The sequence below is a fragment of the Pseudomonas carassii genome, assembly GCF_036324045.1.
GTDB classification, from domain to species: Bacteria; Pseudomonadota; Gammaproteobacteria; order Pseudomonadales; family Pseudomonadaceae; genus Aquipseudomonas; species Aquipseudomonas peradeniyensis.
Genome location: NZ_JAZDCT010000035.1, coordinates 1 through 56746, shown reverse-complemented (window position 1 = coordinate 56746; position 56746 = coordinate 1). Strand labels below are relative to the sequence as shown.

48 protein-coding genes and 1 pseudogene (1 of these 49 cut by a window edge) are annotated in these 56746 nt (G+C 67.1%); 23 read left to right on the top strand and 26 right to left on the bottom strand.

Annotated features, from left to right (window positions below; translation table 11 throughout):
- From V0R62_RS21875 to V0R62_RS21865, 3 genes are all read right to left on the bottom strand, one after another.
- Positions 1-1754: the 5' portion of a protein-disulfide reductase DsbD gene (locus V0R62_RS21875; protein WP_330105203.1), read on the bottom strand. The gene continues 4 nt to the left of window position 1, outside the view; the window shows 1754 of its 1758 coding nt (coding positions 1-1754); its start codon is at positions 1752-1754; its stop codon lies off the left edge, out of view.
- A 166-nt stretch (positions 1755-1920) separates the two neighbouring features.
- On the bottom strand, positions 1921-3666 hold the full coding sequence (locus tag V0R62_RS21870) for a methyl-accepting chemotaxis protein (RefSeq protein WP_408005715.1): 1746 nt from the start codon (positions 3664-3666) through the stop codon (positions 1921-1923).
- A gap of 569 nt (positions 3667-4235) precedes the next feature.
- Positions 4236-5852 carry a diguanylate cyclase gene (locus V0R62_RS21865; protein ID WP_330105201.1) on the bottom strand — a complete coding sequence of 539 codons (1617 nt, stop codon included), beginning with the start codon at positions 5850-5852 and terminating at the stop codon, positions 4236-4238.
- 249 nt (positions 5853-6101) lie between these two features.
- On the opposite strand from V0R62_RS21865, the gene V0R62_RS21860 reads away from it, so the two are divergent.
- The 5 genes from V0R62_RS21860 (at position 6102) to V0R62_RS21840 (ending at position 11112) form a co-directional block, all read left to right on the top strand.
- On the top strand, positions 6102-7169 hold the full coding sequence (locus V0R62_RS21860; RefSeq protein ID WP_330105200.1) for a DUF2333 family protein: 1068 nt from the start codon (positions 6102-6104) through the stop codon (positions 7167-7169).
- Between the two features lies 1 nt (position 7170).
- Complete coding sequence (locus V0R62_RS21855) at positions 7171-7707, top strand: NUDIX hydrolase (RefSeq protein ID WP_330105199.1); 537 nt, start codon at positions 7171-7173, stop codon at positions 7705-7707.
- A 300-nt stretch (positions 7708-8007) separates the two neighbouring features.
- The gene (locus V0R62_RS21850) at positions 8008-8379 is read left to right on the top strand and encodes a translation initiation factor Sui1 (RefSeq protein WP_050703605.1); all 372 of its coding nucleotides are present in this window, start codon (positions 8008-8010) and stop codon (positions 8377-8379) included.
- Between the two features lie 152 nt (positions 8380-8531).
- On the top strand, positions 8532-10445 hold the full coding sequence (gene speA / locus V0R62_RS21845) for an arginine decarboxylase (protein ID WP_050703606.1): 1914 nt from the start codon (positions 8532-8534) through the stop codon (positions 10443-10445).
- 211 nt (positions 10446-10656) lie between these two features.
- Entirely contained in the window at positions 10657-11112 is a 456-nt protein-coding gene (locus V0R62_RS21840; protein ID WP_330105198.1) for an REP-associated tyrosine transposase, read from the top strand.
- 122 nt (positions 11113-11234) lie between these two features.
- Here the strand turns inward: V0R62_RS21840 and V0R62_RS21835 are convergent, their stop codons facing one another.
- Complete coding sequence (locus tag V0R62_RS21835; protein ID WP_330105197.1) at positions 11235-12572, bottom strand: MATE family efflux transporter; 1338 nt, start codon at positions 12570-12572, stop codon at positions 11235-11237.
- A gap of 269 nt (positions 12573-12841) precedes the next feature.
- Here V0R62_RS21835 and V0R62_RS21830 point away from each other — a divergent pair, with 269 nt between their 5' ends.
- The gene (locus tag V0R62_RS21830) at positions 12842-17746 is read left to right on the top strand and encodes an alpha-2-macroglobulin (protein WP_330105196.1); all 4905 of its coding nucleotides are present in this window, start codon (positions 12842-12844) and stop codon (positions 17744-17746) included.
- 138 nt (positions 17747-17884) lie between these two features.
- On the opposite strand, the gene V0R62_RS21825 is transcribed toward V0R62_RS21830, so the two are convergent.
- Positions 17885-18178 (bottom strand): hypothetical protein, encoded by a 294-nt coding sequence (locus tag V0R62_RS21825; protein ID WP_050703608.1) that lies wholly within the window; start codon positions 18176-18178, stop codon positions 17885-17887.
- A 68-nt stretch (positions 18179-18246) separates the two neighbouring features.
- Here V0R62_RS21825 and pbpC point away from each other — a divergent pair, with 68 nt between their 5' ends.
- Positions 18247-20595 (top strand): peptidoglycan glycosyltransferase PbpC, encoded by a 2349-nt coding sequence (gene pbpC / locus V0R62_RS21820; protein ID WP_330105195.1) that lies wholly within the window; start codon positions 18247-18249, stop codon positions 20593-20595.
- 89 nt (positions 20596-20684) lie between these two features.
- On the opposite strand, the pseudogene V0R62_RS21815 reads toward pbpC, so the two are convergent.
- Positions 20685-20923: pseudogene (locus V0R62_RS21815) on the bottom strand (hypothetical protein).
- Between the two features lie 180 nt (positions 20924-21103).
- Between V0R62_RS21815 and V0R62_RS21810 the strand changes: the two are divergent.
- Positions 21104-22774, top strand: coding sequence for a ShlB/FhaC/HecB family hemolysin secretion/activation protein (locus V0R62_RS21810; protein ID WP_330105194.1), 1671 nt, complete (start codon positions 21104-21106; stop codon positions 22772-22774).
- Between the two features lie 126 nt (positions 22775-22900).
- On the opposite strand, the gene V0R62_RS21805 is transcribed toward V0R62_RS21810, so the two are convergent.
- Positions 22901-23308 (bottom strand): response regulator, encoded by a 408-nt coding sequence (locus tag V0R62_RS21805; RefSeq protein ID WP_330105193.1) that lies wholly within the window; start codon positions 23306-23308, stop codon positions 22901-22903.
- A 47-nt stretch (positions 23309-23355) separates the two neighbouring features.
- Complete coding sequence (locus V0R62_RS21800) at positions 23356-23538, bottom strand: Flp family type IVb pilin (protein ID WP_186714969.1); 183 nt, start codon at positions 23536-23538, stop codon at positions 23356-23358.
- A 289-nt stretch (positions 23539-23827) separates the two neighbouring features.
- On the opposite strand from V0R62_RS21800, the gene cpaB reads away from it, so the two are divergent.
- Genes cpaB through V0R62_RS21770 form a run of 6 tightly spaced genes read left to right on the top strand, consistent with a single transcriptional unit; the run spans position 23828 to position 29191 of the window.
- Positions 23828-24775, top strand: coding sequence for a Flp pilus assembly protein CpaB (gene cpaB / locus V0R62_RS21795; RefSeq protein ID WP_330105192.1), 948 nt, complete (start codon positions 23828-23830; stop codon positions 24773-24775).
- 19 nt (positions 24776-24794) lie between these two features.
- The gene (locus tag V0R62_RS21790; protein ID WP_330105191.1) at positions 24795-24983 is read left to right on the top strand and encodes a hypothetical protein; all 189 of its coding nucleotides are present in this window, start codon (positions 24795-24797) and stop codon (positions 24981-24983) included.
- Entirely contained in the window at positions 24980-26170 is a 1191-nt protein-coding gene (locus V0R62_RS21785) for a pilus assembly protein (protein WP_330105190.1), read from the top strand. The genes V0R62_RS21790 and V0R62_RS21785 overlap by 4 nt, the downstream gene beginning before the upstream one ends.
- Positions 26167-27423, top strand: coding sequence for a CpaF family protein (locus tag V0R62_RS21780; protein ID WP_028691362.1), 1257 nt, complete (start codon positions 26167-26169; stop codon positions 27421-27423). The genes V0R62_RS21785 and V0R62_RS21780 overlap by 4 nt, the downstream gene beginning before the upstream one ends.
- On the top strand, positions 27420-28301 hold the full coding sequence (locus V0R62_RS21775; RefSeq protein WP_330105189.1) for a type II secretion system F family protein: 882 nt from the start codon (positions 27420-27422) through the stop codon (positions 28299-28301). The genes V0R62_RS21780 and V0R62_RS21775 overlap by 4 nt, the downstream gene beginning before the upstream one ends.
- A 2-nt stretch (positions 28302-28303) precedes the next feature.
- Positions 28304-29191 (top strand): type II secretion system F family protein, encoded by an 888-nt coding sequence (locus V0R62_RS21770; protein WP_330105188.1) that lies wholly within the window; start codon positions 28304-28306, stop codon positions 29189-29191.
- A gap of 138 nt (positions 29192-29329) precedes the next feature.
- Here the strand turns inward: V0R62_RS21770 and V0R62_RS21765 are convergent, their stop codons facing one another.
- Together V0R62_RS21765 and V0R62_RS21760 are read right to left on the bottom strand one after the other, a co-directional pair.
- Positions 29330-30112, bottom strand: a complete 783-nt coding sequence (locus tag V0R62_RS21765) for a response regulator (RefSeq protein WP_408005712.1) — start codon at positions 30110-30112, stop codon at positions 29330-29332.
- Positions 30113-30225: 113 nt separating this feature from the next.
- Entirely contained in the window at positions 30226-30696 is a 471-nt protein-coding gene (locus V0R62_RS21760) for an A24 family peptidase (RefSeq protein WP_028691368.1), read from the bottom strand.
- Between the two features lie 75 nt (positions 30697-30771).
- On the opposite strand from V0R62_RS21760, the gene V0R62_RS21755 reads away from it, so the two are divergent.
- Complete coding sequence (locus V0R62_RS21755) at positions 30772-31215, top strand: TadE/TadG family type IV pilus assembly protein (protein WP_330105186.1); 444 nt, start codon at positions 30772-30774, stop codon at positions 31213-31215.
- Positions 31212-33848, top strand: coding sequence for a PAS domain-containing sensor histidine kinase (locus V0R62_RS21750; RefSeq protein ID WP_330105185.1), 2637 nt, complete (start codon positions 31212-31214; stop codon positions 33846-33848). The genes V0R62_RS21755 and V0R62_RS21750 overlap by 4 nt, the downstream gene beginning before the upstream one ends.
- Here the strand turns inward: V0R62_RS21750 and V0R62_RS21745 are convergent.
- The 7 genes from V0R62_RS21745 to V0R62_RS21715 all read right to left on the bottom strand — a co-directional run bounded on the left by V0R62_RS21745 (position 33833) and on the right by V0R62_RS21715 (position 40559).
- Complete coding sequence (locus V0R62_RS21745) at positions 33833-35782, bottom strand: pilus assembly protein TadG-related protein (RefSeq protein WP_330105184.1); 1950 nt, start codon at positions 35780-35782, stop codon at positions 33833-33835. The two genes, V0R62_RS21750 and V0R62_RS21745, sit on opposite strands and share 16 nt — an antisense overlap.
- 229 nt (positions 35783-36011) lie before the next feature.
- Positions 36012-36572 carry a DUF4136 domain-containing protein gene (locus V0R62_RS21740; RefSeq protein ID WP_050703622.1) on the bottom strand — a complete coding sequence of 187 codons (561 nt, stop codon included), beginning with the start codon at positions 36570-36572 and terminating at the stop codon, positions 36012-36014.
- Positions 36573-36591: 19 nt separating this feature from the next.
- Positions 36592-37224, bottom strand: coding sequence for a DUF4136 domain-containing protein (locus V0R62_RS21735; RefSeq protein WP_330105183.1), 633 nt, complete (start codon positions 37222-37224; stop codon positions 36592-36594).
- A 20-nt stretch (positions 37225-37244) separates the two neighbouring features.
- Positions 37245-37994 (bottom strand): methyltransferase domain-containing protein, encoded by a 750-nt coding sequence (locus tag V0R62_RS21730; protein ID WP_330105182.1) that lies wholly within the window; start codon positions 37992-37994, stop codon positions 37245-37247.
- Positions 37991-38296, bottom strand: a complete 306-nt coding sequence (locus V0R62_RS21725) for a MazG-like family protein (RefSeq protein WP_330105181.1) — start codon at positions 38294-38296, stop codon at positions 37991-37993. The genes V0R62_RS21730 and V0R62_RS21725 overlap by 4 nt, the downstream gene beginning before the upstream one ends.
- A gap of 56 nt (positions 38297-38352) precedes the next feature.
- Entirely contained in the window at positions 38353-39204 is an 852-nt protein-coding gene (locus tag V0R62_RS21720; RefSeq protein ID WP_330105180.1) for a MaoC family dehydratase, read from the bottom strand.
- Between the two features lie 2 nt (positions 39205-39206).
- Positions 39207-40559 (bottom strand): 3-oxoacyl-ACP reductase, encoded by a 1353-nt coding sequence (locus V0R62_RS21715; protein ID WP_330105179.1) that lies wholly within the window; start codon positions 40557-40559, stop codon positions 39207-39209.
- A 117-nt stretch (positions 40560-40676) separates the two neighbouring features.
- On the opposite strand from V0R62_RS21715, the gene V0R62_RS21710 reads away from it, so the two are divergent.
- Both V0R62_RS21710 and V0R62_RS21705 read left to right on the top strand, forming a co-directional pair.
- Complete coding sequence (locus tag V0R62_RS21710) at positions 40677-41954, top strand: acetyl-CoA C-acetyltransferase (RefSeq protein WP_330105178.1); 1278 nt, start codon at positions 40677-40679, stop codon at positions 41952-41954.
- 48 nt (positions 41955-42002) lie between these two features.
- Positions 42003-42779, top strand: a complete 777-nt coding sequence (locus V0R62_RS21705) for an AraC family transcriptional regulator (protein WP_330105177.1) — start codon at positions 42003-42005, stop codon at positions 42777-42779.
- An 18-nt stretch (positions 42780-42797) separates the two neighbouring features.
- Here the strand turns inward: V0R62_RS21705 and cueR are convergent, their stop codons facing one another.
- The 3 genes from cueR to V0R62_RS21690 are packed head-to-tail and all read right to left on the bottom strand — an operon-like array spanning position 42798 to position 46039.
- On the bottom strand, positions 42798-43202 hold the full coding sequence (gene cueR, locus V0R62_RS21700; protein WP_050703630.1) for a Cu(I)-responsive transcriptional regulator: 405 nt from the start codon (positions 43200-43202) through the stop codon (positions 42798-42800).
- Positions 43199-45598, bottom strand: coding sequence for a heavy metal translocating P-type ATPase (locus tag V0R62_RS21695; protein WP_330105176.1), 2400 nt, complete (start codon positions 45596-45598; stop codon positions 43199-43201). The genes cueR and V0R62_RS21695 overlap by 4 nt, the downstream gene beginning before the upstream one ends.
- 54 nt (positions 45599-45652) lie before the next feature.
- The gene (locus tag V0R62_RS21690) at positions 45653-46039 is read right to left on the bottom strand and encodes a hypothetical protein (protein WP_186714953.1); all 387 of its coding nucleotides are present in this window, start codon (positions 46037-46039) and stop codon (positions 45653-45655) included.
- Positions 46040-46185: 146 nt separating this feature from the next.
- Between V0R62_RS21690 and V0R62_RS21685 the strand changes: the two genes are divergently transcribed.
- A complete protein-coding gene (locus V0R62_RS21685; protein ID WP_028691383.1) occupies positions 46186-46383 on the top strand; it encodes a heavy-metal-associated domain-containing protein in 198 nt (65 codons plus the stop codon).
- Positions 46384-46600: 217 nt separating this feature from the next.
- Entirely contained in the window at positions 46601-47782 is a 1182-nt protein-coding gene (locus tag V0R62_RS21680; protein ID WP_330105175.1) for a multidrug effflux MFS transporter, read from the top strand.
- Here the strand turns inward: V0R62_RS21680 and V0R62_RS21675 are convergent.
- Complete coding sequence (locus tag V0R62_RS21675) at positions 47733-47930, bottom strand: hypothetical protein (protein ID WP_082337625.1); 198 nt, start codon at positions 47928-47930, stop codon at positions 47733-47735. The genes V0R62_RS21680 and V0R62_RS21675 overlap by 50 nt on opposite strands.
- A gap of 490 nt (positions 47931-48420) precedes the next feature.
- Between V0R62_RS21675 and V0R62_RS21670 the strand changes: the two genes are divergently transcribed.
- Entirely contained in the window at positions 48421-49131 is a 711-nt protein-coding gene (locus V0R62_RS21670; RefSeq protein WP_186714950.1) for an ArsR/SmtB family transcription factor, read from the top strand.
- Here V0R62_RS21670 and V0R62_RS21665 read toward each other — a convergent pair.
- The 5 genes from V0R62_RS21665 to V0R62_RS21645 form a co-directional block, all read right to left on the bottom strand.
- Complete coding sequence (locus tag V0R62_RS21665) at positions 49128-50078, bottom strand: adenosine deaminase (RefSeq protein ID WP_198744450.1); 951 nt, start codon at positions 50076-50078, stop codon at positions 49128-49130. The genes V0R62_RS21670 and V0R62_RS21665 overlap by 4 nt on opposite strands.
- 87 nt (positions 50079-50165) lie before the next feature.
- Positions 50166-50852, bottom strand: a complete 687-nt coding sequence (locus V0R62_RS21660) for an SDR family oxidoreductase (protein WP_330105174.1) — start codon at positions 50850-50852, stop codon at positions 50166-50168.
- Between the two features lie 446 nt (positions 50853-51298).
- Entirely contained in the window at positions 51299-51883 is a 585-nt protein-coding gene (locus tag V0R62_RS21655; RefSeq protein ID WP_330105173.1) for an IMPACT family protein, read from the bottom strand.
- A gap of 9 nt (positions 51884-51892) precedes the next feature.
- A complete protein-coding gene (locus V0R62_RS21650) occupies positions 51893-52555 on the bottom strand; it encodes a TetR/AcrR family transcriptional regulator (protein WP_023629633.1) in 663 nt (220 codons plus the stop codon).
- An 85-nt stretch (positions 52556-52640) separates the two neighbouring features.
- Positions 52641-53558 carry a LysR family transcriptional regulator gene (locus tag V0R62_RS21645; RefSeq protein ID WP_330105172.1) on the bottom strand — a complete coding sequence of 306 codons (918 nt, stop codon included), beginning with the start codon at positions 53556-53558 and terminating at the stop codon, positions 52641-52643.
- A gap of 119 nt (positions 53559-53677) precedes the next feature.
- Here V0R62_RS21645 and V0R62_RS21640 point away from each other — a divergent pair, with 119 nt between their 5' ends.
- A complete protein-coding gene (locus V0R62_RS21640; RefSeq protein ID WP_262974480.1) occupies positions 53678-55024 on the top strand; it encodes an aspartate aminotransferase family protein in 1347 nt (448 codons plus the stop codon).
- Between the two features lie 71 nt (positions 55025-55095).
- Positions 55096-56589: a CoA-acylating methylmalonate-semialdehyde dehydrogenase gene (locus V0R62_RS21635; protein WP_028691392.1), complete on the top strand. Its 1494-nt coding sequence runs from the start codon at positions 55096-55098 to the stop codon at positions 56587-56589.
- Positions 56590-56746: the final 157 nt, after the last annotated feature.

Genomic DNA, 56746 nt, shown 5'->3' with positions numbered 1-56746 from the left:
AGCCCGAGTTGGCCGCGCACGCGCGCCAATACCTGGGCGAAATCGCCGGCGTTTATCTCGCCGATGACCCGATCGGTGGTCATTTCGCTGCCGTTCGCGGCAAAGAACATCAGCGCGGGCGGGCCGAACAGCCGGTAGCGGTCGAGCAGGGCGCGTTGTTCGGCGTTGCTCTCGGTGATGTCGAAGCGCAGCAGGCGGAAGGCGGCCAGTTGCGGCTGGACCTGTGGCGCATTGAGCACTTCGTGCTCGATCACCTTGCAGCTGATGCACCAGTCGGCGTACCAGTCGAGCAGCACCGGCTGGCCGGCGGCCTTGGCCTCGGCCAGGGCGGCGTCGAGGGCGGCGGGGGTGGTGAGGGTCTGCCAGGCGTCGGCCTTGGTCGGCGCGACGCCGCTGGTCGCGACTGGTGGCGGCAGCGGGCGCAGCGGGTCGCCCTGGCCGCTCAAGGCGCCGTACCAGCAGGCCAGGGCGTACACCAGCAGCGCCAGGCCCAGCAGTTGCGCCAGGCGCTGGCGCGGGGTCTTGACCACGAACTCCAGGGCGCCGAGGAACAGCGCCACGCCGGCGGCCAGCAGGCCGACCAGCAGCAGGGTGGCCGGCCCCGGCAGCACGCGGCTGAGCAGGCCGATGGCCAGGCCCAGCAGCAGCACGCCGATGGCGTTCTTCACCGTGTTCATCCATGGACCGCTCTTTGGCAGCCAGGCCGCGCCGCCGGTGGCCACCAGCAACAGCGGCGCGCCCATGCCCAGGCCCAGGGCGAACAGTTTCAGCGCGCCGCCCAGGGCATCGCCGCTGGCGCTGATGTACAGCAAGGCGCCGGCCAGCGGCGCCGACACGCAGGGCGAGACCAGCAGGCTGGACAGCACGCCGAGCACCGCCGCGCCGAGCAGCGAGCCGCCCTTGGTGCGGTGGGCCAGGTTGTCCAGGCGGCTGCTCAGGGCCTGCGGCAGCTTGAGGTCGAACAGGCCGAACATGGCCAGGGCGAACAGCACGAAGAACGCGGCGAACGGCACCAGCACCCAGGCCGACTGCAGGCGCGCCTGCAGGTTCAGGCCGGCGCCGAACAGGCCCATCAACGCGCCGAGCACGGCGAAGCTCGCCGCCATCGGCAGCACGTAGGCCAGCGACAGCGACAGCCCGCGCAGGCCGCCAACCTGGCCGCGCAGGACCACACCGGAAAGAATCGGCAGCATCGGCAGCACGCACGGGGTGAAGGTCAGGCCGACCCCGGCGAGGAAGAACAGCAGCAGCGATTTCCAGGTCCAGCCCTGCTCGGCGGTTGCCGGCAGCGGGGCGCCTTGGCCGTCGATGCTCAGCCGCGCGGTTTCCGGCGGATAGCACAGGCCCTTGTCGGCACAACCCTGGTAGCCCACCAGCAGGGTGAAGGCGCGTGGGTCGTTGCGCGGCAACTCGATGTCGAGCACGCCGTGGTACACCTCGACATCGCCGAAGAACTCGTCGTGCTTGGCCTCGCCCTTGGGGATGTTCGGCGCGCCCAGGCGGATGTCCGCAGGCTCGGTGCGGAACTGGAAGCGGTGGCGGTAGAGGTAGTAGCCGTCGGTGGCGACGAAGCGCAGTTTGACGGTCTGGGCGTCGGCCTGGACCAGGCTGAGCTTGAAGGCTTCGTGCACCGGCAGGAAGTCGGCGCTGTTGGAGGCGGCGCCGAGGGTGGCGCTGGGGCGGTTGTCGAGCAGGCCCGTGGCGAAGACGGGGCTGGCCAGCAGCAGGAACAGCAGGAAAAACAGGCGGCGCATGGCGGACTCGCGAGGTGGAACGTGGCGGCATGATAGCGGAGTTGGTCGAGATTGGGGCCGCTTTGCGGCCCATCGCGGCACAAGGCCGCTCCTACAGAAGTGCGCGAACCCTGTAGGAGCGGCCTTGTGCCGCGATGGGCTGCGAAGCAGCCCCACCATGCAGAGGCTAGAGCCGGAACGCCCGCACCGCCGTATTCAACTCGCCCCCCAGCTTGAGCAACTGCTCGCCCTGCTCACGCCCTTCGCCAATCCGCTGCAGGTTGTCCTCGCCCAGCTCATGAATCCGCTCGCTGTGATCGCGGATCTCGCTCACCGCGCCGGTCTGCTGCGCGGTCACATCGGCGATCCTCACCGCCGTGTCGGAAATGGTGCGGATGGCGCTGACGATTGCATCCAGCGCGCCATCGGCCGACTGTGCCTGGTTGGCCGTGGCCTCGGCATGTTCCAGCTGGGTGCGCATGCCGTCCACCGAACTGCGGGCGGCCTGCTGCAGGCGGTCGATCAGCGCCTGGATCTCGCCGGTGGCGCCGGTGGTGCGTTGGGCCAGCGAGCGCACTTCGTCCGCGACCACGGCGAAGCCACGGCCCATCTCGCCAGCACGGGCCGCTTCGATGGCGGCATTGAGGGCCAGCAGGTTGGTCTGCTCGGCGATCGCCCGGATCACCGTGAGCACGCCACCGATGGTCGCCGATTCTTCCGCCAGTTGTTCGATCATCCGCGCGTTGCCCTGCACCTCGTCGACCAGCGAACGCAGGCCGGACAGGCTCTGGCCGATCACCGTCTGGCCCTGCTCCACGGCCCGGCCGGCATCGCGGCTGGCCTCGGCGGCGGCGCTGGCATCGCCGGCCACCTGCTGGATGGTCGCCTCCAGTTCGCCCAGGGCGTCGCGGATCTGCGCCGTGTCGCCGGCCTGGCGCTCGGCGCCATCGTGCAGGGCGCTGCTCATGCCGGCCAGGGCATGGCTGCTGCCGGCCACCTGTTCGGCGTTGTGGCGAATGGTGCCGACCAGTTCCACCAGGTACTGGCGCAGGCGATTCAATGATTCCTGGATATCGTGCAGCTCGCGGTTGGTGCGGCCCAAGGCGATGGGTTGGGCGAAGTCGCCCTCGGCCCAGCGCGACAGCGCCGGCGCCAGGCTGGTCAGGGTGCGTGCCAGGCGGCGCTGCAGGGTATCGATCAGCAGGGCGATCAGCAGGATCAGGCCGATCATCAGGCCCTGGATCAGACGCACCTCGCCGGCGATGGTGGCGTGCAGGCCGCGCACCTCGGGCTCGAGGCCGGCGATGGCCTGCTGCACCGCCTCCAGGCGCTCGCCGGTGCTGGCGGCCAGGGCGGCGCGGCGCTCGATCTGTTCGCGGGTGCGCTGCAGTTCGCCGGGGTAGCGGCCGAGCAGGCTGTGCAGTTCGCGCTTCAGGCCCACGGCGACGTCTTCCTGCTGGCTGCTGGCCTGGGATTCCAGGCCCATCATCGCGGCGAAATCGTCGGCGTTGGATTCGGCGGCGCGGGTTACCCCCAGCAGCGGCAGGCTGTCGATGGCCTGGGCCTGGGCGGTGATCAGTTGCAGTTCGCGCTCCACCTCGGCGGCCAGTTCGGCGCGGCCGCTGCTGACCAGCTTGTCACGGGCCAGGGACAGCCGGCCCAAATGCAGCGAGGCCTCCAGTAGCGGCGTCAGGTAGCGGCCGGCATCACTGCTGGCGCTGTCACGGGCGTAGCCGGCCAGTTGTTCGAGGTTCGCCCCCAGTTCCCGCTCGGCCTGCAGCAGCAGGGCCTGGGGATCGCCCGCCAGCTTGCCGGCGGCGAGCAGTTCGTTGGCGGTGAAGCCCTGCAGGCTGTCGAGGCTCGGGCGCAGCTTGGCCGACAGGTCCTCGGGCCAGTCGGCCAGGGCGGTCTGCAACTGCTTGTTGGCCTCCATCGCCGCGGCATGGCGCAGGGCGTCGCCGCTGCCCAGGTAGGCCTGGATATTGCGCGCGGCGTCGTTCTGGAACTGCTGGGACAGGCCCAGGTAGCGCTCCATCAGTTGGTAGGGACGTTCCAGGGCGCGTTGCGACCACCACAGGGTCGCGCCCAGGGCAATACACACGGTCACCAGCAACAGGGTGTTGAAATTGGTCAGCCACTTCAGGCGCATAGCCGCGAACTTCCTGCGGAGGGGGGGTGGAGAGGTCGGGGCCTGAAGTTATTGCGATTTTGTGACGGGGTGATGACGGCGGAGGGTTGGCGCCATAAAAAAGTGGCACAGTGCCGGTATTGTTTGCCGGTTGCTGTCTGTAGCTTGTTGGGCTGCGCTGTCACGCAGGGAACTGTCCCCCTGTAGGAGCGGCCTTGCGTCGCGAAAGGGCTGCGCAGCAGCCCCGGCAATTTCGAGGGTGGCTTAGAACCTGGGGCTGCTGCGCAGCCCTTTCGCGACGCAAGGCCGCTCCTACAGGGGTGAGTTAAATCAGTGGGTTATGAGTTTTCCATTAGAGCGGCCCATGCCGGTGGCTACGGCTCGACCCTGACCACGCAGTTGCGCCCGGCATGCTTGGCCCGGTACAGCGCCTCGTCCGCCGCGCTGGCCATGGTCAGCGCATCGAGGCTGTCGTCCAGCTGCACCACCCCGGCGCTGAAGGTGCACTGCAGGTCATGGGGCTGGGCCGGGTAGTGGATCTCGGCGAAGCGCCGGCGGATCTCGTCGAGTACCTTGTGCGCCGCCTCCAGCGCGGTGTTGGGCATGACGATGGCGAACTCCTCGCCGCCGTAGCGGCCAATGAAGTCGGTCTTGCGCAGGCGCTGCTTGAGGAACAGCGCCAGGCTCTTGATCACCCGGTCGCCCATGGGGTGGCCGTGGCGGTCGTTGATCTTCTTGAAGTGGTCGATGTCGAGCATGGCGAAGCTCAGCGGCTGCGTTTCGCGGCGGGCGCGGAAGCTGCAGTCTTCGAGCAGTTGCAGGATGTGGGTATGGTTGTACAGCCCGGTGAGGCTGTCGCGGACCATCCGCGCCTTGAGGTGGCGGGCGCGGGCGGCGCGGTTGCGCACGGTGGTCACCAGGTGCCGCGAGCGGATCGGCTTGGTGAGGAAGTCGTCGCCGCCTTCGCTCATGGCGTCGAGCTGCTTGTCCAGGTCGTCCTCGGCCGACAGGTAGATGATCGGCACGCTGACGTAGCGGTCGTTGTGGCGGATCACCTTGGCCAGCTCCGGGCCGGTGCACTCGGGCATGTACATATCGAGGATGATCAGGTCGGGCTGGAAGTCGGCCAGTTCGCTCATGGTGCGGATCGGCTCGGTCAGTGTGCGGGTGATGATCCCGGCGCTGTTGAGCAGGCGTTCGGTGTGCAGGGCCTGGGCGCGGGAGTCGTCGATCACCAGCACGCGGAACGGGTCGTACTGGGTGGCGCTGGTCAGCAGCTCGAGTTTTTCCAGCAGGCTGGAGGCGTCCAGGGTACCGGTGAGGAACTCCTGGCCGCCGGCGCGCACGGCGGCCAGGCGGGTCGGGGTGTCGGTCTCGTGCAGGCAGAAGAACAGCAGCGGCACCGGCTGCTCCAGCCCCTGCTGGGCCTGGGCCGCCAGTCGCAGGCCTATGCCGGCGCCGGTGAAGTCCACGTCCATGACGATGGCCGACGGCAGGCGCTCGCTCATCGACGCCTGGAACGCCTCGGCGCTGCATAGCGCCTGCACGCTCAGGCCGAAGAATTCCAATTGCTGGGCCAGGCGCTCGGCGCGGTCGTGGTCCTGCAGGACGATGTACACCGGCTTGCGCAGCGGCGGCAGGGGCACGTTGTCGAGCTGGTCGCCCTTGCGCAGTCCGGTGCGTGACAGGCGCTGCATCAGGCGGTTGAGTTCGCTGATCAGTTCGGAGTTGAGCCGCGCGCTGTTGGCCTCGATGGCGCGCAGGGTTTGGCCGATGGCCGTCGACAGGCTGCCGTGCTCGGGTTGCTCGAAGCGTTCGGCGTAGCGCTGCAGGCGCAAGTTGGCCTCGCACAGTTCGCCCAGGTCGCCGCTGGACCACTCGCCACGCTGCAGGCGCTGCCAGATCTCGAGGATCTGCCGGGCCTGGTGGATCACCCGCTGGGCAAAATGCTGCTTGAGGCGTTCGTGGCTCGGCTCGGCTGGCTGGGTCATGTCCTGACTACTTATGAGTGGGAGGGCGCAGGTTCAATGATGGCTCTATGCTAGCACTGCTTTTCCGACAAGCGAGTGCCTGGGGTCAACAAAGTGTTCAGGGACCGTCATTCAGTTGCCGACCCGATGGTCGCTTATACGAATGGCGGCGTCTGCTTTATAGTGCTGGCATGCGGGCTTGTCGTGGCACCCTGGCCGAGGCCTGTGGTCCAAGCCCTGAACCGTTCGTGACTGATTAAGGACAATGCCATGCTGGATTGGAAAAACCGCGAGGCCAAGGCCGAGCCCCGTGAGCGGGTCGAAACCCGCGGCGCCGCCACCCGTAGCTACCTCGGCGGCCTCTGGAGCCGTGCCCTGGGCACCCTGATCGGCCTCTACCTGCTGGTGTGCATCGGCCTGGGCTGGTACTGGAGCCAGGAGCCCGAGCTGTTCCCGGTGCAGCAGAACGCCCAGGCCGCGGCCGAGCGCAATGGCCAGCAGATGGTGGTCGGCTACACCACCGTCGAGACCCTCAAGACCGTCGCCGGCACCCTGCTCGACAAGCCGGGCGGCTACATCTCCAACGACCGCTTCCCGCCAGGGCTGTGGATGGACAACATGCCGAGCTGGGAATACGGCGTGCTGGTCCAGGTGCGCGATCTGTCCCGCGCCCTGCGCAAGGACTTCGCCCGCTCCCAGTCGCAGTCGACCGAGGACGCCGACCTGGCCAAGGCCGAGCCGCGCTTCAACTTCGACAATAAGAGCTGGATCCTGCCGTCTAGCGAGTCGGAGTTCGAAGAGGGCATCAAGTCGCTGAACCGCTACCAGACCCGTCTGGCCAAGGGTGACCAGGGCGCGATCTTCTACACCCGCGCCGACAACCTGAACAACTGGCTGGGCGACGTGGCCACCCGCCTGGGCTCGCTGTCGCAGCGCCTGTCGGCCAGCGTTGGTCGGGTCAAGCTGAACAACACCCTGAAGACCGAGACCGTGGCCCCCGGCCAGGCGCCGCAGGTCGACGAGGAAGTGGTCGAGACCCCGTGGCTGCAGATCGACAACGTGTTCTACGAGGCCCGCGGCCAGGCCTGGGCGCTGTCGCACCTGCTGCGCGCCATCGAGGTCGACTTCGCCGACGTGCTGGCGAAGAAGAACGCCACGGTCAGCGTGCGGCAGATCATCCGCGAGCTTGAAGCCTCGCAGGAAGCGCTGTGGAGCCCGATGGTGCTCAACGGTAGCGGCTTTGGCATGTGGGCCAACCACTCGCTGGTGATGGCCAACTACATCTCCCGGGCCAACGCCGCGGTCATCGACCTGCGCCAACTGCTGTCCCAGGGCTGAGATGCCGGTCAATCCTGCCGAGGTCGCGCACCGCGCGGCCTCCGACGCCGAACTGGTGGCCTGGGTCGACGAGCATGACCAACTGCTCGGCGCCCTGCCACGGGCCGAGCTGCGCGAGCGCGGCCTGATCGGGCGCTGCACCTTCATCCTGCTGTTCAACGGCGCGGGCGAGCTGTGCGTGCACCGGCGCACCCTGAGCAAGGCGCTGTATCCCGGTTACTGGGATGTGGCGGCCGGTGGCATGGTCGGGGTGCAGGAGTCCTACGCCGACTCGGCGGCCCGGGAGCTTGCCGAGGAGCTGGGGGTGAGCGGCGTCGAGTTGCGTTTTCACGAGACGTTCTACTTCGAGCAGCCGGGCAACCGCTTGTGGTGCGCGGTGTATTCGGCGGTGTGGGACGGGCCGCTGCGCTTGCAGCCCGAGGAGGTCATCGAGGCGCGGTTCATCAGCGTCGAGCAGGCCCAGGCGGAAAACGCGCAGCGGCCGTATTGCCCGGATTCGCTGGTGGCGTTGCAGCGGTACCAGGCTGGCCTGATCTGATGGGGGCGCTTTGCACCCCATTCGCGGCACAAGGCCGCTCCTACAGGGATTCGCGATCCCCTGTAGGAGCGGCCTTGTGTCGCGAAAGGGCTGCGCAGCAGCCCCAAGCATCTGAAGGTCGCAAAACTTTCGTAAAATGGCGCAATCCTGTACTTAGCAACAGCCAGATTTATCGTTACACTGCGCGCCCTTTTCGGGCTGTCGCATGACCTTGCGGCAGTAGCGCCGCCCCTGCCAGAGTGGGGCTTCGCGGTCGGCTCCCGCCGACCAGTTTTTTGTCCTCGGCACAGAGGAACAAAAGTGGCCAAGAAAGCTTCTTCCTTCGCCGCCCTTGGCGGTCTCGTATATTCCACCGATGCCGGTCGGCACTGTCCCGACTGCGGCCAGCCGGTGGACGCCTGCATCTGCAAGCAGCAGGTCATCCCCGAAGGTGATGGCATTGCCCGTGTGCGTCGTGAAAGCAAAGGTCGCGGCGGCAAGACCGTGACCACCATCACCGGCGTGCCGCTGCCCCTCGAACAGCTCAAGGAGCTCGCCAGCACGCTCAAGCGTCGCTGCGGCACCGGCGGCGCGCTCAAGGACGGGGTCATCGAGATTCAGGGCGACCACGTCGAACTGTTGCTCGGCGAGCTGATCAAACAGGGCTTCAAGGCGAAGAAATCCGGCGGCTGAGGCCGTCGCGCGACTTTTCGCCCAGCGCTTTCTAAACTCGATGCCGTGGCCAGGGTCTATCCGGGGGCACGGACGATTCGTCATTTTCAGCTTCTACACTGCGCCCGCCACCTGACGGGGCAGTGTCTTGGACTTATCTATAGGGGACTTGAATGTCCGTACGACGCACACGCAAAGACGATGGTAGCCAATGGACCGTGGCCGACAGCCGCAGTGTTTATGGCATCCGCCATTGGGGCGCTGGTTATTTCGCCATCAATGAAGCCGGGCGCGTCGAAGTGCGCCCCAACGGCCCGGACAGCGCGCCGATCGACCTGTTCGAGCAGGTTCAGGAGCTGCGCCAGAGCGGTCTGTCGCTGCCGCTGCTGGTCCGTTTCCCCGACATCCTGCAGGACCGCGTGCGCCAGCTGACCGGCGCCTTTGACGCCAACATTGCGCGCCTGGAGTACCAGAGCCAGTACACCGCGCTGTACCCGATCAAGGTCAACCAGCAGGAAGCGGTGGTCGAGAACATCATCGCCACCCAGAACGTCTCCATTGGCCTGGAAGCCGGCTCCAAGCCCGAGCTGCTGGCGGTGCTGGCGCTGGCGCCGAAGGGCGGCACCATCGTCTGCAACGGCTACAAGGACCGCGAGTTCATCCGTCTGGCGCTGATGGGCCAGAAGCTCGGCCACAACGTGTTCATCGTCATCGAGAAGGAATCCGAGGTCGCCCTGGTGATCGAGGAAGCCGCGGAGCTGAAGGTCAAGCCACAGGTCGGCCTGCGCGTGCGCCTGTCGTCGCTGGCCTCGAGCAAGTGGGCCGACACCGGGGGCGAGAAGTCCAAGTTCGGCCTGTCCGCCGCCCAGCTGATCTCGGTGGTGCAGCGCTTCCGTGACGCAGGCCTCGACCAGGGCATCCGCCTGCTGCACTTCCACATGGGCTCGCAGATCGCCAACCTGGCCGACTACCAGCACGGCTTCAAGGAAGCCATCCGCTACTACGGCGAGCTGCGCGCCCTGGGCCTGCCGGTCGATCACATCGACGTCGGCGGCGGCCTGGGCGTGGACTACGACGGCACCCACTCGCGCAACGCCAGCTCCATCAACTACGACATGGACGACTACGCCGGCGTGGTGGTCGGGATGCTCAAGGAGTTCTGCGACGCGCAGGGCCTGCCGCACCCGCACATCTTCTCCGAGAGCGGCCGCTCGCTGACCGCGCACCACGCCATGCTGGTGATCCAGGTGACCGACGTCGAGAGCCACAACGACGAGATGCCGACCATCGAGAACAAGGAGTCGCTGCCCGAGACCGTGCAGTGGCTGGCCGACCTGCTCGGCCCCACCGACATCGAGATGGTCACCGAGACCTACTGGCGCGCCACCCACTACATGGGCGACGTGGCCGCGCAGTATGCCGACGGCAAGCTGACCCTGGCTGAAAAAGCCCTGGCCGAGCAGTGCTACTTCGCCGTGTGCCGTCGCCTGCACAACTCGCTCAAGGCCCGCCAGCGCTCGCACCGCCAGGTGCTGGACGAGCTGAACGACAAGCTGGCCGACAAGTACATCTGCAACTTCTCGGTGTTCCAGAGCCTGCCGGACACCTGGGCCATCGGCCAGGTGCTGCCGATCATCCCGCTGCACCGCCTGGACGAAGAGCCGCTGCGCCGCGCCGTGCTGCAGGATTTGACCTGCGACTCCGACGGCAAGATCAACCAGTACGTCGACGAGCAGAGCATCGAGACCAGCATGCCGGTGCACGCGGTCAAGGAAGGCGAGGACTACCTGCTGGGCGTGTTCCTGGTGGGCGCGTACCAGGAGATCCTCGGCGACATGCACAACCTGTTCGGTGACACCGATTCGGTGAACATCTACCAGAACGCCGACGGCAGCGTGTACCACGCCGGCATCGAGACCCACGACACCATCGAGGACATGCTGCGCTACGTGCACCTGTCGCCGGAGGAGTTGATGACCCACTACCGCGACAAGGTGGCCAGCGCCCGGATCAGCGCGCGCGAGCGCACGCAGTTCCTTGATGCGTTGCGTCTTGGCTTGACCCGGTCTTCGTACCTGTCTTCGTAATCGCCGGGGCCGCTTTGCGGCCCTTTCGCGACACAAGGCCGCTCCTACAGGCATTGCATATCCCTTGTGGAAATCCCGGTACCTGTGGGAGCGGCCTTGTGTCGCGAAATGAGGGCGAAGCCCTCACCGGAGTCACATCGAGAAATGATCCAGTAGCTGTCCGCCCTGCCACCACGGCTAACTTTGAATGCAACGTTCAAAGGAGCACGACATGGACAGTCCACACTCTCGCCTTTTACGTCGAGGCCGATTTTCCGAGCCAGGGCGTCTCTATTTACTGACAACCACAACCCTCGACCGCAAACCGCTGTTTGCAGACTTCAACCTCGCTCGGATCGTGGTCAATCAGATGCGCTTTTGTGATCAGAAGCATGCTTGTCGCACCTTGGCTTGGGTCCTGATGCCAGACCATGTGCATTGGCTTGTCGAGCTTGGGCACATCCGTCTGAGCACACTGATGTGTACGTTCAAATCTCGTAGCAGCAATGCGCTTTACCGCGCGGGTGTCGAACGGCGGCACATCTGGCAGACCGGTTATCACGACCGGGCCTTACGGCGGGAAGAGGATGTCAAAGCGGTTGCCCGGTACATTGTTGCCAATCCGATTCGTGCAGGGTTGGCCAAGCGTGCCGGCGAGTATTCACATTGGGATTGCGTATGGCTGTAAACCTGCAGGTGAGGGCTTCGCCCTCATTTCGCGACACAAGGCCGCTCCCACAGGTACCGGGATTCCCACATGGATACGCAATGCCTGTCGGAGCGGCCTTGTGTCGCGAAAGGGCCCCAGCTTCACCGAACCCAACGATCCCGCTGCTGCAACCGCCACCCCACCCACCCCAGCGTCCCCGCCCGCAACGCCATGAACCCCAGAAACGCCAACCACAACCCATGATTGCCGAACCCACGCATGGCAAACGCCACGGGCAACGCAATCACCACCGACACCAGCATCGCATTGCGCATCTCCCGCGCCCGCGTGGCGCCGATGAACAGCCCATCGAGCAGATAACTCCACACCGCCACCAACGGCAGCAGCGCCAGATAAGGCAGGTACGGATACGCTGCATCACGCACACTGGCGATATCGGTCTGCAGGTCGATGAACAGATGGCCGCCCAGCAGGAACAGCACCGCAAACCCCAGGCTGACGATCAACGACCATCCGCAGGCCACCACCAGTGCCCGCTTCAGGGCGCCGCGATCACGGGCGCCGATGGCATGCCCGCACAGCGCCTCGACCGCATGGGCCAGGCCATCGAGGGCGTAGGCGGTGAGCATCAGCCCGTTGAGCAGCAGGGCATTGGCCGCCACCGTCGCTTCGCCCAGCCGGGCGCCCTGCACGGTCAGCAGCAGGAACACCAGCTGCAGCGCCAGGCTGCGCAGGAAGATATCGCGGTTCACCGCCAGCAGGGGCCGCCAGGCCTGCCAGCGCTTCAGCGCGGCCCAGGCGATATGCCCGGGGTAGGCGCGCAGCGCCGGGCGGGTGAGGGCCAGGCCGAGCAGTGCGGCGCACCACTCGGCGATCACCGAGGCCCGTGCCGAGCCGACCACGCCCCAGTCCAGGCCGAGCACGAACCACAGGTTCAGGGCGATGTTCAGCAGGTTGGTGGTCAGCAGGATCGCCAACGGCGCCCGGGCGTTCTGCGTGCCGAGGAACCAGCCGACCAGGGCATAGCTGGCCAGCGCCGCCGGCAGGCCGAGCAGGCGAGTGTGGAAGAACGCCTCGGTGGAGGCATGCAGCGCCTCGCTGGGCTGCATCGCGTGCAGTGCCAGCTGGCTGAAGGGCAGGGCGAGCAGGCCGATCAGCAGGGCGAAGGCCAGTGCCAGCAGCAGCCCCTGCACCAGCACCTGACGCAGCGCGGCGCCGTCGGCGCGGCCGGCGGCCTGGGCGGCGAAGCCGGTGGAGCCCATGCGCAGGAAGCCCATCAGCCCGACCATGAAGGTGAACAGCGTGGCGCCCACCGCCACCGCGCCCAACTGGTGGGCGTGGGGCAGGTGGCCGATCACCGTGCTGTCGACCAGCGCCACCAGCGGCACCGAGATGTTGGACAGGATCATCGGCGCGGCCAGGGCCCAGACCTTGTGGTGGGTGGGGCGGTCGCGCCAGGCGATGGACACTGAAGACATGCGAGGTCCTGAGGAACTCGGGGCTGCTGCGCAGCCCTTTCGCGGCACAAGGCCGCTCCTACAGGAAACTGCATGCCCCTGTAGGAGCGGCCTTGTGCCGCGAAAGGCGTGCGCAGCGCGCCCCATTGACGAATGGCCAGCATTCTACCCGCCTGGCAACCAATCGGCGCGAACAGGGTCTCACTTGCCGCGTATCGCCAGGTAAGCCCCGCGACGTTGCGCTATAGTTGCCCCCCTCACGTACACGCTGCCGAAGAGTTCTCTCTCAAATGCTCAACAAAGGATTGTTGCTGGCCTGCGCGCTGGCCCTGCTCAGTGCCTGTGATTCCTCCACCCCGGACAAGCAGCCGGCACCCGCCGATGCCGCCACCGCCGTCGCGCCCGCCGAAACCAAGGCGGCCAAGCGCGAAGACCCGGCGCTGCTCGCCAAGCGTTACGCCGGTCGCGAGCTGACCGTGCTGGACGTCTCGGAAGTCCAGCTCGACGGCGCCAGCACCCTGTCGGTCAGCGTCTCCGCGCCGCTGGACGCCAACCAGGACTTCGCCGCCAAGCTGCACCTGGTCGACACCGTCAAGGGCAAGGTCGACGGCGCCTGGGAACTCTCCGACAACCAGATGGAGCTGCGCCTGCGCCACCTGGAGCCGCAGCGCAAGATGGTCCTGACCATCGACGAGGGCCTGCTCTCGGTCAACGGCAACGCGCTTGAGGCCGAATCGGTCAGTCGCTTCGAGACCCGCGACATGCAGCCCACCGTGGGCTTCGCCAGCCGCGGTTCGTTGCTGCCCACGCGCCTGGCCGAAGGCCTGCCGGTGATCGCCCTGAACGTCGACAAGGTCGATGTCGAGTTCTTCCGTATCAAACCGGACATGCTCTCCAGCTTCCTGGTCAATTGGGGCCGCAACTCAAGCCTGTACTACTACCAGTCCAAGGAAACCCTGGAGATGGCCGAGCTGGTCTACAGCGGCCGCTTCGACCTCAACCCCGCGCGTAACACCCGCGAGACCGTGCTGCTGCCGATCGCCGGGATCAAGCCGCTGCAGGAGCCGGGCGTGTACCTGGCGGTGATGCGCGCCTCGGGTACCTATGACTATTCGCAGCCGGCGACCCTGTTCACCCTGAGCGACATCGGTGTTTCCGCGCACCGCTACCGCGACCGCCTGGACGTGTTCAGCCAGGCCCTGGAAGGCGGCAAGGCGCTCAAGGACGTCACCCTCGAACTGCACGACGACAAGGGCAAGTTGCTGGCCCAGGCCAAGACCGACGGCGACGGCCATGCCCAGCTGCCGATCACCGCCAAGGCCGACACCCTGATCGCCACCCAGGGCGTGCACACCACCCTGCTGCGCCTGAACACCGCTGCCCTGGACCTGGCCGAGTTCGACATCACCGGCCCCCAGGCCAACCCGCTGCAGTTCTTCATCTTCGGCCCGCGTGACCTCTATCGCCCGGGCGAGACCGTGCTGCTCAACGGCCTGCTGCGTGACCAGGACGGCAAGCCGGTCAAGGCCCAGCCGGTGAGCGTGGAAGTGCGCCGCCCGGACGAACAGGTCAGCCGCAAGTTCGTCTGGGAGGCCGACAAGAACGGCCTGTTCCAGTACCAGCTGCAACTGGCCACCGAGGCCCCGACCGGCCGCTGGCAACTGCTGCTGGACCTGGGCGGTGGTCGCAAGCAGGTCTACGAATTCCTCGTCGAGGACTTCCTCCCCGAGCGCCTGGCGCTGGAGCTCAAGGGCAGCAGCACGCCGCTGGCGCCGGATGAGACCGCCACCATCCAGGTCAATGGCCGTTACCTCTACGGCGCGCCGGCCGCCGGCAACCGCCTCAGTGGCCAGGCCTACGTGCGCCCGCTGCGCGAAGCAGTGAAGGCGCTGCCGGGCTACCAGTTCGGCGCGGTCACCGAGACCGACCTGAACCAGGACCTGGAACTGGACGAAGTCACCCTCGACCAGAACGGCAAGGCCCGCATCGATATCGAAAGCCGCTGGGCCGAAGCCCGCTCGCCGCTGCAACTGACCGTGCAGGCCAGCCTGCAGGAGTCCGGCGGCCGGCCGATCACCCGGCGCCTGGAGCAGCCGATCTGGCCTGCCGACCGCCTGCCGGGCCTGCGCGGCCTGTTCGACGGCGAAGAGACCGACGGAGACGGCCCGGTGGAATTCGAGTTCCTGGTGGCCGATCGCAACGGCAAGAAACTCGCCGCCGACAACCTGAAGGTGCGCCTGATCCGCGAGCGCCGCGACTACTACTGGAACTACTCGCAGAGCGACGGCTGGAGCTACAACTACAACGAGAAATTTCTCACCCAGGCTGAGGAAACCCTCAGCGTGAAGGCCGGCTCCACCGCCAAGCTGAACTTCCAGGTGGAGTGGGGCCCGTACCGCGTCGAGGTGGAAGACCCGCAGACCGGCCTGGTCTCCAGCGCGCGCTTCTGGGCCGGCTACCGCGCCCAGGACAACGCCGAGGGTGGCGCCGTGCGACCCGACCAGGTCAAGATCGCCCTGGACAAGCCTGCCTACAAGGAAGGCGGCACCGCCAAGGTCACCGTCACCCCGCCGGCTGCTGGTAGCGGTTACCTGATGATCGAGTCCGCCGATGGCCCGCTGTGGTGGCAGGAGATCGACGTACCCGCCGAGGGCAAGACCTTCGACGTCGAGCTGGACAAGAAGTGGGCGCGCCACGACCTGTACATCAGCGCCCTGGTGATCCGACCGGGCGAGCGCAAGGCCAATGCCACGCCGAAACGCGCCGTGGGCGTGCTGCACCTGCCGCTGGACCGCGCCGAGCGTAAGCTGGCCGTGTCGTTGCAGGCGCCTGAGAAGATGCGGCCCAAGCAGCCGCTGACCGTGAAGTTCAAGGCGGTCAACGCCGACGGCAGCGTGCCGAAGCAGGTGCATGTGCTGCTGTCCGCAGTAGATGTGGGCATCCTCAATATCACCGATTTCAAGACCCCCGACCCGTTCGCCAGTCTGTTCGGCCGCAAGGCCTATGGCGCCGACCAGCTCGACATCTACGGTCAGCTGATCGAGGCCGGCCAGGGCCGCCTGGCCAGCCTCGCCTTCGGTGGTGACGCCGCCATGGCCAAGGGCGGCAAGCGCCCGAACACCACGGTGACCATCGTGGCCCAGCAGAGCCTGCCGGTGACCCTCGACGAGAAAGGCGAAGGCCAGGCCACCGTCGAGATTCCCGACTTCAATGGCGAACTGCGCCTGATGGCACAGGCCTGGACCGAGGAACACTTCGGCATGGCCGAAGGCAAGACCGTGGTTGCCGCGCCGCTGATCGCCGAGCTGTCCGCGCCGCGCTTCCTGGCCGGTGGCGACCGTACCAGCCTGGCGCTGGACCTGGCCAACCTGTCCGGTCGCGCCCAGCAACTGAGCGTGCAACTGACCGCCGAAGGGCAGTTGAGCCTGGTCGGCGGTGCCCAGCAGAACTTCAGCCTGGCCGAAGGCCAGCGCACCACGCTGATGATTCCGGTGCAGGCCCAGGGCGGCCTGGGCCAGGGCAAGGTGCGGGTGCAGGTCAATGGCCTGCAGCTGCCGGGTGAGCCGGCCAACACCTTCGAGCGCGAGTGGACCCTGGGCGTGCGCCCGGCCTACCCGGCGATGCTCAAGCACTACCGCGTGGCCCTCAAGGATCAACCCTGGAGCCTGCCGGAGAGCGACCTGGCCGAGTTCGAACCTGCGGGCCTTGAGGCGAGCCTTGCGCTGTCGAGCCGACCGCCGCTGAACCTGGCCGAGCAGATCCGCGCCCTGGAAGCCTACCCCTACGGCTGCCTGGAGCAGACCACCAGTGGCCTGTACCCGTCGCTGTACGCCGATGCCGACAGCCTCAAGCGCCTGGGCATCAAGGGCGAGCCGGCCGATGTGCGCAAGCGCAAGATCGAGATGGGCATCGAGCACCTGCTGGGCATGCAGCGCTACAACGGCAGCTTCGGCCTGTGGAGCTCGGACAGCGAGGAAGAGTACTGGCTAACCGCTTATGTCACTGACTTCCTGCTGCGTGCTCGTGAGCAAGGTTACGGCGTACCGGCCGAAGTGCTGAAGAAGGCCAGCGAGCGTCTGCTGCGTTATGTGCAGGAGCGCAACCTGATCGAAGTGGATTACAGCCAGAACGCCGACCACACCCGCTTCGCCGTGCAGGCCTACGCCGGCCTGGTGCTGGCGCGCAGCCAGCAGGCGCCGTTGGGCGCCCTGCGCAGCCTGTTCGAGCGCCGCGCCGACGCCCGCTCCGGCCTGCCGCTGGTGCAGCTGGCGGTGGCGCTGGACAAGATGGGCGACAAGCAGCGTTCGCAGCAGGCATTGCAGGCTGGCCTGGCCGTGACCCGCGGCAAGGGCTGGATGGCCGACTACGGCAGCGCCCTGCGTGACCAGGCGCTGATCCTCGCCCTGCTGCAGGAGAACAACCTCGCCGGCAACCAGGTCGACCAGCGCCTGTTCGGCCTGTCCGACGAGCTGGCCGCCAACCGCTGGCTGTCCACCCAGGAACGCAATGCGCTGTTCCTCGCCGGCCGTGGCCTGCTGGGCAAGCCGGAGGGTAACTGGAAGGCCCGCCTGGTCAGCGCCGGTGAAGTGCGTGAGTTCGACAACAACGACTCGGGCATGAAACTCGAAGGCCCGCTGCTGGCCTCGCCGCTGACCCTTCAGAACCAGAGTGGCGACACCCTGTACCAGCAGCTGACCCTGTCTGGCTATCCGCGCCAGGCCCCGGCCGCCAGCGGCAACGGCATGGAGATCCGCCGCGAGTACCTGGGCATGAACGGCCAGGCGCTGGATGTGCGTAACCTGCGCAGCGGCGACCTGGTGCTGGTGCACCTGGCGCTCAAGGCCCAGGACCAGGTGCCGGACGCCTTGGTGGTCGACCTGCTGCCGGCGGGCCTGGAACTGGAAAACCAGAACCTGGCACAGAGCGCCGCCAGCCTGGACAACGCCAGCAGTGCAGTGAAGCAGTGGCGCGAGTCGATGCAGAACGCCAGCGTGGTGCACCAGGAGTACCGTGACGACCGCTACGTGGCCGCGCTCAAGCTAGACAGCTACGGCACCACCCACCTGCTGTACCTGGCCCGCGCGGTGACCCCGGGCAGCTACCGCATCCCGCCGCCGCAGGTGGAGTCGATGTACCGGCCGAACCTGCAGGCAATTGGCGATAGCCAGGGTGAGATGGTGGTGCGCGCCCGCTGAGTTCACGCGCCCCCTGTAGGAGCGGCCTTGTGCCGCGAAGCGGCCCCAGGATCTCGGCATCAATGCCAGTACCGCCGGGGCTGCTACGCAGCCCTTTCGCGGCACAAGGCCGCTCCTACACCGGGCTGCGCAGGGCGTTCAATGGACGACCCAACTCAACACCCACAACCCCAGCAACGCCCAGATGATCCCGAGGATGATCGACGCCCGCATGAACGCGCGCACCGCCGAGTACAGCAGCATCAGGCCAACGACGAGCGCCAGGATGCTGACCAGCGAGGTGTCCATGCCCAACGTGCGCGCCAGGCCATCGATGAAATTGCCACCGGCGTTGGCCAGCAGGTTGAACAACCCGCTCAGGCCGTCGACGATGAAACGGATCACCGAACCCAGTACCTGGCCCAGCCACTCGAAAAAACCTTCTACATGCATAGTCGCTTCCTGATCAACGAATCGGCGATTCCCAGCCTTTGGCCATCATCTGGCCCGGTCGGTTCCCGATGCCAAGCTTAGCGCGCCCGCGTCTGCTCAAGCTGCTGCGGCGTGTCGCCATCACCCTGCTGGCGACCATGGCCCTGCTGTGGTTGGCCGACCGCATCTGGCCGTTGCCCATGCCGGGCGATGACCTGGCGCGGGTGGTGCTGGCTGAGGACGGCGCGCCGTTGTGGCGTTTCGCCGACGCCGACGGCGTGTGGCGCTACCCGATCGGCCCGGACGAGGTCTCGCCGCTGTACCTCGAAGCCTTGCTCGCCTACGAGGACCGCTGGTTCTATCACCACCCGGGGGTCAACCCCATGGCCCTGGCCCGGGCGGCCTGGCTCAACCTGCGCGGTGGGCGGGTGGTGTCCGGCGGCAGCACCCTGTCGATGCAGGTGGCGCGCCTGCTCGACCCGCACGACCGCACCCTGGCCGGCAAGCTGCGCCAGCTTTGGCGCACGGCGCAGCTGGAGTGGCACCTGTCCAAGGCCGAGATCCTCCAGCTGTACCTCAACCGGGCGCCGTTCGGCGGCACCTTGCAGGGTGTTGCCGCGGCCAGCTGGGCCTACCTGGGCAAGTCGCCGAAGCACCTGACCCCCGCCGAGGCCGCGCTGCTCGCCGTCCTGCCACAAGCGCCGAGCCGCCTGCGTCCGGACCGTCATCCCGAGCGTGCCCAGCGCGCCCGGGACAAGGTGCTGCAGCGCCTGGCCGAGTACCAGGTGTGGCCGGCCCAGCGCATCGACGAGGCCCGCGAAGAGCCGCTGCTGCTGGCGCCGCGCCAGGAGCCGGCACTGGCGCCCTTGCTGGCCCGGCGCCTGAACACGCCGGACAGCCCGCCGCTGATCCGCACCACTATCGACGCCGCCCTGCAACGACGCCTCGAAGACCTGCTGATGGGCTGGCGCGCGCGCCTGCCCGAACGCACCTCGGTGGCGCTGCTGGTGGTGGAGACCCAGAGCATGGCGGTGCGCGCCTATCTCGGCTCCATCGACCTCAGCGACGAGCGCCGCTTCGGCCATGTGGACATGATCCACGCCCTGCGCTCGCCCGGCTCGACTCTCAAGCCGTTCCTTTATGCCATGGCCATGGACGACGGCCTGATCCACTCCGAATCGCTGCTGCAGGATGTGCCCCGGCGTTATGGCGACTACCGCCCCGGCAACTTCTCCATGGGCTTCAGCGGTCCGGTGTCGGCCAGCTCGGCGCTGGCGCTGTCGCTCAACCTGCCGGCGGTGCAGTTGCTCGAGGCCTACGGCCCGAAACGTTTCGCCGCGCAAATGCGCATGGGTGGCATGCCGCTGGTGCTGCCGCCACTGGCCGAGCCGAACCTGTCGCTGATCCTCGGTGGTGCGGGCAGCCGCCTGGAGGACTTGGTCGGTGGCTATGCCGCGTTCGGCCGAGGCGGCAACAGCGCGAAGATTCGCCTGCAACCCCAGGACCCGCTGGTGGAGCGCCGCCTGCTATCGCCCGGCTCGGCCTGGATCACCCGGCGCATCCTCAGCGGCCTGGCCCGGCCGGACCGCGACCCCCATGCCGAACTGGTGCAGCGCCCGCAACTGGCGTGGAAGACCGGCACCAGCTACGGCTTTCGCGATGCCTGGTCGGTGGGCGTGGGCCCGCGCTACCTGATCGGCGTGTGGATCGGCCGCCCCGACGGCACCCCCGTGCCGGGCCAGTTTGGCCTGGCCTCGGCGGCGCCGTTGATGCTGCAGGTGCACGACCTGTTGAGCAATCGCGACAGCCAGCGCGGCATCGAGGTGCCGGTCGAGCCGGTGCCGGCGTCGGTGGGCGTGGCGGCGATCTGTTGGCCGTTGGGCCAGCCGATGAACCGCCAGGACCCAAACTGCCGCCGCCAGCGTTTTGCCTGGACCCTGGACGGCACCACGCCGCCGACCTTGCTGGCGGCCGATCAGCCCCTGGGGCTGGGCTTGCGCGAGACGGCGTGGCTCAATGACCAGGGGCAGCGTGTCGATGCCGGTTGCCCCAGGGCCAAGGCCCACGATATCGCCTTGTGGCCGGCCCCGCTGGAACCTTGGCTGCCCCGGGCCGAGCGCCGTGCGGCGCGGCTGCCCGCAGTGGATCCGGCCTGCCCGCCACAACTGGTGGCCAGCGCGCCGCCGCTGTCGATCGTCGGCGTGCGCGCCGGCGACAACCTGCGCCGCCCGGCCACCAGCCACGAGCCGTTGCAGCTGCGGGTGTCGGCCCTGGGCGGCGCGGGGCGGCGCTGGTGGTTCCTCAATGGTCAGCCGCTGGGCGAGACCCAGGGGCAGGACAGCCTGCCGGTGCGATTCGAACAGGCGGGCAGCATCGAGTTGAGTGCGCTGGATGAAAGTGGCGAGACGGCGCGGGTGGCGTTTCAGGTCAGCGAGTGAGTCGAACTCGCACCCTCTCGAGTTCCGAGGCGCCTGCTTCGCGGGTTTACCCGCGAAAGGGCCCGACCAGGCAACACATGCCTCGCGGCCTAGTGCAACGTCGGCGCCTGCGCCGGCATCTGCACCTGGATCAATGCCGCTTCGAGCAACACACGCAGCGACTCCATTTCATGCATCGACGCCATCATCAACACGGCAGCCGGCGACCTGGGTTTGAGCTGCACGGCGTGATGGGCAACGGTCAAGGCGCACAGGGCGTACTCGGTGGCCTGGATGAGGGGGCTTCGAGGGAGTGAGGGTTGTAGGGTGGATCGGGGACAATCTTCATAGGAGTATGTTTGGGAAATGGACTACAGGGAGTGGGGAAAGTCTTATAAATCGGCGATCTGTTCGAGTTTGCCAGGCCGGCAGCGCCTGGACGACGGGCTACGCTCAAGGTGAGCGAAACCGATCGGCGCGCCGTTCGCACGCCGGTCACCTTGCCACCTGTGGATCATGGAGTGTCCGAATGCGCCGATGGCTGGTGACGATGCTGGCGCTGTCCGTGGCCAGCCTGGCGCGGGCCGAGCCCTTGCCGAGTTTCCTCAACAGCAACGAGACCGAGCGCCGCCTGCCCACGCCGAACCTCCCGGTGGACGCCTATCGCCCCGGCCCCGCTGGCCTGCGCGTGCCCACCGTGGACAGCGCACGCCAATCGCCGCTGCTGATGAGCACGCGGGTGGCGGTGCGCAAGGTGCGCTTCGAAGGCGGTACCGTCTACCCCCTGAGCGACCTGCGCGAACACTATCAGCCGCTGATCGGCCGCGAGGTGACCCTCGCCGAGCTGATCGAGGTCACCCGCCGCCTGACACAACGCTACCAGCAGGGCGGCTACCTGCTGTCGTATGCCTACCTGCCGCCCCAGGACTTCGTCGATGGTCGGGTGCGGGTGGTTTTGGTGGAAGGCTATATCCACGACTATCAGGTCGAGGGCGATATCGGCGCGGCGAGGGCCTACCTGGACCAGCTGATGGAGCGCCTCAAGGCCGAGCGTCCGCTGACCCGCGAGAGCTTCGAGCGCTACACCAGCCTGGCCGGGCGTATCCCTGGAGTGACGTTCCAGGCCCAGGTGCCGCCCCCGGCCACCACTGACGGCGCGGCCCGGCTGCTGGCCCAGGTCACGCGCAAACCGCTCACCACCACCCTGAGCCTGAACGACGGCAGCCGCGATGACTTGCAGGCGCTGCTCGGCGCCAGCAGCAACGCGCAGACCCGTTTTGCCGAGCAACTGAGCGCCAGCGTGCTGGTGCCGCCCGGCGAGGACAAGGAGCATTACTACCGTCTGGACTACAGCCAGTTCCTCGATGCCGAGGGTTCGCGGCTTGTGTTGTCGGCCTCGCGCTACCGCAGTGATCCCAGAGTGCGCACCCGCCTGGACAACGGCATCGACCTGACCCAGCACCGTGAGAACGAACGCTACTCGGTGGGCATCAGCCAGTCGTTGATTGCCTCGCCCAGCGAATGGCTGGAGGTGGTCGGGCGCTTCTACGTGGTCAACGACCGCATCGACTACCAGGTGGTGGGCTTTCCGCTGCGGCTGGACAGCGAGACCGATATTCGCGCGCTGTCCTTCGAAGGCGACTGGCGCAAGGCCGAGGCGCGGCGCCTGCGCATCCTCAGTGCCGGTGTCTACCAGGGCCTCGATCGCCTGGGGGCGAACACCAATGCCGACTACGACCTGGATTTTTTGCGCCTGCGGGTGTCGGGGGTGCAGAGCGACAACTTCACCGACAACTGGCAGGGCGTGGCCTCGGCGGCGGCCTACTGGAGCAACGACAGCCTGCCCGACAGCGAGCGGGCGGTGTTTGGCGGACAGAACTTCGGGCGCGGTTACCCCAGCGACCAGGGCTCGGGCGACAAGGGTTGGGGGTTGGCCTACGAGATCAACTACAGCTTCCGTCGTGACGGGTCCTGGCTCAAGGTCGTGCAGCCGTACGTGGCGCTCGATACGGCGCGGGCGTGGTTCAACGAGCTGGACGTGAGGGACACGAAGATGTCATCGGCGGCGTTGGGGGTGCGGTTTGGCGATATGCGCTACTACAACATCGCGGTCGAGGTGGCCAAGCCGATGTCGGACATCGCCCTGGACAGCTTCAACCGGCGGCCACGGCTGAACCTGAGTTTCAGTTATCAATTGTAGGAGCGGCCTTGTGCCGCGAAAGGGCTGCGTAGCAGCCCCAGCGAATGTCGCGGCGCTGCCGAAATCGAGGGGCCGCTTTGCGGCCCTTTCGCGGCACAAGGCCGCTCCTACAGGGGGGAGCGCCAGCTATTTAACGGCCTGCATCAACGGCTTGGGAAACAGGTTCTCCAGCGTCTCGAGCAGGCGCGCGTGGTAGATCGGCTTACGGAACAGGTCGAGCACCTGCAGCCGCAGCAGGTCGCTGACATCGTCCATGTCGGCATGTCCTGACATGACGATCACCGGCAGGTGCTGGCGTGCGGTGTGGTCGCGCAGGCGCTGCACCAGACCCAGGCCGCTCTCCTCGGGCATGCGCAGGTCGGTGATCACCAGGGCGACATCGGGGTGGCGGGTCAGTTGCTGCAGGGCGGCGCGCACCGAGGTGGCGGTGTGGCAACAGAAACCCTCGTTCTCCAGCAGTTCGGCCAGCTCCAGCAGGGCCTCTTCCTCGTCGTCCACCAGCAGGATCTGTTGACGCAAGGAAGAGGTCGGCATGGTCGGCTCCTGGCAGTGGGACTACACGTCATGCAGGTGCTGCGCGATCACTGGGTGATCGCGGTCTGGATGGTGGTCATGATCGCCGACACCTCGGTCGAGATCGGCGTGACGAAGCCGGCCAGTATCACCGCCACCATCGCCGCGATCACTGCGTATTCGATACCGGAGGCGCCGTCCTTGCGCTGGAGGAAAGTCTTCACATGGATGAGGATCTGTTGCAGCAGCATGGCACTACTCCTTGCGCTCGATGGGCGCCGGTCGGCGGGGCTTGATAAGTGATACCCCTTTGCCATCAGAGCATCGCCAAGCCGTGGCGACGTGCAAATGTAAGAAGGCATTAATACAAAAGTATTGGTTGCAATTGACGATGCTAAGTTTTTGTTTTGCCGACGCGTCAATTTCATGGCTCTAAAAATGCGGTACAGGTAATGGCGAAAGATAGCGGCTCAGCTACCGTCCAATAGCGAAATAGTTACCTTTTGCCATCATTGGTCCCAGGCGTAGGGGAGAGCGCAGATGAGCAGTCGCCTGACCATGATCCTCGCCGGCCTGTTTCTGATCGCGGCCTTGCTTGCCGGTTACTGGGGCCTGCGTTTGAGCCATCCGGCCGAACCGGCGCCGGCGCCATTGCCCCCCTCCGGTGAAGCGGTGATTCCCGCCGCGCCGGTCCCCGTCGCTCCTCCCGAACCGCCACGTTCACCCATCGTGGTGCTGCGCAGGGCGGTACCGGCCAACACCCCCTTGAGCGAGGATGATGTGCTGGTCGAACGTCTGCAGGTGGTACCCGCCGGCGCCTTCCAGCAACTCGACCAGGTGCTTGGACGTCGCAGCAGCCGTCCCTTGGCGGCGGGCAGTTGGCTGGAAGAGTCGAGTTTCCAGGCCGGTGGCCCGCTGGCGCGGATGATCCGCCCCCATGAGCGCGCCGTGGCGGTGGCTGTCGACGATGTGAGCGGCGCCGCCGGGCAGTTGCGCCCAGGGGACTTCGTCGACGTGCTGCTGTTCCTGCGTGAAGAGAACAACAACCCGCAGTCCTCCGCCCAGGTGGTGCTGCGGGCCCTGCGCGTACTCAGCGTCGACCAGCAGACCGGGCTGGCCAACGACGGACGCCCGGCGCAAACGGCCGAAGAACAGAAGGCCCGGCGCGAGCAGCAATCGCTGAACAGCAACACCACCCGCACCGTGAGCCTGGCCGTGCCCGAAGCCTTGGCCAGCCGTCTGATGCTGGCGGCCCAGGCCGGGACTTTGCGCCTGGCGGTGCGCAGCGCCGACGAGCCCCTGCTGGCGGCCTACTGGTCCGGCCAGGATGCCAGCTCGCAGCTGCAGCGCGCCAACCGCGACCTCTATCGCTTCAGTCAGCTGTCCCAGGTGCCCCTGGCCAGCCAGGCGGTCGCCGCCGCGGCCGGTGCGCCGACGATGCAGATCATTCGCGGCGCCCAGAGCGGCGATAACAACAAGTCTCCCTGAACCGGCAAGGATGCGATCCATGCGTAGTTCTTTGCGTGTTACTCCACGAGGCGGATTGGCCCTGACCCTGCTGGCGCCTATGGCGCAGGCGGCGGCCAAGGGTTGCGCGGCGTCCGGCCAGTTGCACAGCCTGATCGGCTCGCCCGGCATCCCCCTCGACAACAGCGTCTTCACCATCGTCTGGGTCCATGGAGGGTTGTCCCAATGAACGAAAGCCTGAACCAGACCTACCTGGCCTTGACCCGCACCGACGAGGACCTGCACTGGCTGCAGGGCGCGCTGGCGCCGCTGGGGCAGGTGATCGGTGCCAGCAGTCCGAACCTCGACGAGCTGCTGGCGCTGGTCGACATGACTTTCAGCAACCTGGTGTTCATCGGCCTGGACCGCGAGCAGTTGATCGGCCAGTGCGCGCTGATCGAGGGCATGCTCGAAGCCAAGCCGATGCTGGCCATCGTCGCCCTTGGCGATGGCATGGATAACCAGCTGGTGCTGCATGCCATGCGCGCCGGCGCCCGCGACTTCGTCGCCTATGGCTCGCGGGCCAGCGAGGTGGCAGGGCTGGTGCGACGCCTGGGCAAGCGCCTGCCGACGGCCACCAGCAATCCCAGCCTGGGCGGTCTGACCGTGCTCTTCGGCACCCAGCGTGGCGCCGACGGCGCGCTGCTCACCACGCACCTGGCGCGGGTGGTGCAGGACAGCGGCCAGCAGACCCTGCTGCTCGACCTCGGCCTGCCTCGGGGCGACAGCCTGGCGCTGCTGGGGCTGGAGGCCTCGTTCCATTTCGGTGATGCGCTGCGCCATCTGCGCCGGCTCGACACGACCCTGATCGACAGCGCCTTCACCCGCGACAAGGGCGGCCTGCGCATCCTGGCCTACGCCGACAACGACGAGGCCCTGGAACAGTCCAGCGCCGCCGAGCTGTACATGCTGCTCAGCGCCTTGCGCCAGCACTTCCAGCATATCGTCGTGAACCTCACCGGCCAGGCCGACAGCGAGGCTCTGCGCACCATCGTCAGCCACTGCGACAAGCTGATCGTCTACACCGACCAGAACATCCTCGACTGCCGGCGCAACCTGGACGTGCTCGAACAGTGGCGCGACCGCGGCATCAAGTTGGAGCACGCCAGCCTGTTGGTGGACCGCTACCTGCGCCATGTGGCGCCGGATGCCGACGCCCTGGCCAAGCGCTACGGGCTGGCCCTGCTCAAGGTCATGCCCTACAGCCCGGAGGTGCGCCTGAACGCCAAGAACCAGGGCCTGAGCCTGTTCGAGTTGGCCCCACGCGAAGGCCTGACCCAGGCCCTGCGCGGTCTGGGCGAACGCCTGGCGCAGCGCTCGGAAATCCTGGCACCGTCCGGCCAAACCTGGCTCAACCGGCTATGGGGCAACCGATGAGCAACGAAGAACCCTTTGGCGGGCCGCGCCATGCGGCCAGCGATCCGCAGGTGCTCAAGCGCGCCCTGCACCGGCATGTCATCGACGCCATCGAGGACAGTGGCCGCAACCTGCTCGAAGGGGCGCGCCCGGTGCTGGCGCAGTTCGTCCTGGAACAGGTGGGCGACTACGTGGCGCGCCTGCGCCTGGCCCTGTCGCGCTACGAGATGGAGCGCCTGGCCGAGGAGATCGTCGACGAGCTGACCGGCTATGGGCCGCTGGAGGTGCTGCTGCGCGACCCGAGCGTTACCGAGATCCTGGTCAACGGCCCGTACCGGGTGTTCGTCGAGCGGGCAGGGCTGTTGCAACAGACCGACCTGCGCTTCATCGACGCCCACCATGTCGAGCGCGTCATGCAGCGCATCCTCGCGCCCCTCGGGCGGCGCCTGGACGAGTCGTCGCCGATGGTCGACGCGCGCATGCCCGACGGTAGCCGGGTCAACGCGATCATCCCGCCGGTGGCCCTGGACGGGCCTTGCCTGTCGATCCGCAAGTTCCGTCAGGACATGCTCAAGAGCGCCGACCTGCTGGCCACCCGGGCCATCGACCAGCCGATCTACGACTTTCTCGAGCGCGCCGTGGGCCGGCGCTGCAACATCCTGGTCAGCGGCGGCACCGGCACCGGCAAGACCACCTTGCTCAATATCCTCAGCCAGATGATCGCGCCCCAGGAGCGCCTGGTGACCATCGAGGACGTGGCCGAACTGCAACTGCACCACCCGCATGTGGTGCGCCTGGAGACCCGCCCGCCGAATGCCGAGGGCCATGGCGAGATCAAGGCCAGCGAGCTGATCCGCAACGCCCTGCGCATGCGTCCCGACCGCATCATTCTCGGCGAGATCCGCGGCGCCGAGGTGCTCGATGTGATGACCGCGATGAACACCGGCCACGACGGCTCGATGAGCACGGTGCACGCCAACACCGCCCAGGACGCGTTGCTGCGCCTGGAGACCCTGGTCGGTCTGACCGGTCGCCAGGTGGCCGAGAAGACCCTGCGGCAGATGATCTGCGCGGCGCTGGACGTGGTGATCCAGCTGACCCGTCTGGCCGATGGCCGGCGCTGTGTCAGCGAGGTGCTGGAAGTGGTCGGCGTACGCGACGATGTGTATGTCACCAACACCCTGTTCCGCCTCGACCGGCGCAGCGGCGATGGCTTCCTGCGCGAGGCGCCTAACCCGGCCGGCAACAAGCTGCGCCACGAGGGTGTGCTGTGATGGGCCCGCTGCTGCTGGCGCTGTCGCCGTTGTGCCTGGGCATGGCGCTGCTGCTGTTGCGCCTGGGCCTGTACAAGCGCGGCGAGGAACGCATCCTCGAACGCCTGGGCCGGGCCTACCGCGCCGTGCGCAGCGGCAATGCCCGGCGCGACTGGCTCGACCCGCTGCTGCAGCGGGCGGGCCTGGCCCATGCCGACTTTTCCCCCAGGTCGTGGCTGTTCGCCTGGCTGGCGCTGACCCTGCTCGCCGGCCTGGTGGCGGGCTGGGTGGCGGCGTCGATGGTGCTGTTCGGCCTGCCCTTGCTCGGCCACCTCTACCTGGCCTGGCGCTGCCGGCGGCGCCTGCAGCAGATCGTCCAGCAACTGCCTGGCCTGCTCGACTACAGCGTGCGCAGCCTCAAGGCCGGTCGCACCCTGAACGAGGCGGTGCTCGGCGGCGTCGACAGCACCCGCGAGCCGCTGCGCTCGGCGATGCTGCGGGTGCGGCGCAACGTGCAGTTGGGCGTGCCGCTGGAGGATGCGGTCAACGAATTCGCCGAACTCTATGGTCAGGCCGAACTGCGCATGTTCGCCCTGGGATTGCGCATCAACCAGCGCCACGGCGGCAATGCCAGCGAGTTGATGGAGAACCTGATCAAGCTGATCCGCGAGCACGAGCAGGGCGACCGGCAACTGCGCGCCATGACCGGCGAGACCCGCATCACCGCATGGATCCTCGGCGCGCTGCCGCTGGCCATGGTTGGCTACTTCCTGTTCGCCAACCCCACCTACCTGTTGGCCATGTGGCACGACCGCAGCGGGCAACTGATGCTGCTGTTCGCCTTCGTCCTGCAGGCCGTCGGCTGCCTGGTGTTGTGGCGCATGATGAGGAGCCTGTGAGCATGGCCATGTTGCTCTGCGCGCTGTTCCTGTTCGCCGCGTTCGTGCTGTTGGCCTTGCAGGCCGCGCAGCAGTGGCGGGCCCGGCAGCGGGTGGCGCGGCGTCTGCAGGGGCGGTTGGCCCGTGACGAACGGCTCGGCGACTGGCTGCAGTGGCTGGGCAGCAGCCCGTTGGGGCGACGCCTGCAACGGCTGGATGGCGAGACCCAGGCGCTGCTCGATCGCCTGGGCTGGCGGCGCAGCCGGCAACGGGCGCTGTTCGCCGCCGTGCAGCTGGGCTTGCCGCTGCTGGCGGTGAGCGTGGCGCTGCTGCTGGCCCATGGCTTGCCCGGGGAAAACCGCGGGCACTGGGGCGTGCTGGTGCTCTGCGCGATGGGCGCGGGCTATCTGCTGCCCAAGCGCCTGCTGGTGCTGGCGGCGGCGCGGCGTCAGCGGCAGATCGCCCAGGAGGTGAGCCTGCTGATCCCGCTGCTGCGCATCCTCTTCGAAACCGGGCTGGCGGTGGAGCAGGCCCTGCGGGTGCTGGCCCATGAGGGCCGTAGCCTGGTGCCGAACATCAGCGACGAATTGCGCCTGATCCTGCAGCGGGTCGATTCCGGCCTGGCCCTGGGCCCGGAACTGGAAAAGACCGCGCGCCTGCTGGCGGTGGATGAGTTGATCGACACCTGCGTCATCCTCCAGCAACTGCTGGTGCAGGGCAGTGGCTCGATGAAGTCACTGCTGGCGCTCAAGGAGTTGCTCGACGACCGGCGCCTGACTGGCTTGCAGGAACGGGTGTCGAAGATGTCGGCGAAGATGTCGGCGGTGATGATGGTGTTCCTGTTCCCGGCGCTGCTGATCGTCCTGGCCGGGCCAGGTTTTTCCGCGCTGGCGCGGGCCTTGGGTTCATGAACATGGAATGTAGGAGCGGCCTGGTGCCGCGAATGGGCCGCAGAGCGGCCCCGCAATCTCGACATCAACGCTGGAACCCTGCTCCCTGCGCGACAGCGTAGCCAGTAGGGGCTGTGTGATCTCCTACAAAGCACAAGGTCAATGCGTGGTAAACCGCTGATGCACCGGTGACGAACGCGGAGTCAACGCCAGCGCCAGCTGCGTGCGGTTGTGCATGTGGGTCAGGCGTAGCACCTGCGACACGTACAGCTTCACCGTGTTTTCGGTGATGCCCAGCTCGCAGGCGATCTGGTAGTTGGTCTTGCCCTTGCTCACCAGCCGGGCCACCTCAAGCTGGCGCGGTGACAGCTTCTCGAAGGCGGCGGGCAGCTCCGCCTCGCCGTCCTCGGCGTCGGTGGCGCGGCGGTGGGTGCCCTGGCCACGGGCTTTCTCCAGGTCCTGGTAGAGATCGTCGATGGACTCGGCCAGCTCCTGCAGGCGCTGGTTGAGGCTGCCCAGCTCGCGGAAGTTGCGGCGCCGTTCGAGCAGCGCCGCTTCCTGGCGGCGCACGCCTTCGAGCAGTTCGTCCAGGTCCATGGGTTTCTGGTAGTAGTCGGCGAAGCCCTCGCGCAGGGCGCGGATCACATCCTGCTTGTCGGCGCGGCCGGTCAGCATGATCGCCTCGAACATGCGCTGCGGCCCGGCGATCTGCTTGAGGGTACGAACCAGCTCGATGCCATCGCGCTCGGGCATATGCAGGTCGCACAGGATCAGGCCGATGGTCTCGTCGGCTTTGAAGCAGTCGATAGCCTGGCCGGTGGAGTGGGCGGGGACGCAATGGTAGCCCTCGCTTTCGAGAAATTCGCACAACTCTTCGACGATCACTGGCTGGTCGTCGACCACCAGCACTTTCACCTCACTGACGGATTTATTCACGATCAACTCCCTGTTGTATCGGCTCTGCTCCCGGGCCAGACGCACTGGCAGGTAGAAAAGTAGTCGCACTTTGCAATTATGTACATGCGCCTTGCCCGTCGAAGCGGCCCACCGGTCGGTTATTGGATCCAGACGGCCGTCAACAGGAAGCCGGCCAGCACGTAGGGGGCGAAGGGCTGCTTGTCGCCGACCTGTTCGGCCAGCGCCTGCAGGCGCTTTTTCACCTTGGGATTGAGCAGGGTCCACAGGCGCCGTCGGCCGAACATCCAGGCCAGCACGGTGACCCCGGCGCCGATGAAGGTGCCGAGCACGTACTGCGGGCTGGTGGCCAGGGCCAGGGCGCCCATCAGCTTGACGTCGCCGGCGCCGAAGCGGCCAAGCATGTAGCCGGGCAGGGTAAGCAGCATGACGATGGCCAGGGCCCAGCCGGCTTCGCTGGCGTCGGCGCCGATCCAACTGCGTCCGGTGGCGAACAGCCAGGCCAGGGCGCACGCCGCGACCCCGAGGGTCAGGGCGTTGGAGATTTGCCGTTCACGGACATCTTGTTCGGTGCACAAGGCAAGCCACATCAGGAGAACAATGCTTTGCATTGGCAAATTGCCATCCCTATTCGTTGAACGGTTCTATGCTTTCAGACAGGTCTCACAGTCAGGGTAGACGCGATCATGAAAGCAGGCCCGGCGGGACGGCAAAAAGGCGCGGCAGCCATCGAGTTTGTCGCGGTATTCATGGTGTTTTTCGCGGTGTTCTATGGGCTGGTGAGCTACGCCTTGCCGATGCTGATGCTGCAGTCGTTCAACCAGGCCAGCAGCGAGGCCGTGCGCCGCTGCGTGGCCGTGGACCCGACCAGCCAGACCTACGAGCTGGACGTGCAGAGGCTGGCCCGCCAGGTGATCGGCCAGCAGTTGGCGTGGATGCCCAGCGCGCTGGGGTTCAGTGTGCTTACCGACACCCGGGTCACCGTTGGCGCGGACAAGGTGCTCACGGTGGTGATCGACTACCCGCGCTCGCGCCTGACGCAGGTGCTGCCGACCCTGGTGCTGCCGGTAGTCGGTGATGTACCGAAGCTGCCCACACGGCTTCAGGCCCAGGCGAGCCTGCAACTGTGAGTGGTGGCCTGTTCGATCGCTGGTTCGCCGCGCCGGCCCCGGCCCAGACGCCCGAGGTGACGCCGGCCATCGGTCTGCAACTGTGGCTCGATGACCAGGCGCGGGTGCTGCGCCTGGGCGGTCCGCTGCGCAGCCTGCTGGCACTGCCCGGCCAGGCGGGTGCGCGGGTGTATGACTATCTGGAGCGCCACAGTTGGCTGGTGCTCGAAGGGCAGCCCGCCGACTGGCAGGGCCAGCCCCTGGACCTGGATTTTCACACCGTCATGGGCCATGCGTTGCACACCCGTGGCTGGCTGCAGCGCCACGAACAGGGCTGGATGCTGCAGCTGTTCGATATCGGCGATCTGCTGCGCGAACAGCGCTGGGATCGTCAGCGCCCCCTGCTCGGCGAGATAGGCCACGCTCTGCGCGAATGCGGCAGCGAGCGCCTGCTACAGACGACCCGCGAACAGCTGCACAGCCTGGCCGAGCACTGGCAGGCGGCCGTGCTACGGCTGATGCTGCGCGAACCGGGGGGCTGGCGCCACTACGCCAGCAGCGACGAGACCTGGCCCTGGCCTGATGATCGCAGGCTGCGCGAGCGCCTGGACCGTTGGCCGGCCCATACCCTGATCGAGGTCGATGACGACCCCGAGTTGCTTGCCCTGTGCGGTGCTGCGTCGCTGTTTCTGGTGCCCTATCGTCAGGGCCTGGAGGCCGAGGCCTGGGTGCTGTGCGCGGGAGCGCGGCAGGCGCCCCCGGTCGACATGGCCCTGGCGCTGGTGCGGACCTTGACCGAGCCGCTGCTGGTGCGCCATCGCCGCCAGCAACTGCAGCACCAGGCCCATCACCTCGATGACCTGCAGCGCCAGCTGGGCGCGGGGTGGTGGGAGTGGCCGGCGCACGGCGAGCTGCAGCTGGACTCGGCCCTGGCCGCGAGCCTCGGGTTGGCGAACCGGGTCAGCCTTGGCCAATGGCTTGCCCGCCTGCATCCGGCGGACCGCGAGCCGGCGCAACTGGCCCTGGACCAGGCCCGTGACGGGCAGGCGCTGAGCCTCAGCGTGCGCCTGCCGGACCACGATCCCCTGGCGCCGCCGCGCTGGTTCCATTGGGCCGGCCAGGCCCAGGGCGGCCAATTGCGCGGCTTCCTGCTCGATATCAGCGCCCTCAAGGCCCAGGAGCAGCAGGCCGGCGCGGCCCGTGCGCGGCTGGAGAACCTCATCGCCCGCTCGCCCGCGGTGATCTACGTGCAGCGCTATGCCGAAGGCGCGCTGCACAGCGATTTCTACAGCGCCAGCCTGGCGCCGTTGCTGGGCTGGGCGGCCGACAGCGAACAGGCGCGCCAGCCGGGCCTGGCGGTGCATCCGGACGACCGCCCGCTGTGGCTGGAGCGCACCCGAGGCCTGTTGCGCGATGGCCAGGTGCGCTGCCGCTATCGCCTGCGCGATCACCTTGGCGGCTATCACTGGATGCTCGACGAGGCCCGTCTGCTGCGAGACGACCTCGGCCAGCCGCTGGAGGTGGTCGGCCTGTGGCTGGACGTCAGCGAGGCCACCGAAGCCGCCGAGCGCATGCGCCAGAGCGAGGAACGCTACCGCGTGCTGGTGGAGGACTCGCCGGCGATGATCTGTCGCTATCGCCCGGACCTGACCGTGCTGTTCGGTAATCGGCCCCTGGCCGACTACCTGGGCTGCATGCCCGAGCAGTTGCAGGGCGCTGACCTGGGGCAGTGGTTGTCCGCCGGCCAGCGCGAGGCCTTCCTCCTGCGCCTGCGGGCGCTGACACCGGAGCAGCCGGTGAGCAGCGCGGAGATCTGCCTGCAGCTGCCTGGCCGCGAGCATGCCTGGTGGGTCTGGGCCGACCGTGGGTTGTTCGACGCCGAGGGCAACCTGCTGGAGGTCCAGGCCGTGGGCCGCGACAACACCGAGGTGCGGCGCAGCCAGCAGCAACTGTTGCAGGGCGCGAAGATGGCGACCCTTGGCGAGCTGGCCACCGGCCTGCTGCACGAGATCAACCAGCCGCTCAACGTGATGCGCATGGCGGTGGTCAACACCCTCAAGCGCCTGGAGAACGGCGCTGCCGATCCTGCCTATCTGGAAGACAAGCTGCGCCGTATCGAGGCCCAGGTCGAGCGCGCCGCTCGCCTTGTCGACCATATGCGGGTGTATGGCCGGCGCTCGGCGGTCGAGCGCGAGCGCTTCGCCGCCTGGGCCGCGGTGGAAGGCGCCCGGGCGTTGCTCGAGGAAGGCCTGCGCGGCAAGGGCGTGACGCTGCGCCTGGAGCCGCCCGAGGCCCTGGCGCAGGTGCTCGGGCATCAGGATCAGCTGGAGCAGGTGCTGATCAACCTGATGGTCAACGCCCGTGACGCCTTGCTGGAAAAGCAGGTGGCGCAGCCGTGGATCCGGGTACGCCAGGCGCTGCATGGCGGGGGCCTGTGGCTGCTGGTGGAGGACAACGCCGGCGGGATCGATCCGCAGCTGCACGAGCGGATCTTCGAACCCTTCTTCACCACCAAGCCGGCCGGGGTCGGCACCGGGCTGGGCCTGTCGGTCAGCCATGGCATCGTCAGCCAGATGGGCGGCCACCTTAGCGTGGACAACGGCGCCGAGGGCGCGTGCTTCCGGGTCGAGCTGCCCCTTCACAGCACCAGTTGAGCGTGGCCGCTGGCGCAACTGAGGTTGGTGCCGACCTGCGCGTCGAGCAGGTCGATGCCGAGCACCTTGAGCAAGCCGTTGACCAGGGGATCGAGCAGGGGGCTGAGCAGGTTCTTGATGACCGGCTCGAGGATGTTCTTCACCCCGTCCAGCAGCCCGGCGGTGAGCGCCAGCACCTGGCCGAGGCCGCCATTGCCGGTGGGCTTGTAGGCTTCCAGGTGGATGCCCGCCAGGGTGTCGGACAGGCTCGCCACCACCTGGGCCTGGTCGCTGTCCATGGTTTGGTAGGCAGGTTCCTGGCCGATTTCGGTCGGGGCATGGGCACCGCTGAAGAGCAGCGTCTTCTCCACCGGGCCACTGCCCAGCAGCTTGCTGTCCACCCGCAGGCCGATGCCACCGCCGGCATAGGGCACCCGTGTGCCGCAGGACGGCGGCAGGATCAACACGCGGCTGCAGACATTGGTGCCGATATCGATGACCGGCAGGGCCTTGACCACGGTGGTGCCGTTGTTGAGGAAGTCCGCCGGGGAATCGAACCTGCCGATGGCGATATTTGCCGCCGAGCGCTGGGTGAGGGTAGACAGGCTCTTCGGGGTGCACGTGTAGTTGTCGGGCGGTGCCGGGCGCAGGCGGCTGGTGCCTTCGGCGACTTCGATGCCGATATCGATATGCACCTGGCCGTCCAGCAGCTTGATGTCGCTGACCTTGCACGGAATGCCCAGGGCGCAGGTCAACGATTGCACGGTGCCCAGCAGGTTCAGGCTGAGCAGGTTGTTGAGCACGTTGGTCAGTGGCGCGGCCAGGTCCAGTACGGCGTTGAGCAGCCCGGCGATGCCGCTCAGCAGGGGCAGGTCGAGGGAGACCAGCGCCCGGATCTGGGCTGTATGAACACGCAACTCATCGGTACGCGGGTCACCCGCGGCAGAGGTTTGCTGAGGGTCGATCACCTTGAGGTACACGCGACCGTTGACCAGCCCCAATGCATTGATAGGGATTTCGGCATTCACGGCTTGCCGCTTCGCCGCCACCTGAATCATGGCTTGCACCAGCTGCAGCAGTTGAACGTTCGCATCCAGGCCCGCCTGGACCGTCCCGGTCTGGAGATTCAGCAGCTCACCCAGCGTTATCGGCCCCGTCAGGTCTGCCGCAAGCTTGAGCAGGTTGCCGGTCACCTGCGCGGTGGCCCCACTTTGTTGGAGCACCTTGACGGCAACGTCCAACAGCTTCTGGGTAGTGGTCTCCAGGCTCAGCAATTGCTGGTAGTCACCCAGGTCCAGGTGCAGTTCGGTCGACAGTGCGTCGGTATAGCTGAGCAGGTTGAGCTGGGTATCGGCGATACCTTGCCAGCCCAGCACGCTGAGTTGGGTGCTTGCACCGATGGCCTTCAGCAGCGCGTTGAGAACGGCTGATTGCATCGAGTTGACTTGCAGGAGTGTGGTACGAATGCTCAACATCGCCTGGGGCGGCCCAGGGCTGGCGGCGACCGCGCTGGCACGAAGCGTGGTGGTACGGGTGATGGCGCCGCCCTGGACCAGCGCATACACCCCGCCGGCGACGCTGGTGACCACCACGTTGCTGACCTCGACCTTGATCGCTTCGTTGCGCACGTTGTCGGCGGTGAAGGTGCGCAGGTTGTCGATGCCGGTGCGCAGGTAGCCGCAGCTGGCGATCAGTGGGTTGAGGGGCGAGTGGCCGTTGCGGGTGGCTGCGGTGCGGGCCAGGGCGGAGGCCTGCGGGCCGCTGCCGCTGCAGACTCCGCCGTGCTCGGCGGCTTCCAGGGCGGCCATGTCGGCGATGCGCTGCAGCTTGCGTTGTTCGAGGTAGAGGCGGCCGCTGTCGACGGTCAGGAGCATGAACACCAGGGCCAGGCCCATGGTCAGCGCGGCCATCAGGCCGATCGCGCCGCGTTGGCGCACAGCGGAACGGGGAACCACGGGCACTCCTTTGCCGGCCTGTGGCCCGGCAGCGCGGCGGCGGTGCAAGGAGTGTAGTCAAGGTGATGGCAAGTTGCCTTGCTTACTGCGCGCAACACTCTGTAGGAGCGGCCTTGTGCCGCGAAAGGGCTGCGTAGCAGCCCCTGGATTTCAGCGTTCATGCATAGATCGCTGGGGCCGCTGTGCGGCCCTTTCGCGGCGCAAGGCCGCTCCTACAGGCGCTCAGGTTTCAATGTGGCGGATAGTTGCTCAACACCTGGGTCACGGTCTTCTGGATCGCAGCATTACGCTCCTGCGGACTGGGCGGGTAGTTGTTCATGATCTGCTCGGCGCTGCCGCGCCATACCAGCTTGCCGTCGCGGCCGTCGAACAGGTCGACCTGGATGGTCGCCACCTTGTAGTCGACGCTGCGCGTCTCGTTGTACATCGGCCCACCCCAGTAACCGCCCCAGTAGCCACCCCAGGCACCGCCGTAATTGGTGGTTATCTGTTGCTGGCGGTCCTCGACGATCAGGTAGGCGCGCACCTTCACATCCGCCCGGGCATTGCCCTGGACCGGGCGCAGGCCGCGCTGGTCGAGCTGGCCGGCGACCGCCTGGCGAATGCGTTGCTCGGTCAGGTCGCTCTTGATCCGCGGATCGTCGGGGCGATACTGCAGGCCCGGCTCCTGCCAGGCCCAGCTGCGGTAGGCGGCAAAGTCGCGGCTGGCATCGAAGTCGTGCTGCACGTTGTTGCTCGAACAGGCGGCCAGCAGCAGGGCGAAGGACAGTAGAACGAGACGGCGCAACATGATGGTTCTCCGTGGGAGGTTAGCTGGGAGGATAGCCGCTCATCGCCTTGCTCACCGACTCGCGCAGGGCGCTTTCGCGTTCACGCGGCGAGTCCTTGTCGCTGCCGCTTTCGGCGCTGGCGCTCCACACCGGCTGGCCGTTGCGGGCATCGAACAGGTCGATGCGCACCACCATCACCTCGACTTCGTAGGTGCGCACGATCGGCACGCTGGCGTAGCCGCCATAGCCGTTGCGATAGCCACCGTAGCCGACGCCGCCATAAGGGTTGGGGCCGTAGTAGGGATCGTAGTCGTAGTCGCGCACCTGGCGCAGGCGCCGTTCCAGACGCACGTCGGCGCTGACCAGCAGGTCGGCGGGGGCATTGTGGGCAGGACGCAGGCCGTGCTGATCGAGGGCGCCGCTCACCGCGTCGGCCAGTTGACCCGGCGTTGCGTTGACCAGGCCCCCGGGTGGCTGGTTGTTGCGCCAGCTCCAGCTGCGGTAACGGCCGTAGTCGCGTGCCGGCGCGGGGTAGGCGCTGGCATCGAAGGTATTGGCGGCCTGGGGCGGCGCCGGCGGCAGCGGCTTGCCGCTGGCGACATAGGGGTTGCTGCCCTGGCAGGCGGCCAGGGCGAGGGGGAGCAGGGCCAGGCAGAGCAGACGGTACGGCATGGATCCTCCTGGCGAGCGGGTCAGTGGGGGCGGCACATCCAGTGCAGGTAGCGGCCTAGGCCGGCGAAGCTGGGGTGGCGGCGGTGCGCCAGTTCCATCTCCAGCAAGTCGAGCAGCTCGGCCTTGTCCTGGAACTCCTTGGGCATGTAGTCGTGGAATACCCGTACGCCGCTCTCGCTTTCGACCTGCCACAGCGCTTCAAGTTGCGCCCTGAGTTCGCGCGGATCAAGTGGTTTCTGTGGCGTGAGGCTCTGCTTTTCACCGGCCAGGCGATTGTGCCGCAGCTTGCGGAAATGGCCCTTGAGCAGGTTGCGGTAAACCAGCGCGTCGCGGTTGTAGAAGGCCAGCGACAGCCAGCCCCCCGGCGCGGTCAGTTGGTGCAGCACCGGCAGGATGCTCTCGGGCTCGGCCAGCCATTCGAGCACGGCATGGCACAGCACCAGGTCGTACGGTTCGGTGAGCTGGCCGAGCAGGTCCTGCCACGGCGCCTGGATGTAGGTTGCCTGCTGGCCGGCCTCGGCGAAGCGCGCGCGGGCGCCGTCGAGCATTGGCGCGGCGGGTTCGGCAAGGGTCACCTGGTGGCCGCGTTGGGCCAGCCACAGGGCCATGTGACCGAGGCCCGCGCCGATATCAAGCACCCGCAGGGGGCGGTCGGGCAGGGCTTCGGCCAGGTCGGCCTGGAGCACCGCCAGGCGGATGGCGCCCTTGGCGCCGCCGTAGATCTTCTCGGCGAAGCGGCTGGCCAGCTCATCGAAGTGACGGTCGTTCATTTTGCGAAGCGCCTCTCGCTGTCGGCGAGCTTGGCCCGCACCACCTCATCCATGTCCAGGCCCAGCTCGCTGCACAGCAGCAACAGGTAGAGGACGATATCGCCGACTTCCTGGCCGGCGTGGGCGAGCTTGTCGGCGGGCAGCCGGCGGGACTGGTCCTCGGTCAGCCACTGGAAGATCTCCACCAGCTCGGCCATTTCGACGCTGGCGGCCATGGCCAGGTTCTTCGGGCTGTGGAATACCCGCCAGTCGTTGGTGTCGCGGATGCGGTGCAGGCGTTCGGTCAGTTCTTGCAGGTTCATCGGGGTCTCCTCGTGGCGCATAGCTTCCGGCGAGGTGTCTTGCAAAGCAAGCCCGATCAGAGCGTGCGCCAACTGCCGAGCATATGCAGCAGCCCGCCGTGGCCATCCAGGCGTAGTTCGCCGCTTGGCCCCGCCTCGCTGGCGCTCAGTATCACCTCCGAAGGCAGGCGCACCGGTTTGTGGAAGTCCACCGAAAAGGCATACCCGGCCTTGGGCAGGTGCCCCTGCAAGGCCGCCAGCGCCATGGCCTTGCTCCACATGCCGTGGGCGATGGCCCTGGGGAAGCCAAACAGGCGTGCCGTGAGGCTGCTCAGGTGGATCGGGTTGTAGTCGCCGCAGACCCTGGCGTAGCGCCGGCCGATATCGCTGTCGGCATACCAGCGGGTGGCCTCGGGCAATGCGGCGGGCGTTGTCTCGGCCAGATCCGCCGCCGGCGCCTCGAGCTTGAGGCCGCGCACCAGCATGCGACTGGTTTCGCGCCAGAGCAGGCCGAGGCCGTCCTCGGCCTCGGTCACCAGGTCGAAGGTGCCGCCCTTTTCATGGGGTTGCAGGTTGTCGGCATACACCGCGAAGCGCAGCCCGTCGATGCCGCCCAGGGGGCGCAGCACCTGCAGGCTGTTGTGCAGGTGCACCAGCCCCAGCAGCGGGAAGGGAAAATCCTCGGCGGTGAGCAGCTGCAGTTGCAAACTGAAGGCCATGATGTGCGGGTAGGTACCGGGCAGGCGGCCGTCGTCCGCGAAGTGGCAGAGCCGGCGGTAGGCCGCCAGGTTGGCGGGATCGACCCGCAGGAAACAGCGCAGGCCCTGCTCCGGCAACTGGCTGCCACGGATCTTGCGTTTGCCGAGGGCGCGCAGGTACAGGCTCAGTCGTGAGTCGGGGCTGTGCAGGTCGTGCCAGGGTCGGGTCATGGTCAGGCTCCCATCAAGGCCTGGCCGCAGACCCGCAGGGCCTGGCCATTGACCGCGCCCGAGCCCGGCTGGCTGAGCCAGGCGATGGCTTCGGCGACGTCTTGCGGCAAACCGCCCTGGCCCAGCGAGCTCAGGCGACGGCCGGCCTCGCGCAGGCCCATGGGCATGGCCGCGGTCATGTGCGTTTCGATGAAGCCCGGCGCCACCGCATTGATGCTGGCGCCCTGTTCGGCCAGGCGTGGCGCCCAGGCCTGGGCGAAGCCGATCAGCCCGGCCTTGCTGGCCGCGTAGTTGGACTGGCCGCGGTTGCCGGCGATGCCGCTGACCGAGGCGAGCAGGGTGATGCGCGCATTCGCGTGCAGCTTGCCGCCGTCGAACAGCGCCTCGGTCAGCACCTGGGGCGCCTTGAGGTTGACGGCCAGCACCGCGTCCCAGTACTCCGGGGTCATGTTGGCGAGGGTCTTGTCGCGGGTGATGCCGGCGTTGTGCACGACGATATCCAGGCCCTGGGGCAGGGCTTCGAGCAGTTGCGTGGCGGCATCGGCGGCGCAGATGTCCAGCGCCAGGGCGCGGCCGCCCAGGCGTGCGGCGAGGGCGTCAAGGTCGCGTTGGGCCTGGGGCACATCGAGCAGCGTCACCTCGGCGCCGTCCCGGGCCAGGGTCTCGGCAATCGCCGCGCCGATGCCCCGGGCGGCGCCGGTGACCAGGGCGTGGCGGCCGGCCAGCGGTCGGGTCCAGTCCTGCACCTTGGCGGCGCAGGACGCAAGGCGCAGGACCTGGCCGGAAACGAACGCGCTCTTGGGCGAAAGGAAGAACCGCAGCGCGCCCTCGAGCTGGCTTTCGGCGCCTTCGGCGACATACAGCAGGTTGGCCGTGGCGCCATTGCGCAGCTCCTTGGCCAGCGAGCGGCTGAAGCCTTCGAGGGCCCGCTGGGCGACGCTGGCCTGCGCATCGGCCACGCCTTCTGGCGCACGCCCCAGGATCACCACATGGGCGCTGGAGGCCAGGCTGCGCAGCAGGGGTTGGAAAAATTCACGTAACTGCTTGAGGTCATCGCTGTCGGACAGGTGACTGGCATCGAATACCACCGCCTTGAGCTTCGGCCCCAGGCCCGCGACCCAGGCAGGGACCTCGAGCACCTCGCTGCCGAAGCCGTAGCAGTCGGCCGTCAGACGCGGGGCGATCGCCGCCACCTGGCCTGCCAGCGGCCCGCCGCCCAGAACCAGCGCGCCCTCGATGGGACGCAGGCGCCCAGCCTGCCAGCGTTCCAGCGGCACCGGGCGGGGCAGGCCGAGGGCATCGACCAGTTTTCGTCCGAGGGTGGAGTTGGCAAAGCCCAGATAGCGGTCACTCATGTACGGTTCTCCCTGAAGGCAAGCATGCAAGTGTGGACCAAGTTTGTGGCAGGGTCGTTCGAATGTCCGAAAAGAACCTAGGCTTAAGGCTCAAATTGTTTCAGGAGGAATACAGGCATGCAGTCAATTCGCCGGGTCGCAATCCTGGGGGGCAACCGGATTCCCTTCGCCCGCTCCAACGGCGCCTACGCCAAGGCCAGCAACCAGGCGATGCTCACGGCGGCCCTCGAAGGCCTGGTGGAGCGTTACCGGCTGCACGGCCTGCGCCTGGGCGAGGTGGCGGCCGGCGCGGTGCTCAAGCATTCGCGTGACATGAACCTGACCCGCGAGTGCGTGCTCGGCTCGAGGCTGTCGCCGCAGACGCCGGCCTACGATATCCAGCAGGCCTGCGGTACTGGCCTGGAAGCGGCGTTGCTGGTGGCCAACAAGATCGCCCTGGGGCAGATCGACAGTGGCATCGCCGGGGGCGTCGACACCACCTCGGACGCGCCTATCGCGGTGAGCGAGGGGCTGCGGCAGATCCTGCTGCAGGCCAACCGCGGCAAGACCCTCGGCGAACGTCTCAAGCCCTTCCTGAAACTGCGCCCGGGCCTGCTCAAGCCCGAGTTGCCGCGCAATGGCGAGCCGCGCACCGGGCTGTCGATGGGCGAGCACTGCGAACGCATGGCGCAGACCTGGCAGATCGGCCGCGAGGAGCAGGATGAGCTGGCTCTGCTCAGCCATCAGCACCTGGCGGCGTCCTACCGCGAGGGCTGGCACGACGACCTGCTCACCCCCTACCTCGGTCTGACCCGGGACAACAACCTGCGCGCCGACCTGACCCTGGAGCAGTTGGCCAAGCTCAAGCCGGTGTTCGAGCGCAGCGGCCTGGGCACGCTCACGCCGGGCAACGCCACGCCGTTGACCGATGGCGCCTCGCTGGTACTGCTCGGCAGCGAGGCCTGGGCCGAGGCGCAGGGCCTGAAGGTGCAGGCCTACCTGGTGGACGGCGAGGCGGCGGCAGTCGATTTCGTCCATGGCCAGGAAGGCCTGCTGATGGCACCGGTGTACGCGGTGCCGCGGCTGCTGGCGCGCAATGGCCTGACCTTGCAGGATTTCGACTTCTACGAGATCCACGAAGCCTTCGCCGCGCAGGTGCTGTGCACCCTCAAGGCCTGGGAGGATGCCGACTACTGCCGCACGCGCCTGGGGCTCGAAGGGCCATTGGGGTCGATCGATCGCGCCAGGCTGAATGTGAAGGGCAGCTCGCTGGCTGCGGGGCATCCGTTCGCGGCGACGGGAGGGCGGATACTGGCGAACATGGCCAAGCTGCTCAGCGAGCGTGGCAAGGGGCGTGGCCTGATCTCGATCTGCGCGGCGGGCGGACAGGGGGTGACTGCGATCGTCGAACGCTAGGCGGCGATGGCTGGTACCCTTGTCCGACCCGAGACACCAGGCCTCAGCATGTCGATCACCGGACCGCGTCCCATCCCCGCCCTGGACCACCTGCCCAGGCCACTCTACGCCCGCGCCGAGCGCCTGGGCGCCGGGTCCTGGACCACCCGTCACCAGCATGACTGGGTGCAGTTCTCCTATGCCATCAGTGGCGTACTTGGTGTCTATACCAGCGACGGCAGCTACTTCGCCCCGCCGCAGTGGGGTGTGTGGATCCCGGCCGGCACCGAGCATGAAGTGCTGACCTCGATGCAGGCCGAGATGCGCAGCCTGTACGTGCGCCGCGACGCCTGCCCCTGGGCGCCGGGCGAATGCCGGGTACTGGAGGTCACGCCGCTGGCGCGGGAGCTGATCAAGCAGTTCTGCACCTTCGCGGTGAACTACCCGGAAGGCGACAGTGCCGAGGCGCGGCTAGTGGCCGTGTTGCTGGACCAGCTGCGCACCCTGCCGCAGGTGGGGTTCTCGCTGCCGCTGCCGCGCCACCCGGGCTTGCTGGCATTGTGCAACGGTTTGATCGCTGCCCCCGACCTGCCCCAGACCCTGCAGCAGTGGGCGGTGCAACTCGGGGTGTCGGAAAAGACCCTGATGCGCCTGTTCCAGCGCGAGACGGGGCTGAGCTTTCGCAACTGGCGCCAGCGCATGCGCCTGCTGTCGTCACTGGCGCTGCTGGAGGCCGGGGAGAGCGTCACCCAGGCCGCGCTGGGCTGCGGGTATGACTCAACCTCGGCCTATATCGCCGCGTTTCGCCAGCTGTTCGGCGCGACACCGGGGGAGTTGCGCCTGTAGGACCGGCTGGTGTCTCTGTCAGTGACAGCACCCGCTGCCATTGGCCAAGTCCTTGAGGATCGGACAGTCCGGCCGGTCGTCGCCCTGGCAGTGGGCCACCAGTTCGCCGAGGGTGTCGCGCAGGCTCACCAGCTCCTCGATGCGCTTGTTCAGCGCCTCGATATGTTGCATGGCCAGGGCCTTCACGTCGGCGCTGGCGCGCTGGCGGTCCTGCCACAGGGTCAGCAGCCTGGCGACTTCCTCCAGGGAAAAGCCCAGGTCGCGCGAGCGCTTGATGAACGCCAAGCTGTGCAGGTCTTCCTGCTGGTAAAGCCGGTAGCCGCTTTCGCTGCGCGTGGCGGGGCGCAGCAGGCCGATGGACTCGTAGTAGCGGATCATCTTGGCGCTGAGCCCGCTGCGGCGGGCGGCCTGGCCGATGTTCATGGGGCCTCCTGGTCGATGGCGGTGGGTTTCCAGGTCTTCAGCCACAGGGCATTGCTCACCACGCTGACGCTGGACAGCGCCATGGCGGCGCCGGCCAGCACCGGGTTGAGGTAGCCCAGCGCGGCGAGGGGGATGCCGATCAGGTTGTAGATGAATGCCCAGAACAGGTTCTGGCGGATCTTCGCGTAGGTCTTGCGGCTGATCTCGAGGGCGGCGGGCACCAGGCGCGGGTCGCCGCGCATCAGGGTGATGCCGGCTGCCTGCATGGCCACGTCGGTGCCACCGCCCATGGCGATGCCGATGTCGGCGGCCGCGAGCGCCGGGGCATCGTTGATGCCGTCGCCGACCATGGCCACCACACCTTGTTGCTTGAGCGCGGCCACCGTGGCGGCCTTGTCCGCTGGCAGCACTTCGGCGTGCACGTCGTCGATGCCGAGAGCCTCGGCCACCACCTTGGCGCTGCCGCGGTTGTCGCCGGTCAGCAGGTGGCTGCTGATGTGGCGCGCATGCAAGGCGGCGATGGCCTGGTCGGCGCCGGGCTTGAGGCTGTCACCGAAGGCGAACAGACCCAGCACGCGGGGTTGGCTGCCGAGTTCGATCAGCCAGGACAAGGTGCGGCCCTCGGCCTCCCAGGCATGGGCGCTGGCGGCCAACTCGCCCGGTATCAGCCGGTTCTCGTCGAGCAGGCGGCGGTTGCCCAGGGCCAGCTCGCGACCGTCCACCTGGCCGGCGATGCCACGGCCGGTGAGGGACTGGCTGTCGGTCACTTGCGGTACGTCAAGATTGCGCTCGGTACAGGCGTCGAGCACGGCCTTGGCCAACGGGTGTTCGCTGCCGCGTTGCAGGGCGCCGGCCAGGCGCAGCAGATCGTTGTCATCGCCGCTGCTGGCCTGCTGGTGGACGATGCGCGGGCTGCCGGAGGTGAGGGTGCCGGTCTTGTCGAACACCACGCGGTTGACCGCATGGGCGCGCTCCAGCGCTTCGGCGTCCTTGATCAGAATGCCGTGGCGGGCGGCGACGCCGGTGCCGGCCATGATCGCCGCAGGGGTTGCCAGCCCCAGGGCGCAGGGGCAGGCGATCACCAGCACGGCGACGGCGTTGATCAGCGCGGTTTCCAGCGGTGCGCCGGACAGCCACCAGCCGACCAGGGTGACCAGGGCCAGTACCAGCACCGCAGGGACGAACACCTGGCTGACCCGGTCGACCAGCTTCTGGATCGGCGCCTTGGCCGCCTGGGCGTCCTCGACCAGGCGGATGATGCGGGCGAGCACGGTCTCGGTGCCCAGCGCCAGGGTCTTCACCAGTAGGCGGCCTTCGCCGTTGATGGCGCCACCGGTCACCGCGTCGCCGGGCTGCTTGGGCACCGGCAGGCTTTCACCGCTGATCAGGGCTTCGTCGGCGTGGCTGCTGCCTTCGAGCACCTGGCCATCGACCGGGAAGCGTTCGCCGGGCTTGACCAGCACCACATCGTCGAGGCGCAGCTGGCTGATGGCGACGTCTTCCTCGCGCCCGTCGACTACCCGCACGGCGCGTTCCGGACGCAGGGCTTCCAGTGCCCGGATGGCGCTGGCGGTCTGGCGCTTCGCGCGGCTTTCCAGGTACTTGCCCAGCAGCACCAGGGCGATCACCACCGCCGAGGCTTCGAAGTACAGGTGCGGCTCCATGCCGGCGTGCGCATTGGCCCATTGGTACAGGCTCAGGCCGTAGCCGGCGCTGGTGCCCAGGGCGACCAGCAGGTCCATGTTGCCGGCGCCGGCGCGCACGGCCTTCCAGGCAGCGACATAGAAGCGCGCGCCAAGGATGAACTGCACCGGGGTGGCCAGCAGGAACTGCGCCCAGGCCGGCAGCATCCAGTGCAGGCCGAACGGTTGCACCAGCATCGGCAGCACCAGTGGCAGGGCCAGCAGCAGGGCGGCGGCGACCGCCAGGCGTTCGTTGCGCAGGCGGCGTCGGGCCTGTGCCTGGTCATCGTGGGTGGCACGCGGCAGGGTGGCGCTGTAGCCAGCCTTTTCGACCGCGGCGATCAGCGCGCCGTCATCGACGCCCTCGAGCACTTCGAGGTGGGCGCGTTCGCTGGCCAGGTTGACGCTGACCTGCTCGACCCCCGGCAGTTTGCCGAGGGCGCGCTCGACCCGGCCGGCGCAGCTGGCGCAGGTCATGCCGCCGATCTGCAGTTCGAGGGTGCGGGTGGGGACGCTGTAGCCGGCGTCGCGCACCGCGTCGACCAGCGCCGGCAGGCTGTCGGCCGGGGCCTGGACCCGGGCCTGCTCGGTGGCGAGGTTGACGCTGACGTGTTCGGTGCCGGTGACCTTGCGCAGGGCGCGCTCGACCCGACCTGCGCAGCTGGCGCAGGTCATGCCGCCGATCGGCAGGTCGAAGGTGGTGGATGCGGGCATGGCTCTCTCCTCCGTGGACAGGCCTCCAGCATCAACCTTGCCATGCGGGCAAGGTCAATAGCCCAGGCCGGCTCTCTTGAGCACCAGGCCATTTTGCCCCATGGCGATCCGGTATTTGTTGATCTGGCCCGCCTGCAGGGTCAGGCGCGTGCTGCGTTGGTCCTCGACACCGGGCGCGCAGCCGGGTACCTGTCCGGGCAGCAGGCGCAGGCGCACATCGACGGGGCCCGGCGGCAGGTTGAACGAGGTCGCCTGTTCCTGGAACAGGCGGCCGGACAGCTGGTCGTTGAGATAGATGCCGATCTCGCAGCTGGTGGCCACCTCCAGGCGTTCCCGGGAAATGATCAGCACGCTGTAGTCCGAATTGCCCTCGGCGCTGGCCGGTGGCACGACGGCCAGTGCGCCCAGCAATCCGACGAGGCCCAATGCTGCCCTGATCATGAAAAATCTCCTGCTTGCCAAAATCGTCAAAGGCGCAGCTTGGCCGAGCCGCGCGCGGATTTCCAGCCCGGCCGTTTTTCTCGGAACTTGACCTTGCCCCGATGGCAAGGCTGAGACTGGGCAAAACCCACAAGGAGGCAACCTCGATGCAAGTGTTCAATGTGCAAGGCATGACCTGTGGCCATTGCGTGAAGGGCGTGACCCGAGCGGTGCAGGAGCAGGATGCGGCGGCGCGGGTGGAAGTGGACCTGGCGGCGCGGCAGGTGCGGGTGGAGAGCGCCCTGGCGGCGGATCAGATCCTGGCGGCGATTCGTGAAGAGGGGTATCAGGCCGAGGTGGCCTGAACGGCTGCATCACCCAGATAAGGCAACCTCTGTAGGAGATCATCCAGCCCTTCGGGCTACGCTGTCGTGCAGGGAGCTGTCTCCCTGTGGGAGCTGGAGTCCTGTTCCTTGCCTTTTCCTACAGGACACGCAGGATCTATTATTACAAAGGTTTTCAACGCCGGGCGATCCAGTGCAGGTAGACTAGCGAACTTGCTTAGCCTGCTATGGATTCTCCATGAACCTGCGAACCTTGCTGATTCTCGGCGCCCTCAGTGCGTTCGGGCCTCTGGCGATCGACTTCTATCTGCCGGCCTTCCCGGCCATGGCGCATGCCTTCGGTACCGACGAAAAGCATGTGCAGGCCACCCTGGCCGCCTACTTCCTCGGCTTGTCCCTGGGCCAGCTCGCCTACGGGCCGGTGGCCGACCGTTTCGGCCGGCGCCTGCCGCTGCTGTTCGGGGTTGGCCTGTTCACCGTGGCGTCGCTGGCCTGCGCCTATGCGCCCAATCTCGACAGCCTGATCCTGGCGCGCTTTGTCCAGGCCCTGGGCGGTTGCGCCGGGATGGTGCTGTCGCGGGCGATCGTCAGCGACAAGTGCGACGCGGTGGCCTCGGCCAAGGTGTTCTCGCAATTGATGCTGGTGATGGGCCTGGCGCCGATCCTCGCGCCGATGCTCGGTGGCGTGCTGGTCAACGTGGCCGGCTGGCAGTCGATCTTCCTCGCCCTGGGGTTGTTCAGCGCGGCGTGCCTGCTGGCGGTCGGCCTGGGCCTGCCGGAAAGCCTGCCGGCCCATATACCGCGCCAGCCGCTGTCGGGCGCGCTGCGCCAGTACCTGAGCCTGCTCGGCGACCGGGTATTCGTCGGCCATGCACTGACCGGTGGCATCGCCATCGCCGGAATGTTCGCCTACATCGCCGGTTCGCCGTTCGTGTTCATCAAGCTGTACGGTGTGCCGCCCGAGCACTACGGCTGGCTGTTCGGCACCAACGCCGCCGGCTTCATCCTGATGGCCCAGGTCAACGCGCGGCTGCTGGCCAAGCGCGGCCCGGCGTTCCTGCTGGCACGGGCGGTGTGGTTGTACCTGGCGGCGGCGTTGGTGTTGCTGGTGGTCGCGGCGTTGCGTCCGGCACAGTTGTGGCCATTGCTGGTGCCGTTGTTCGTGTGCATCGCCAGCCTCGGCTGCATCATCCCCAACGCCTCGGCCTGCGCCATGAGCGGGCAAGGTACGCGGGCGGGCAGTGCCTCGGCCTTGATGGGCTGCCTGCAGTTCAGCGTCGCCGCGGGCGCGGCGGCGCTGGTCGGGGTGCTGCATGACGGCAGCGCGGTGCCCATGGCGCTGGTGATCAGCCTGTGCGGCGCGCTGGTGGTCAGTGTCGCAATGCTGACCCGGCGCCTGCAGGCCAGCCGGCCTGTGTGAGCGGGTGGGGCGCGTTGAGGCGCGCCTCCAGCAGGGCGACGAACGACCGTGCCTCGGCCTCGCTACGGAAACTCACCACATGCTGGTCGAGCTGGACCTGCCAGGGGCAGGCGGGATTCCGGTTCGACGCACTGACGACAATCTTCATCGCGATCCACCTCCAGTGAGCGGGAGCGGATCTAGTGTAGCGCTGCCCCCGCCCCGTGCCATGACCAGGGTCAGTACCCAGACTGACGGTCATGACGGTCTGAAGTAGGGAGACCTTCTGTTTTGCAAGGCGGAAATATTCCCCTTCACTGTCGGACATATCGAGCCCCCTGATAGCAGCTGTCAGCTTCGTTCCCGCTACAGCCACGGTAGTACGGGGGATGAGCAGGATCAGCCGTCTATCGCTCTGACAGACGCATCTTTCAGAACGTTTTTTGGGAGGCGAATGCCGACCCGCTTGGGCCATGCCTCCCTCACGGCGAGTGCCTTCCAGCGGCTTATACTGCCTCCGGCGACCAGCGCGGGGTGAGCGTTTCCCGGGGCTGGCGCCTACCATCCGGCACACGAACCATCCCGCGCTTGCCCACACCGGAGGCAGGGCATCTGCGGCGTTCGCCAGCAGGCGGGATTCATCAGGGAGCTTCAGGTTCATGAACGCAGTCCGCAGCATCAGTCAGGTCGCCAACCTGATGGCCGATCCCAAGCGCAGCGCCATGTTGTGGGCGTTGATCGATGGCACCCCGCGTGCGGCGGACGAGCTTGCCGTGCTCACCGGCTTGAGCACCTCGTCGGCTTGCGCGCACCTGTCGCTGTTGTCCAGTGCCGGGCTGCTCAGGCATGAGGCGCGTGGCCGCAAGCGCTTCTTCCGCCTGGCCACGCCGGAGGTCGGCACCGCGGTGGAGGCGCTGGCCAGCGTTCAACTGGCGAGCCGCTCACCGGCAGAGCAGGGCACGACGCTGCAGATTCCCCTGTCGATGCGCAAGGCGCGCCTGTGTGGCGACCACCTGGGCGGCGAAGTGGCCGCTGCGCTGCTCCATCGCCTGCATGTGGCCGGTTGGTTGGAGGGGAGCGAGCAGTACCTGTCAGTGAGTCAGGAGGGCAAGGAGCATCTGGAGGCGCTGGGGGTGTTCATCGATGCGCTGGCCGCTGGTGACCGGCGCGGCTGCGTGATCTGCCACTGCAGCAAATGGAACGACCAGGGCCCGCACCTGGGCGGCTGCCTGGGCAAGGCCCTGCTTCGGCTGTTCACCCAGTCGGGTTGGGTGCGTGAGCAGGAGGGTAGCCGGGCGGTGCAGCTCACACCGCTCGGCCAGCAGCAGATCAACGCGATCGCCTGCCTCCCGGCCCGACAGGCCGGCTAGCGGACCAGGCGCGCGTCCAGGCTGTTCTGCGCCAGGCGGCGTGCCTGGTCCTGGGTCATGCCCAGGTGCTGGTGCAGGGCGTGGAAGTTCTCGGTGACATAACCACCGAAGTAGGCCGGATCATCGGAGTTGACCGTGACCTTCACGCCACGCTCGAGCATGTCGAGGATGTTGTGCTGGCCCATGTGTTCGAACACGCACAGCTTGGTGTTGGACAGGGGGCAGACGGTCAGCGGGATCTGCTCGTCGATGATGCGCTGCATCAGGCGCTCGTCCTCGATGGCGCGCACGCCGTGGTCGATCCGCTGGATCTTCAGCAGGTCGAGGGCTTCCCAGATGTACTCGGGCGGGCCTTCCTCGCCGGCATGGGCCACGGTCAGGAAGCCTTCGCTGCGGGCGCGGTCGAAGACGCGCTGGAACTTACTCGGCGGATGGCCTTTTTCCGAGCTGTCCAGGCCCACGGCGACGAACGCGTCGCGGAACGGCAGGGCCTGGTCCAGGGTCTTGTGCGCTTCGTCTTCGCTCAGGTGGCGCAGGAAGCTGAGGATCAGGCCGCTGCTGATGCCCAGCTGCTCGCGACCATCCTTCAAGGCCCGGTTGATGCCATCGAGCACCACCTCGAACGGGATGCCCCGGTCGGTGTGGGTCTGCGGGTCGAAGAACGGCTCGGTGTGGATGACGTTCTGCGCCTTGCAGCGCTGCAGGTAAGCCCAGGTCAGGTCGTAGAAGTCCTGCTCGGTGCGCAGGACATCGGCGCCCTGGTAGTAGAGGTCGAGGAATTCCTGCAGGTTGTTGAAGGCATAGGCGCTGCGCAGGGTCTCGACGTCCGCCCAGGGCAGGGCGATCTTGTTGCGTTCGGCCAGGGCGAACAGCAGTTCGGGCTCCAGCGAACCCTCCAGGTGCATGTGCAGTTCCGCCTTGGGCAAGGCGTTCAGCCATTCATACATGTGTGCAATCTCGATCAGGTACGGTTGGCCGCCATTCTACAGGGCCTGGCCGGGCAATGCGCCCACCCAGGCCGGTATCGCCCGGGTTTACCAGATGAGCGCCTCGCCCTTGTAGTTGATGAAGCGCAGGCCGCCGTTGCCGCTCTGGGCCTTGATCTGCTCGAGCATGCCACGGGTGCTGGTGAGCACGTCGATCTCGGCATTCTCGCCGCCCATGTCGGTCTTCACCCAGCCCGGGTGCATGGCCAGCACGGCCAGGTCGGGACGCTGCAGGTCGACCACGAAGCTGTTGATCATCGAGTTGAGCGCGGCCTTGCTGGCCTTGTACAGGCAGACTTCGCCACCGTCGGGGATGGTCACGCTGCCCAGGATCGAACTCATGAACGCCAGCACGCCGCTGCCTTCGCGCACCTGGCCGGCCAGGCGGCGGGCCACACGGATCGGCGCCACGGCGTTGGTCATGAACAGCTCGCCGATCTGCTGTACCTGCACGCTCTCCAGGTCTTGCGGCAGCGGGCCCATCACCCCGGCGTTGACGAACACCAGGTCGAACACTTCGCCTTGCAGGCGCTGCTTGAGCCCGTCGAGCTGGGCGGTGTCGTTCATCTCCAGGCGCTCGATGCGCACCCCGGAGACTTCGCTCAGCGCACCTGGCTGTTGCGGATCGCGCACGGTGGCGACGACGTTCCAGCCATCTTCGCGCAGGCGTTGCACCAGGCCCAGGCCGAGGCCTCGGGAGGCGCCGATGATCAGGGCGGTCTTGTTGGCGGTCATAGCGATACTCCATATCAAGGGCGCGGCGAGCGCTGCTGTGCACAGGTTCGCTCGTCGCGCGACAACGTGGTGGTTGCCCTCCACAGGGGAAGGACTGGGTGACGAGCATAAACCAGGTGGGGGCCGGCTGCCCTGTCGCGACTGGTTAAAAAATGATCGATGGCCTGAAAGGCCGGTGGGGCTGGGGCCTGGCGGGGTGGTTCACGGGTTATCCACAGGCTGCTCCACAGTAATTGTGTGCAAGCGCGGCGGCCTGACAATGCCCGTTTCAGGGAGCGCAGGCGCTGATGATTGGGGATAACTCACGGGCTTTCAGTGACTTGGATCTGTGTCACACAAATGTGATCAAAATATGCTCAATCCGCTACAAGCCTTGACGAGCAAGGCTTGCAGCGGAATGCCCCAAGCTTATCCACAGGCAGGCCCACAGCAGTTGTGGGCAACGTTCAAGCCCGTTCCAACAGGATGCGCCCGCGGCTGAGGTCGGCCAGCTGCTGCTGCAGCACCTCGAGCTGGCTGTCACCCAGGGCGATGCGCAGGTCGACGCCGTTGGCGGTGAACTGCTCGTCCAGCACCAGGCCGTCGACTTCGCCCAGGCGCAGCTTGACCAGCGCCAGTTCGCTGAAGGTGCAACTGCAGATGAACTCGCTGCGCTGTACCAGCAAACGCTTGGGCGCCTGCTGCAGGCACTTGTTGGCGCCGCCGCCATAGGCCCGGGCCAGGCCACCGGTGCCCAGCTGGATGCCGCCGTACCAGCGGATCACCAGCACCACCACCTGGTCGCAGTCCTGAGCCTCGATGGCGGCAAGGATTGGGCGCCCGGCCGTGCCGCCGGGCTCACCGTCGTCGCTGCTGCGGTATTGGCCGCCGAGCTTCCAGGCCCAGCAGTTGTGGGTGGCCGCCAGGTCGCTGTGGCGTTCGATGAAGGCCATGGCCTCGGCCGGGCTGCTGATCGGGCCGGCGAGGGTGATGAAGCGGCTCTTGCGGATGTCCTCGCGGAACTCGCAGAGCTCGAGCAGGGTAGAAGGCATAAGTCCGGGTCAGGCGGGCGTGCTGATGCCGCAGCCTTTGAGAATGATGTGGATAAGGTTGTTGCTGGCGTCTTCCATGTCCTGCTTGGTCAGCCGGCTGCGGCCGGTCACCTGGCAGATCTGGGTGGCGAAGTCGGCGTAGTGCTGGGTGCTGCCCCAGAGCAGGAAGATCAGGTGCACTGGGTCCACCCGGTCCATCTTGCCGGCGTCCATCCAGGCCTGGAACACCGCGGCACGGCCGCGGAACCACTCGCGGTAGTCGGCGCTGAAGTACTCGCTCAGGCATTCGCCGCCGCTGATCACTTCCATGGCGAAGATTCGCGAGGCCTGCGGGTTGCGCCGGGAGAACTCCATCTTGGTGCGGATGTACTGGCTGAGCGCCTCGGCCGGGTCGTCCTCCACGCTCAGGGCGTTGAAGGTGCTGTCCCACAGCTCGATGATGTTGCTCAGCACCGCGATGTACAGGCCCAGCTTGTTGGTGAAGTAGTAGTGCAGGTTGGCCTTGGGCAGCCCGGCCTTGAGCGCGATGGTGTTCATGCTCGTGCCCTTGTAGCCGTGCCGGGCGAACTCGTCTTCGGCGGCCTGGATGATGGCCTGCTCGTTCTTCTGGCGAATGCGGCCGGCGGGCTTGCCCGAGGCGGGGGAGCGATGCGCAGGGACTTCTAGGGTCATGGACGATTCCGGGCGGGTCGTTACGGATGTCCGACAGATTACCTGCCTGTGCCGAAGTGACAAGCATTAGCGGTAGAGATGCGTATCAACGTGTCGCAGCCAGACTCTCGAGGAAGCTTTCCAGCACCAGGTTCGGCCGGCGGCCCTTGCGCGTCACCCAGCTCAGGCTCAGGTCATAGAAGCGCTGGGCGGGTTTGAGCGCACGCAGGCGCCCCTGCTGCACCCAGAACATCGCGTAATGGTCGGGCAGGTAGCCGATGTAGCGCCCGGTGAGGATGAGAAAGGCCATGCCTTCGCGGTCCGAGGCGCTGGCGGTGCAGCGCAGGGCCTGGTAATGGGCCTGGATGTCGGCCGGCAGGCGGAAGGTCGGGGCGATCGCATCCTGGCTATTGAGACGATCGTCGTCGATCTGCTGGTCATCGGCATAGAACAGCGGATGGCCGACCGCGCAGTAGAGCAGCGAGCGCTCGCTGTACAGCGGCTGGTACTCGAGCCCCGAGAGCGGGCTGGTCTGTGGCACCACGCCGACGTGCAGGCTGCCGTCGAGCACGCCCTGTTCGACCTGGCTCGGTGCGATCATGCGGATCTGGATGTGCACGTCCGGGCCGCGGTCCTTCAGTTCGGCCAGGGCGTGGGTGATGCGCATGTGCGGCAGGGTCACCAGGTTGTCGGTGAGGCCGATGTTCAGTTCGCCGCGCAAGTGCTGGTGCAGGCCGTTCACTTCGGTGCGAAAGGTCTCCAGGGCGCTGAGCAACTGCAGCGCCGAGTGGTAGACCTCGCGGCCTTCCTCGGTCAGCGAAAAACCGGCGCGGCCTCGTTGGCACAGACGCAGACCCAGGCGTTGCTCGAGGTCGTTCATCTGCTGGCTGATCGCCGAGCGGCCGATCCCCAGGACGTTCTCCGCCGCCGAGAAACCGCCGCATTCGACGACGCTGCGGTAGATTTTCAGCAGGCGGATGTCGAAATCGCTGACCTGGGCGAGGGGATCGGGGCGTCGGCTCATTAGTTTAGTTATCCGCTGACTGAAGGTTAGAAATGCTGGGTTTTTCGAACTTTATCGCCGTGACAATTTAGCTGCAACAACACCCATCGTTGCCTAATCGTCTTCCGAGGAATCGCCCGATGAACATGCCCGAAACCGCCCAGGCCGGCCTGGCCAGCCAGCTCAAGCTGGACGCCCACTGGATGCCGTACACCGCCAACCGCAACTTCCAGCGCGATCCGCGGCTGATCGTGGCGGCCGAAGGCAACTACCTGGTCGACGACAAGGGCCGCAAGGTGTTCGACGCGCTCTCGGGCCTTTGGACCTGCGGTGCCGGGCATACCCGCAAGGAGATCAGCGAGGCGGTGGCCCGCCAGGTCGCCACCCTCGATTATTCGCCGGCCTTCCAGTTCGGCCACCCGCTGTCGTTCCAGCTGGCCGAGAAGATCGTCGACCTGGTGCCGGGCGACCTGAACCACGTGTTCTTCACCAACTCCGGTTCCGAGTGCGCCGACACCGCGCTGAAGATGGTTCGTGCCTACTGGCGCCTGAAGGGCCAGGCCACCAAGACCAAGATCATCGGCCGTGCCCGCGGCTACCACGGCGTGAACATCGCCGGCACCAGCCTGGGCGGCGTCAACGGCAACCGCAAGCTGTTCGGGCAATTGCTGGATGTCGACCACCTGCCGCACACCGTGCTGCCGGCCAACGTTTTCAGCAAGGGCATGCCGGAAGAGGGCGGCATCGCCCTGGCCGACGAGATGCTCAAGCTGATCGAGCTGCATGACGCCTCGAACATCGCCGCAGTGATCGTCGAACCGCTGGCCGGTTCCGCCGGTGTGCTGCCGCCACCGAAGGGCTACCTCAAGCGCCTGCGCGAGATCTGCAGCCAGCACAACATCCTGCTGATCTTCGACGAAGTGATCACCGGCTTCGGCCGCATGGGCGCGATGACCGGCGCCGAAGCCTTCGGTGTCACCCCGGACCTGATGTGCATCGCCAAGCAGGTCACCAACGGCGCCATCCCGATGGGCGCGGTGATCGCCACCAGCGAGATCTACCAGACCTTCATGAACCAGCCGACCCCCGAGTACGCGGTGGAGTTCCCCCACGGCTACACCTACTCGGCGCACCCGGTCGCCTGCGCTGCCGGTATCGCCGCGCTGGACCTGCTGCAGAAGGAAAACCTGGTGCAGTCCGCCGCCGAGCTGGCGCCGCACTTCGAGAAGCTGCTGCACGGCATCAAGGGGACGAAGAACGTCGTCGACATTCGCAACTACGGCCTGGCCGGCGCCATCCAGATCGCCGCGCGCGACGGTGACGCCATCGTCCGTCCGTACGAGGCGGCCATGAAGCTGTGGCAAGCCGGCTTCTATGTGCGCTTCGGTGGCGACACCCTGCAGTTCGGGCCGACCTTCAACACCCAGCCGCAAGAGCTGGATCGCCTGTTCGACGCGGTGGGCGAAGCCCTGAACAAGGTCGACTGATTTTTCCGATTTTGACGTCGGGCGCGTGAGTACCACGCGCCTGTCTCTACCTTCTTTATCTGGAGTTCTGCATGAGCATTGTTCAGCACCTGATCCACGGCGAGCTGGTCACCAAGGGCGAACGCACCGCCGATGTCTTCAACCCGTCCACCGGCCAGGCCGTGCGCAAGGTCGAACTGGCCAGCCGCGCCACCATCCAGCAGGCCATCGATTCGGCCAAGGCCGCCTTCCCGGCCTGGCGCAACACCCCGCCGGCCAAGCGTGCCCAGGTGATGTTCCGCTTCAAGCAGTTGCTTGAGCAGAACGAGGCGAAGATCTCGCAGATGATCAGCGAGGAGCACGGCAAGACCCTGGAAGATGCCGCGGGTGAGCTCAAGCGCGGCATCGAGAACGTCGAGTTCGCCTGCGCCGCCCCTGAGCTGCTCAAGGGCGAGTACAGCCGTAACGTCGGCCCGAACATCGACGCCTGGTCCGACTTCCAGCCGCTGGGCATCGTCGCCGGCATCACCCCGTTCAACTTCCCGGCCATGGTGCCGCTGTGGATGTACCCGCTGGCCATCGCCTGCGGCAACGCCTTCATCCTCAAGCCGTCCGAGCGCGATCCGAGCTCGACCCTGTACATCGCCCAATTGCTGCTGGAAGCCGGCCTGCCGAAGGGCATCCTCAACGTCGTGCATGGCGACAAGGAAGCGGTCGATGCGCTGATCGAGGCGCCGGAGGTCAAGGCCCTGAGCTTCGTCGGTTCGACCCCGATCGCCGAATACATCTATGCCGAGGGCACCAAGCGCGGCAAGCGCGTCCAGGCCCTGGGTGGCGCGAAGAACCATGCGGTGCTGATGCCTGATGCCGACCTGGACAACGCCGTCAGCGCGCTGATGGGCGCGGCCTACGGTTCCTGCGGCGAACGCTGCATGGCCATTTCGGTGGCGGTGTGTGTCGGCGACCAGGTGGCCGATGCGCTGATCGCCAAGCTGGAGCCGCAGATCAAGGCGCTGAAGATTGGTGCCGGCACTGCCTGTGGCCTGGACATGGGCCCGCTGGTGACCGCCGCCGCGCGTGACAAGGTGGTGGGCTACATCGATGACGGCGTTGCCGCTGGCGCCAAGCTGGTGGTCGATGGCCGTGGCTACCGTGTGGCCGGTAACGAGGATGGTTATTTTGTCGGTGGCACCCTGTTCGACAAGGTCACCCCCGAGATGCGCATCTATAAGGAAGAGATCTTCGGCCCGGTGCTGTGCGTGGTGCGGGTGAACAGCCTGGAACAGGCCATGCAGCTGATCAACGAGCACGAGTACGGCAACGGTACCTGCATCTTCACCCGTGACGGTGAGGCGGCGCGGCTGTTCTGCGACGAGATCGAAGTGGGCATGGTCGGTGTCAACGTACCGCTGCCGGTGCCAGTGGCGTACCACAGCTTCGGTGGCTGGAAGCGTTCGCTGTTCGGCGACCTGCATGCCTATGGCCCGGACGGTGTGCGCTTCTATACCCGTCGCAAGGCGATCACTCAGCGTTGGCCGCAGCGGGCCAGCCATGAGGCCTCGCAGTTTGCGTTCCCGAGCTTGTAAGGCGCGGGGATGAAAGCGGGGCGGCCGACAGGCCGCCCCGCTTTGTTTCTTGGCTGCATATATAGGTGCTAGGGCTGTGGCGAAAACCTGGCAGTCCCGACGCGGTCTTTTCCCCCGATATTTCACTTTAATGAAATTAACGGTTGACGCCCTCTCG

Coding starts and splice junctions, on each gene's coding strand:
- V0R62_RS21780 (WP_028691362.1), top strand. CDS start 26,167: ATGAGCAACGAAGAACCCTTTGGCGGGCCGCGCCATGCGGCCAGCGAT.
- V0R62_RS21760 (WP_028691368.1), bottom strand. CDS start 30,696: ATGCAAAGCATTGTTCTCCTGATGTGGCTTGCCTTGTGCACCGAACAA.
- V0R62_RS21660 (WP_330105174.1), bottom strand. CDS start 50,852: ATGACCGCCAACAAGACCGCCCTGATCATCGGCGCCTCCCGAGGCCTC.
- cueR (WP_050703630.1), bottom strand. CDS start 43,202: ATGAACATCGGCCAGGCCGCCCGCCGCAGCGGGCTCAGCGCCAAGATG.
- V0R62_RS21665 (WP_198744450.1), bottom strand. CDS start 50,078: ATGTATGAATGGCTGAACGCCTTGCCCAAGGCGGAACTGCACATGCAC.
- V0R62_RS21720 (WP_330105180.1), bottom strand. CDS start 39,204: ATGACCCGACCCTGGCACGACCTGCACAGCCCCGACTCACGACTGAGC.
- V0R62_RS21825 (WP_050703608.1), bottom strand. CDS start 18,178: ATGCATGTAGAAGGTTTTTTCGAGTGGCTGGGCCAGGTACTGGGTTCG.
- V0R62_RS21710 (WP_330105178.1), top strand. CDS start 40,677: ATGCAGTCAATTCGCCGGGTCGCAATCCTGGGGGGCAACCGGATTCCC.
- V0R62_RS21800 (WP_186714969.1), bottom strand. CDS start 23,538: ATGCTGCTGCAACAGATCCTCATCCATGTGAAGACTTTCCTCCAGCGC.
- V0R62_RS21690 (WP_186714953.1), bottom strand. CDS start 46,039: ATGATCAGGGCAGCATTGGGCCTCGTCGGATTGCTGGGCGCACTGGCC.
- V0R62_RS21675 (WP_082337625.1), bottom strand. CDS start 47,930: ATGAAGATTGTCGTCAGTGCGTCGAACCGGAATCCCGCCTGCCCCTGG.
- V0R62_RS21695 (WP_330105176.1), bottom strand. CDS start 45,598: ATGCCCGCATCCACCACCTTCGACCTGCCGATCGGCGGCATGACCTGC.
- V0R62_RS21830 (WP_330105196.1), top strand. CDS start 12,842: ATGCTCAACAAAGGATTGTTGCTGGCCTGCGCGCTGGCCCTGCTCAGT.
- V0R62_RS21740 (WP_050703622.1), bottom strand. CDS start 36,572: ATGTTGCGCCGTCTCGTTCTACTGTCCTTCGCCCTGCTGCTGGCCGCC.
- V0R62_RS21655 (WP_330105173.1), bottom strand. CDS start 51,883: ATGCCTTCTACCCTGCTCGAGCTCTGCGAGTTCCGCGAGGACATCCGC.
- V0R62_RS21785 (WP_330105190.1), top strand. CDS start 24,980: ATGAACGAAAGCCTGAACCAGACCTACCTGGCCTTGACCCGCACCGAC.
- speA (WP_050703606.1), top strand. CDS start 8,532: ATGTCCGTACGACGCACACGCAAAGACGATGGTAGCCAATGGACCGTG.
- V0R62_RS21870 (WP_408005715.1), bottom strand. CDS start 3,666: ATGGAGGCCAACAAGCAGTTGCAGACCGCCCTGGCCGACTGGCCCGAG.
- V0R62_RS21810 (WP_330105194.1), top strand. CDS start 21,104: ATGCGCCGATGGCTGGTGACGATGCTGGCGCTGTCCGTGGCCAGCCTG.
- V0R62_RS21680 (WP_330105175.1), top strand. CDS start 46,601: ATGAACCTGCGAACCTTGCTGATTCTCGGCGCCCTCAGTGCGTTCGGG.
- V0R62_RS21725 (WP_330105181.1), bottom strand. CDS start 38,296: ATGAACCTGCAAGAACTGACCGAACGCCTGCACCGCATCCGCGACACC.
- V0R62_RS21730 (WP_330105182.1), bottom strand. CDS start 37,994: ATGAACGACCGTCACTTCGATGAGCTGGCCAGCCGCTTCGCCGAGAAG.
- V0R62_RS21715 (WP_330105179.1), bottom strand. CDS start 40,559: ATGAGTGACCGCTATCTGGGCTTTGCCAACTCCACCCTCGGACGAAAA.
- V0R62_RS21685 (WP_028691383.1), top strand. CDS start 46,186: ATGCAAGTGTTCAATGTGCAAGGCATGACCTGTGGCCATTGCGTGAAG.
- V0R62_RS21860 (WP_330105200.1), top strand. CDS start 6,102: ATGCTGGATTGGAAAAACCGCGAGGCCAAGGCCGAGCCCCGTGAGCGG.
- V0R62_RS21770 (WP_330105188.1), top strand. CDS start 28,304: ATGGCCATGTTGCTCTGCGCGCTGTTCCTGTTCGCCGCGTTCGTGCTG.
- V0R62_RS21640 (WP_262974480.1), top strand. CDS start 53,678: ATGAACATGCCCGAAACCGCCCAGGCCGGCCTGGCCAGCCAGCTCAAG.
- V0R62_RS21705 (WP_330105177.1), top strand. CDS start 42,003: ATGTCGATCACCGGACCGCGTCCCATCCCCGCCCTGGACCACCTGCCC.
- V0R62_RS21790 (WP_330105191.1), top strand. CDS start 24,795: ATGCGTAGTTCTTTGCGTGTTACTCCACGAGGCGGATTGGCCCTGACC.
- V0R62_RS21635 (WP_028691392.1), top strand. CDS start 55,096: ATGAGCATTGTTCAGCACCTGATCCACGGCGAGCTGGTCACCAAGGGC.
- V0R62_RS21650 (WP_023629633.1), bottom strand. CDS start 52,555: ATGACCCTAGAAGTCCCTGCGCATCGCTCCCCCGCCTCGGGCAAGCCC.
- V0R62_RS21865 (WP_330105201.1), bottom strand. CDS start 5,852: ATGACCCAGCCAGCCGAGCCGAGCCACGAACGCCTCAAGCAGCATTTT.
- V0R62_RS21755 (WP_330105186.1), top strand. CDS start 30,772: ATGAAAGCAGGCCCGGCGGGACGGCAAAAAGGCGCGGCAGCCATCGAG.
- pbpC (WP_330105195.1), top strand. CDS start 18,247: ATGCCAAGCTTAGCGCGCCCGCGTCTGCTCAAGCTGCTGCGGCGTGTC.
- cpaB (WP_330105192.1), top strand. CDS start 23,828: ATGAGCAGTCGCCTGACCATGATCCTCGCCGGCCTGTTTCTGATCGCG.
- V0R62_RS21735 (WP_330105183.1), bottom strand. CDS start 37,224: ATGCCGTACCGTCTGCTCTGCCTGGCCCTGCTCCCCCTCGCCCTGGCC.
- V0R62_RS21855 (WP_330105199.1), top strand. CDS start 7,171: ATGCCGGTCAATCCTGCCGAGGTCGCGCACCGCGCGGCCTCCGACGCC.
- V0R62_RS21805 (WP_330105193.1), bottom strand. CDS start 23,308: ATGCCGACCTCTTCCTTGCGTCAACAGATCCTGCTGGTGGACGACGAG.
- V0R62_RS21835 (WP_330105197.1), bottom strand. CDS start 12,572: ATGTCTTCAGTGTCCATCGCCTGGCGCGACCGCCCCACCCACCACAAG.
- V0R62_RS21645 (WP_330105172.1), bottom strand. CDS start 53,558: ATGAGCCGACGCCCCGATCCCCTCGCCCAGGTCAGCGATTTCGACATC.
- V0R62_RS21670 (WP_186714950.1), top strand. CDS start 48,421: ATGAACGCAGTCCGCAGCATCAGTCAGGTCGCCAACCTGATGGCCGAT.
- V0R62_RS21840 (WP_330105198.1), top strand. CDS start 10,657: ATGGACAGTCCACACTCTCGCCTTTTACGTCGAGGCCGATTTTCCGAG.